Genomic DNA, 57,671 nt, shown 5'->3' on the forward strand with positions numbered 1-57,671 from the left:
CCTTGGTCAGGTTGATGATTGCCCCCTTTGATGCGCCGTAGGCTGACCGCCCGATATTGCCGCGCATGCCCGAGATCGAAGCGAGATTGACGATGGCGCCGCCGCCGCTTGCCGCCATGATGCGCGCACCGGCCTGCGCGACCAGAAACGTGCCGATGACGTTGATCTCGTAGATTTGCCGGAACATGTCCGCCGTGGTGTCGAAGAACGGCGTATCGCGGCCGATGCCAGCTGAACAGACAATCCCCCTGATCGGACCGAACCCTGCTTCCGTCTCCGCCATGAGTGCCTCGACCGCGTGCTCGTCGGTGACATCGAGCTGGGCAAAGCGGATGCGGTCGGGATGGGCCTTGCCGAGATCTGCCTTCACCGTTTCCTTCACGTCTCGATCCGCGACGACAACTTTCCATCCGTCCTTTGCGAGGGCATGGACTGTGGCGAGACCGATTCCCGATGCGCCGCCGGTGACGAGAGCCGTTCGCTCATCGGTGTCGAATGTCGTCATGATGATGGTCCTCTCTGTTGCGGAAGAAGAGGATGGTCAGGCTTCTTCCAGACACAGTTCAAAGGTGATGCAGACGGGATTGTTGCCACGCACCAAATCACCGGACGTAATGCTGCCCTTGGTATCGACCATGGTGATCTCCACGCGGGTCGCACTGGAGTCCGCCGAAACAAACCCGCCGGTGATGAACACTTCCGTCGCGATATCCTCGACGCGGCCGCCATCGGCGTATCGGGCGCCGATCAGGCTGCCGACGCCGCCGCGCAGATGTGCCCCGGCAAAACCATGCTTGCGGCAGATCGCTTCGAGCGCGCCGGTGATGTCTTCGTTCGGGTGGACACGGGCGATGATTGTCCGCGGACCGGCGTCATCGGCCGCAGGTGCGCTGACCGGCACGGGATGGAAAATGGTGAATGCCGTTTCCGCATCCGGCTCCGACACCATGCGGATGGTCTCGACACCCCAGACCGTGGCGCGGATCGGCCGGCTGACGATTGTCTCGTGCGGCAGGATGTGGCCGGCGCAGCGCCTGCCATCCGGTTCGATCCAGGTGGCGTGGCAATGGATGAAGGCTGCACCGTCGCGCTCGCCGAATGTGACATTGCCACGCTCCATCACGGTTTCGCCTGCCGGTGCGAAGGTATCGCTGTACCACGCCGCATGAAGACCATCGGTTGAGAGTGCCGGCATGAGATAGTGGAACGGAGCAAAAGCGCCGCCTTCGATGACAAGCGCTGCGGCGCGCAGATTGGCTGCGGCAAGCGGAATGGCAATGGCGTCGTTGAGGCTCAGACCCGGCTGGAGCTCAAAGCTGAATCTACGCCCGGTGCCGACGAAACTCTCGAACCGTTCCGCCGCTGCCGGGCCGGGTTGCTGCAACCGGCGCTCAGGCACCGACCACCGCCGAACAGCTCTGTCCGCCATCGACGGGCAGGCAGACACCCGTGATGAATTTTGCTTCGTCGGAGGCAAGAAAGACGGCGGCATTGGCGACATCGAACGCGCTGCCCATCTGCCCCAGCGGAACAAGGCGATTGCGTGCGGCGACCATCTCTTCGTTCGATGTGTAGTTGCCGGAAATCTGTTTGTAGATCAGCGGTGTATCGATCATGCCGGGCATGATGCAATTGGCGCGGATGCCGTGTGGTGCGTATTGCAGGGCAAGCGCCACGGTCGCCTGATTGACCGCGCCCTTGGCCGCGTAATAGGCGAAATAGGGATAGCCGGTCCAGCGGATGGCCGCCAGCGAGGAAATATTGACGATCGCACCGGAGCTGCGCGCCTTCATATGCGGCAGGACGGCCTTGGCGGTGCGGAACACCGAGCCGACATTGATATCGAGCGACATCCGGAATTTTTCGTCATCGAGGTCTTCCGGTCCGCCCGCTGTGGCGACGCCGACATTGTTGTGCAGGATGTCGATCCGGCCATAGCGCTCGATCGTGGCGTCCACGGCCTCTGTGACGGAAGCGCTGCTGGTGACATCTGAGGTAACCGCCATGGCGGAAAAGCCCTCCGCCGCAATGATTGCTGTCGTTTCCTCGGCGGCCTGCCCCTGCAGGTCGATACAAATGACAGTGGCGCCTTGGCGGGCGTAGGCGACGGCGGCAGCCTTGCCGTTGCTCCATCCGGGGCCGGACGAGCCTGCCCCGAAAACCATGGCGATTTTATCTTTCAGTCTTTCAGTCATCAGAGGAAGCCAATCGAAATCCACGGGACGGCAGCCACGAGAATGATGCCGAGAATGAGGGCGGCGAGATAGCCCCAGATGGGCCGCATGCCCTCGTCGGGATTGACCCGGCCAATGGCGCAGGCCGCATAATAGCCGACGCCGAAGGGCGGGGCGAAAAGGCCGATGCCCATCGAAAGGATCACGACCATGGCGTAGTGCACCTCATGCACGCCGACCTGCCGGGCAATGGGAAACAGCAGCGGGCCGAAAAGCACGATGGCGGGTATGCCTTCCAGAACGCTGCCGAGAATGATGAACGCGACAATCGAAACGGCAAGGAATGTGATGGGGCCGCCGGGCAGGCCCGTCATGGCGGCGGCAAGTTCGCGCGAGAAGCCGGACTGCGTCAATGCCCAGGCCATCCCGGTCGCCGCGCCGATGATCAGCAGGATGGCGCCGGAGAGCGAGGCGGTATCCACCAGCATCGGCTTCAGCCGTGCCCAGTCGAACTGCCTGTAGATGAAAAGCCCCGCCACGATGGAGTAGACAATGCCGATGGTCGATACTTCCGTTGCCGTCGCCACACCCTCGACGACGGAAGCACGGATGATGAAGGGAAGCGCCAGCGCGGGCAGGGCGATGACAAAAGCCCGTGCGATCTGCCGCCCGGTGGCGCGCGTGACATGGGACAGGTCCTCATGGCGGTAGCGCCGCCAGACGACGAAACACAGCATCACAGCGAGGACCACGCCGGGGAGCAGGCCGCCGGTGAACAGCGCCGCGATGGACACGCCGGTGACCGAGCCGATGGTGATGAGCACGAGGCTGGGCGGAATGGTCTCCGTCTGTGCGCCGGTGGCGGAGAGCAGGGCAACCAGATCGCCCGGCTTGGCGCCGCGTGCCTTCATTTCCGGGAAGAGCACCGGCGCAACGGCGGCCATGTCGGCAGCCTTGGCGCCCGATATGCCGGAGACCAGATACATGGCACCGATCAGCACGTAGGACAGGCCGCCGCGCACATGCCCCAGGAGGCTCGCCAGGAACTGCACCATGGCGCGCGCCATGCCGGTCATTTCGATGAGCACGCCGAGAAACACGAAGAGCGGCACGGCGAGGAGAATGAGGTGCGACATGCCTTCGTCCATGCGTCCGATGACCACGATCATCGGCACGTTCGTCGTCAAAGCGAGATAGCCGAAGGTGGCAAGACCGAAGGAAAAGGCGATGGGAACGCCGCTGAGAACGAGGGCTGCGACGACACCCACGAAGAAGATCAGCAGATTGATGTTGCCCAGCGGCTTCAGGGAAGGTCCGAGCAGCCAGAAGACAAGCGTCAGCACGCCGATAAGGGCAATCGCCGTCACCACATGCCGCAGGTTCGACACCTGAAAGAGTTTGATGAGCGCCGAGACGATCATCAGTCCAGCACCGACGGGCAACGCCGCCGCGCGCCATGCATTGGTTATCTCCAGGGCCGGCGTAGTGATATAGGTTTCTTCTTGGGCATAGTCATAGGCGGGATAGACGATGAACAGGAGAAATGCCATTGCGCCAACAATGGCGATGACATCGAAAAACGCCCGGCGCTGCGGGTTCATCATGCCGACCAGTGCCGTCATGCGCATATGTTCACCGCGCCGGAACGCCACCACGGCACCCAGCATGGCGAGCCACAGGAACAGGATCGACGCGAGTTCATCCGACCAGATCAGCGGTTGATGCACGACATAGCGGGCGATGATGCCGGCAAACAGGATGACCACCTCGGCAACAACGAGGATTGCCACGGGAAACTCGACGAGATGGCCAAGCAGCCGGTCGAGTTTTGACGCGATGGAGTGGTCATTGCGGGGCGGGGGAGAAAGCATGCTTTCGCCCTCCGCCGCCATGGCGCCTTCGGTCAGTCTGAGCCCTGCCATCGGGTTCGCCCCTATGCCAGCTGGCCGACGACTTTTTCCAGAAGACCCCAGGCCTCCTCGCCATACTTGCCCTTCCATTCGGAATAGAAGCCTGCCTTGCGCAGGGCATCGCGGAAGGGCACGGGGTCCGGCGTATTGAATTCAAGACCCTTGGTTTTCAGATCGGCCTGCAATGTTTCGGTGAGTTTGGCCACATCGTCGCGTTCGGCAAGACCGGCGGCGTTGATATGCTTGGCAACGACGGTTCTGATATCGTCGGGCAAGGCTTCCCAGGCGCGGCGGTTCGACAGGAACCAGAAGCCGTCCCACATATGGCTGGTCAGCGAGCAGTATTTCTGCACTTCATAGAGCTTGGCCGTCGAGATGATGGCGAGCGGGTTTTCCTGGCCCTCGACGACCTTGGTCTGCAGCGAGGAGTACACTTCGTTGAAGTTGATGCTGGCGGGTGATGACTGGAAAGCGGTGAACATCGATGTCCACAACGGGCTGACCGGAACACGGATCTTGAAGTTCTTCAGATCATCCGGTGTGGTGATCGGCTTGGTGCTCGATGTAATGTGGCGGAAGCCGTTGTCCCAGATCTTTTCCATGGCGACGAGATTCGATTTCTCGATCTGCTTGCGCACATGGGCGCCGAGATCGCCATCCATCGCCTTCCAGACGGTGGCGCTGTCGGGAAAGGCAAAGCCGATGCCATTGATCGACGCGGCCGGAACGAGTGTCGAGAGGATCAGGCCGGACAGCGTGAAGAATTCCACCGCGCCGGAACGGAGCTGGCTGAGCGTATCTGTGTCGGAGCCGAGCTGGCTCGACGGGAAGATCGACAGTTCGAAGCGTCCGCCGGTGTCCGCCTTGATCTTGTCGGCGGCTTCCTGCGCCCGGATGTTCATCGGATGCGACACTGGCAGGTTGTTGGCGTATTTATAGGAAAATTCGGCAGCATGGGCCGGACGCCGCATGATGAAGGGGCTGGCAACGAGCGTTGCAGCGGTGCCGGCCAGGACCTGGCGGCGTGACAGATTGTTCATGTGATTTCCTCCCGAACAGCATGGCGCATTCCCCTGGAACTCATTGAACGAAGCAACCTCCATCGCATCGGTTCAAATCATAGGTCCATATTATAGAATGCAATTCCTCCTTGAATTGGATAAAACCATAAACAAATGCTGACATCTTGCAATAATTTTTATGCCATAGTTCAATAGAACAACAAAATGATCCACAATATGGATCAAAATGCGTGTGGGAGAGCATGGAAGAAAAGATGACGGCACCAGCCAGTCTCAACGGGTCGCAAAGTGTCGACAGGGCACTGGGTCTTCTCAGTCTTGTCAGCTATTTCGGCGATCAGGGCGGATCGCTGAGCGAGATTGTCGAGCAGGGCGGCCTCAACAAACCGACGACACGGCGTCTGCTGCTTGCACTCATCCGCTCGGGGCTGGTCGAACAGGATATGCAGACCCGGCGCTACTATCTCGGGCAGGAAGCCTATGTGCTGGGAACGCTCGCCACCCGCCGTTACGGCTTGTTGCAGATCACGCGCGACAGCCTCAGCATTCTCTCCGCCAAAACGCAGGATACCAGTTTTCTCTCCATCCAGCGCGAGACCTATGCGGTGTGCCTGCACCGGGAGGAAGGCACATATCCCATCCGCACCCATGCGCTGCAGGCGGGGTACAGGCATCCTCTCGGCGTCGGCGGCGGTTCACTGGCTATCCTTGCAACGATGCCGGATGACGAGATCGATATCATCCTGGCCGCCAACGAGGCGGTGCTGCTTGCCGACTACCCCAATCTTCCGCCGTGGCAGATCAGGGAGGATATCGCGGCAACGCGGGAACAGGGTTTTGCCCTCAACCCTGGGCGTATCCTGGCCAATTCCTGGGGCATCGGCCTTGCGATCCATTTCCGGGATGGGCGGGCCGCCGGTGCGCTGAGCATCGCGGCCATCGACAGCCGTATGCAGCCGGCGCGCCAGCAGGAACTGGCGGAGCTGATGCGTATCGAGGCGAAAAAGATCGAGGCGCGGCTGGCCCATCTCCAGCCGCTCAACGACCGGCCGAAACGGACTTTGGCTGCCGGTGTGAAATCCAGAGCAAGACCCGAACGGATGAAAGCATGAGCAGCACCGACGCAGCCCTGATCACGGCCATGTCGAAACGCGTGATGAACCTGTCCGGTTTCCTGGCGCAGACCGCGCGCCGCCTGCCGGAGGAAACAGGTTTTGTCTGGGGTGAAAAAAGCTGGAGCTGGAGCGCGCTGCAGCGGCGTGTCGATGCGATGGCTGCGGCACTGCAGAGCGAATTCGGTGTCGTCAAGGGTGACCGTATCCTGATCCAGTCGCAGAACTGCAACCAGATGTTCGAATCGATGTTCGCCTGTTTCCAGCTGGGCGCCGTGTGGGTGCCGGCGAATTTCCGCCAGACACCGGATGAGGTCGCCTATCTCGCCAAGGCGAGCGGAGCCAAGGGCATGATCTGCGGTCACCTCTTCCCCGACCATGTCGCGGCAAGCCGGGACATGAACCCCGATCTCGCTTTCGTCATTGCCATCGGCAAGGCGGATTTCGGCGACGATTACGATGACATCGTCGCCCGCTTTGACGGCCGGAAAGTTACAACGGCTGCCGTCGATCACGACGATCCCTGCTGGTTCTTTTTTACATCTGGGACGACGGGCCGGCCCAAGGCGGGTGTCCTCACCCATGGCCAGATGGCTTTCGTCATCACCAATCATCTCTGCGATCTCATGCCCGGCACCACGGAAAAAGATGCTTCGCTGGTGGTTGCGCCGCTGTCGCATGGCGCGGGCATTCACCAGCTGACCCAGGTGGCGCGCGGTGCGAAGACGATCCTGCTGCCGACGGAGAAGTTTGACGTTGCCGAAGCGTGGAGGCTGGTCGAGAAATGGCGTGTGAGCAACATGTTCACGGTGCCGACGATCCTGAAAATGCTGACGGAACACCCGTCGGTGCATGAGCGCGATCACTCCTCCCTGCGCTACGTGATCTATGCCGGTGCGCCCATGTACCGGACCGACCAGATCCATGCGTTGAAGACGCTTGGGCCGGTGCTCGTGCAGTATTTCGGTCTTGGTGAGGTGACCGGCAACATCACGGTCCTGCCGCCTGCCTATCATACGACGCAGGATGGTCCCGATGCACGAATCGGTACCTGCGGCTTTGCGCGGACCGGCATGCAGATCGCCATTCAGGACGACACCGGCCAAGAGGTCAGCCCCGGCGAAACCGGCGAGATCTGTGTTATCGGGCCGGCGGTGTTTGCGGGTTATTACGACAACCCCGAAGCCAATGCGAAAGCCTTTCGCGATGGCTGGTTCCGTACCGGCGATCTCGGCCACATGGACGAGGCGGGTTTCGTCTACATCACCGGCCGGGCATCCGACATGTATATCTCCGGCGGTTCCAACGTCTATCCGCGCGAGATCGAGGAAAAGATACTGACCCATCCGGATATCAGCGAAGTGGCGGTGCTTGGCATTCCCGATCCGGTGTGGGGCGAGGTCGGGCTGGCGGTCTGTGTCGCGCGGTCCGGCAGCGCGCCCGATGGCGAGGCCGTCATGGCGTGGCTGAACGGCAAGATGGCGCGCTACAAATTGCCGAAGCGTTTCGTCTTCTGGCCGGATATGCCCAAATCCGCCTATGGCAAGATCGCCAAGAAGCTCATCAGGGAAGAACTGATCCGGCGGGGTGAACTGGATAGCTGATCTCATTCCAGCATCTGCGCTTTCACCAGATAGCGCATCGGTCCCGATGTAGCGGCATCGAAAGGCCAGCAGGTGGCAAGAACCAGATTCTTGCCGGCGGCATTGGTATCAATGCCGGACTGATCCCAGCGGACGACCGATGTTTCCGTGACCTGATAGATGAACGCCTTGCCGTCGCGCCGGGTAATCCTGACCGCATCGCCGATCTGCACGTCCTTCAGAAAGGCAAAATGCGTATCGCGGTGTGCGGCATAGACGGCGGTGCCATCCTCGCCTGCTTCTGCACTGCGGTCCACATGACCCGGGCCGAAGGCCAAGGCCTGACCGCTTGCGCCGTGCAAGGCGATGGAGGTTTCGCCGATACGCGGGAATTCAAGCCGTGCGACCGGCCAAGTATCCGCCCATGACCAGGGCTTCACAGGCTGGCCGGTTTCGATGCTCCGGGTAAAGGCACGGTCCAGAAGCACCTGCGCCACCATGGCTTTCGCGTGAATCCACAGGCCTTGGCTGAGCAATACCAGCCCGACCAGAGCCATCACGATCATTCCGGCCCGCAGGGCAGGGCGGAGAACCGCCCTGCCTTTCTGCTTGGAGACACCGTACCGTGTGCGGATCGTGCTCATCATGCTTTCCCTATTGTCTTGCGGCTGAAAAAGAACAGCCCGGCGCTGGCGAGGAGCAGCATCAACCCGGCGATCATGCGCAGTTCAGCATCGGTTGCCGTCTGCGGCAGGGGAAGCTGATCGGCAGGAGCCTGTTGGACAACCGGCTTCTTGCCTGCCGCCAGCTTGGCAAACTGGACGTCCGGACCATTGTCGAGGCTGGCCTTGCGTGTTGCCTGTTCACCGAACACCTTGTCGAAATCCCAGCCTGCCGGGAGATTGAGCGGAACGTCGGCGCGGTTCAGCGGCTTGTCCTGCGGCCGTGTTGGATTTGTGTCGACGGCAACCAGACTGGTCAGGCGCGAGACGAGACTGTTTTCAAGGGCGAGTTTCAGAATGCGCTTGTCGGCTTCGTCACGGCTGATCTTGCCGAGGGTGCTTTCGACCTCCGCATCGGAAATCTTGCGGCGAGCCCAAAGTTTTGACAGGCCTTCGCCTTCAGCGGCCTTGGCAACCGGCAGCGTGACTTCCCATGGCTGCGTGCCGATCATGCCCTTGATTGTCAGGGTGCCGGAGAGCGAACCGAGCTTGGCGGCAATGACGAGCGGCTCGCCGCGATAAAGATCGGGCAGAATGGCCGGTGTTACATCGGCATTGCCGGACGAGAAGGTGGCGCTGAGGTTGGTGATGACAGGGCTTTCAAGCTTGGCAAAGAGATTGCGCATGCGCTCGTCCACCTGATCCGTCGAGCCGATGGAGGTAAATGTGCCCCGGCCAAGTTCAGCGGCGCGGTTCATCAGATAGTTGTTGGGAGCCGAGCCGATACCGACCATGAAGACCCGTGACCGGCCGAGCCTGGCGGCGATGGTATCGAGCAGTTGCTGTTCGTTGCCGATGGCGCCGTCGGTGAGGAACACGATCTGGCGGACAAAGGACTGATCATTGGGGCGCCGGTCGTTGAGCGCTGCTTCCAGCGGGGCAAGCATTTCCGTGCCGCCGGATGCTTCGAGATCGCCGACAAACTCGCGGGCGGTGGATACGTTTTCGCGGTCGGCGGCAACAGTATCCTGGAACAGCGCGGTCATGGTATCGTCGAAGCGGATGACGTTGAAGCGGTCAGCGGGCTTGAGGCGGCTCAAGGCATAGTCGAGGCTGGCCTTGGCCTGATTCATTGATGTTCCACCCATCGAGCCGGAGTTGTCGATGACAAAGACGATTTCGCGCGGGCGCTGCTCCTGCTTCTGTTCGACAACCGGCGGCGTCACATAGGCGAGGGCATAATCATGCTTGCCGACCGTTTCGCGGAACAGGCCGACAGCGGGTGCCTTGGCATTTTGCGGTTTCCAGGTCAGTTCGAAGTCACGGTCGGCTTGGTTGTCACCCGCCAGCGAGATGACCTGCGTCTGGGTGTCGATGGTTTCGGTGTTGATGGCATGGTGATGGCTCTTCACCTCGCCGAGGGCAAATCCAGCCTGCAGACGGACCTTGATGCTGACCGGATTGACCGGGGCGTTGATGCGCGGATCAAGCACGGGGGGCGTGATCTTGCTGCGATCGGGGACAGGATCGGCTGTGGTGCCCCAGCCGGAACCGTCGGCCGCGAGGTCGGCGGTCTGCGTGATCGGCGCAGGATTGTAGCGCGGGGCGACAACCAGCGGCACGCGCAAGGAAAATTCATCGCCGGACAGGCGCACGGGCTCCTGATAGTCGATCTGCACAACAACCTGTTCGTGCGGGCCGATATTGGCGACGGAATTGGTGAAAAGGTTCGGCCGCTGCTGTTCAACCAGGCTGGCTTTCTGGCCGGCTGCCTTCGCCGTTTCATAGATGGCCTTGGCTTCCTTCTTTTCCTTGATGTTACCGACGATCACACGCTTGCCGACAACCATTTTGAGGGCATGCACGGCGCTGTCTTCCGGCAGCGGATAGGCGTAAACCGCCTCGACCCAGCCATTGGACGGGTTGGTGAATATCTGCGTGATACGGGCGCGTGCGGTGGGACCGCTGACGACGATGTCGACATCCGTGGCGACGCGCGGCGCTTCGATGTAGCGGCCGGCTTCCGAGCTCTTCAGCAGAAGTGTGCCGGATTTGACGTCATCGAGGGTGACAAGTGGCGAGCGGGCGGTTTCGGCATGCGCCGTCGCCAGGCTAAAAAAGAATACGGCGAGCGCAACGAACGGCAAACCAACGATGTTGATCAACCAAAGTGCGTGGCAGGTACGGCGCAGCCAATGGGGCATCGCTCGGGGAGATTGCTGGGTATGGAAGGTTGCGGTTTTCATCGGGAAAGCTCCTGTTGGTGCTCCCATCGGGAAGCTTTCCCCATTTCATACATGGGCCTTTTTGCCGCCAGCGTAAGCTTCGGGAATGTTCCGCACGGCCCCGTCACGAGATGTCTTGCCCCCGACGGCCTTGTGTGGATATGTGAAGGAATGTACGTGATTTGACGGGAGCGGGGCGTATGGCCGGGGATATCGACAGTCAGCTATCGGAGCGGCAGAACCAAGCGGTCGCCACGAAGATCCGCGAGGAGATGGCGCGGCGGCGGGTTTCGCGGCAGTATCTGGCCGACCAGGCGAAGATCAGCCTGTCCACCCTGGAAAAGGCGCTTTCCGGCCACCGGCCGTTCACACTGGCAACCACGATCCGGCTTGAAGAAGCGCTGGGCATGCGTCTGCGCGCGGCGGACCTGCTCGATAGCCCGGTTGCGGTGAACAATGGACATGCCAGTGAGGAATTCGGCGCTTATTCCCGTGCGGCCGTCGGATGGATTGAAGGCCGGTACCTGACGTTACGGCCGTCCTTTGGTGATCCGAAGGCAATCTTTGCCTATTGCACCGAGATCGGCTGGAACGATGCCGCGTCCAATCTGCGGTTCATTGAAAAAGAACGGCTCGATGCGGCCTTTACCCAGCAGGGGACAGTGGCGATCCCGAATCTCTCCGGCCACATCTATCTCGCGACCAATACGTCGGGCCAGCAGCGCCTGATCATCGTTTCGCGCCCGTCCATCACGGGTGAAATGTACGGAATCCTGACCACATTGCAGGCGGGACGCGGCGCGCAATTGACGCCGATATCAGCGCCTATCGTTCTCATTCCGATGGCATCCATGCCGGACGCACAGTTCGGGCGCATCGCGCCCGATCATGGCAGCTACGCGTCCTATCTCGCCTATCTCAAACGCACGGTGGAGGAACCGTTCGCCGTGTTCCTCCCCGGGCCTGCCGGTCGGGATTAGGCCCGCATTGATTTGCTGCGCACGTCCAGCCAGACGGCGAAGAGAATGACGATGCCCTTGAAGATGAGCTGGTAGAAATAGGGGACGGCCAGCATGTTCATGCCGTTGTTGATGACGCCGATGATGAGCGCACCGAGAATGGTGCCGACCATGGTGCCGACGCCGCCGGCAAGGCTGGTGCCGCCGAGCACGACCGCGGCAATCGCGTCGAGTTCATAGCCCATGCCGGCATTGGTCTGGGCCGAGGAAAGGCGCGAGGACAGCAGGATGCCGCTGATCGCCGCCATGACGCCTGAGATCATGAAGATGATGATCTTCAGCCGGTCGACGCGGATGCCGGAATAGATCGCCGCCTCGCGGTTGCCGCCGGCCAGATAGGCGCGGCGGCCGAAGATCGTGCGGGAAAGGACGATGTGGTTGATGGCAAAGAGCGCAATGACGATCCAGATGATGATGGGAAGGCCAAGCCAGCTTTCGCTGCCGATGGCCAGCCATGTTTCATTCTCGATGGAGGCGGGCGCACCGTTGGTCGGCAGGCTGACAGCGCCGCGGTAGATGCCCATGGTCGCAACCGTGACGATGAAGGATGGCAGCATGAGCTTTGCCGACAGGACGCCGTTGAGCCCGCCCATGATGGCGCCTGCCGCCAGCGTGATCAGCACAGTCGGTGCAAAGCCAAAACCCATGGAAAAGGCCTGCGCGGCCACCATGCCGGCCACGGCGATAATCGAGCCTACGGAAAGATCAATGTCGCCGAGCAGGATCACATAGGTCATGCCATAGGCAGCAACCGCAATCACAGCCACTTGCTGCATGATGTTCATGAAATTGTTGAAGGCGAGAAACCGCGGGCTGATCGAGGAGAAGACCAGGCACAGGATGATCAGCGAGATGACGATGCCACCATATTGCCGGATGAGGGGGGAAGCCAGAAGCGCCTGCTTCGTCTCGGTCGAATTGCTCATTGGTGTATTCCTGCTGCATAGGTCATAACGGTTTCGGGGCTGAGGCCCTGCGCATCCAGCGTTTTTGCCACGCGCTTGTCGTGCATGATGACGAGCCGGTCGCTGAGGCCGAGCACTTCGGGCAATTCCGACGACACCATCAGGATCGCGGTCCCGGCGGCGGCAAGCTCGCGGATGATGCGGTAAATCTCGAATTTTGCACCGACGTCGACGCCGCGTGTCGGTTCGTCAAGAATGAGTATTTTGGGCTGCGTCTGCAGCCATTTGGCGATGACGATCTTTTGCTGGTTGCCGCCGCTGAGCGAGCCGGCAGGGGTATCGATGGAGGCGGTCTTGATGGCAAGGCGCAGGACTTCCGTCTTGGCCGCCGCCCGTTCGCGGGCCGGGCGGGTAAAGCCGAGCTGTCCGGCCAGCTGGCCCAGCGCGACCATGTTGATGTTGCGCTCGACGCTGTGCTGCAGCACCAATCCCTCTTCCTTGCGGTTTTCCGTCACGAAGGCGATGCCGTGTCGGATCGCGTCGGCCGGAGAGCGCAGATGCACGGGATTGCCGTTGAGGCGGATTGTCCCGGCCGGTTGCCCGAAACCGAACAAGGCCTTCATCACGTCGGAGCGGCCGGACCCGATCAGGCCGAACAGGCCCACGACTTCGCCCGGCCGCACGTCCAGCGAGACATTTTCGAATTTTCCAGCTTCGGAGAGATTTTCAACCGCAAGAACCGGAGGCACCGCAGATGAGGGGCGTTCGACGAGACGCGGCGGGTAGATGTCCTTCATCTCCCGCCCGACCATCAAGGCGATCAGGCCTTCGATGCTCGTGTTCTGCTTTTCCGTCGTCGCGACAAAAGAACCGTCGCGGATCACCGTGATATCATCGGAAATCCGCATGATTTCCTCCATGCGGTGCGAGATGTAGATGATGGCCGTTCCCTTGGCCTTCAGGCGTTCGATGATGGTGAAGAGGATTTCCGCTTCGCTGTCGGACAGTGAGGATGTCGGCTCGTCAAGGATGACCACGTCGGCGGGACGGCTGAGCCCCTTGGCGATTTCCACCAGCTGGCGCTGGGCGATGGACAGATCGCCGACCTTGGTGCGCACATTGACAGGCAGGCCGAGGTCCTGAACGATCTGTGCGGCCTGTGCGTTGAGATCGCGTTCATTGATGAAGCCGAACCGGTTGGGTTCATGCGTTGCCAGAATGTTTTCGGCAACAGACAGGTTGCGGCAGAGGCTGAGCTCCTGGAAGACGATGCTCAATCCCAGTGCCTTTGCTTCGATAGGGTTTTTCGGGGCATAGGGCTCGCCGCGCAGCGTGATCGAGCCCGATGTCGGCTGGAACAGGCCGACGAGAATTTTCATGAGCGTGGATTTGCCGGCACCGTTCTCGCCCAGCAGCGTATGCACGCGCCCAGGCCGCACGGAAAGGTTCATGCGCTTGAGTGCCGTCACCGGACCGAAGGTTTTGGCGACGTCCTTGATTTCAAGCACAGGTGCGTTGGATGAAACGGCCATGAATGACAGTCCTTACCGGAGGTCTTCCTGAACTGCCACCCGCGAGGCGGTCCTGCGCGGGTGGCCCTGTTGAATGTTGACGTTGGCGGGGCTTACTTTTCTTCGCCTGTTTTGGTGACAACGCCAGGAACGATCGGCTGCTTGGCGTCAACGGTCTCGCCCTTGATGACCTTGCCTGCGGTCGCAACCGCAACCTTGCCCATCTGGTCCGGATACTGTGCGATCACGCCGACCATGACAGGATCGTTCTTGACCGCATTGCGGGCTTCTTCCATGCCGTCGAAGCCGATGACCTTGACCTGATCCTGCAGCTTTGCCGACTTGACGGCGGAGGCAGCGGCAAGGGCCGCATCGTCGCCGAAGCCGAAGATGCCGACGACGTCGGGGTTCGCCTGCAGGATGTTCTGGGCGGCGGCAAGCGCCTCGGGACGGGTGATGCCGGTCTGGATGGAGACGATCTTGATATCGGGATGCGCGGCAATCGCCTTCTTGAAGCCTTCGACGCGATCAACCACCGACTGCACCGTCGGGTAGTCAATGACGGCCACATTACCCTTGTCGCCGATCTGCTTGGCCATCAGTTCGCCAGCCTTGACGCCGCCGGTATAGTTGTCGGTGCCGACATGCGAGGTGACTTCAACGCCCTTGGCCGGAACGTCAACGGTGATCACCTTGATGCCAGCCTTCTGCGCCTTGGCGATGGCGGATTTCACGCCCGTGCTGTCCACAGGCGAAATGATGATGACGCTGACGCCCTTGGTGATGAAATCTTCCACATCGGCGAGCTGCTTGTTCAGGTCCTGATTGGCAATCGCGATTTCAAGCGGCAGGTTTTCCGCCTTGGCTTCCGCGGTCATTGCCGAAGCGAGCGAGATATAGAACGGATGCTGCTGGGTGAGCAGCGAAGCGCCGATACCTTCGGCAAAAGCGCCGGTGGCCATCAGTGCGGCGGCGCCAGCAAGCAGCAGTTTGGTAAAATGGGTACGGATCATTGTTCCCTCCAGAACAGTTGTTTTCTCGAAAGCCGGCAGATGGGCATTGGCGATACACAACCGGATACTGCATGGCCGTTCTGCCGTGCTTCGTCCGTTGGCGATGGCCGATGCTCCTCCCACCTTCGTCCGCCGCATGGATGTTCAATTTATGCTGCTGTGTCAATATAAAAATTTGCGCGCGTAAAGTTTATTGCAGAAAGATGATCCGCATTCGTCACAATATTTTATTCGTTTGATGATGGCTGCTTGATGTCAGGACCGTCATTTCGCGGGGTGTGGTCACGGAAGAGATAGTGGGAGGCAAGGAGAACCGGCTCCAGGATGACCACGCCGAACAGGATGCCCGCAAGCCGTTCGATACCGGGTTCCAGCGCGGCACTGCTATAGGTGTCGGGCACGAGGACCACAAGAAAGGCAAGGACGAACTGCGTTCCGATATAGCTGATGGAGGAGTTGCTGTTTTCGATATGCCGCCCGACAAGCACACCGATACACACGCCGAGGGTCATGAGGACGGGTGAATGATGACTGCCGAGCAGGATGATCGTGGCGATCAGGCCGCCAACGCTGCAGCCGACAAAGCGCAGCACCAGCCGCGATGTGATCGGGTTGAGCACGCTTGCGGCCAGACTGCTCACCGGAATCATCATCACGGCCATGATGGTAATGCTCGACTGGCTGAGGGAGGTGATGCCCGTCCACAGCCATATCCATGGAATCAGGCCAAGGGCGATTGCGGCCTGCAGCGCATGCTTCGCGGCGCCCCGGTGCCAGATCACTGAGTGTCTTATCGCGGTCTGCGCTGGCGTTTCCCGGGATTGCCGCGGCAGCCGGCGTCTTATGGTAAAGGTCGATACCGCGCTGACGAGAATGCAGGCGAGGGTGCCCGCAAGGATTTCGACAAGGCGCGACTGGGCGAACGGCAGCACCGATTCCGATGGATGTTTCATGCCGTCGATCAGCACCATGCAGAATGTCAGCCCGGTGAACAGCCAGGCATAGCTGCGTTTGCCGACGAGGGCGAAGTAAAGGGTGACGCCGCCGATAACGACCAGCGACAGGCTGAGAAGGAACGGCGTGCCGATGACAAGCGGGGCCAGGGCCAAAGCCGCACCCGCACCCGCCGATGTGCCGATGATGCGCAGAATGCCGCGGGTGAGACTTTCCGATACATGCGAGCGCATCACCATGTAGCCGCTGAACGCCGCCCAACCGACGTTTTTCGCCCCAAGGACGTGCGCGAAGATGATGGCGAGCAGCACGGATATGACGCACTCGAACTCGTCGACCATCCGCGGTCCGGGCCTTGCCAACGACCGGAGCTCCCGCACGCTTGCGGTTGCGAAAACAGTAAGGCTGGCTGTGGCTTGCCGCAGATAGTTCATTGTTTGCTTCTACCGGTCTTGCAGCCAGCTGTCGATGTTTCGATTGCCGGGCAAGACGTGGCTTCCGAACCAATGCCGCTCTTGTTACTCTCGCACATCCTTAACGCTGGAGCACTGCCATGGGCCACGCATTCGACGCGATCATCATAGGGGCGGGGCAAGCGGGTCCATCGCTCGCCGACCGGCTGACCGCGGCTGGCATGAGCGTGCTGATTGTCGAGCGAAAACTGTTTGGCGGCACCTGCGTCAATACCGGATGCATGCCGACGAAGACGATGGTTGCCAGCGCCTACGCGGCGCACCTTGCCCGGCGCGGCGCTCACTATGGCGTTGTGATAGAACAGCCTATTCGCGTCGACATGAAGCGAGTGCGGCAGCGTGCCGATACCGTTTCATTCAATGCCCGCACGGGCGTCGAGACCTGGCTGCGCGGCATGCGCAATTGCCGGGTTGTCGAGGGGCATGCCCGGTTCGTCGACGCTCATACGATTGCTGTCGACGGAGTGCTTTTTCAGGCGCCGCGCATTTTCATCAATGTGGGCGGGCGTGCCAACATTCCGGATATGCCGGGTATTCGGGATGTCGATTGTCTCACCAATACGACCATGATGCAGCTCGATACCTTGCCTCGGCATCTGGTGGTGGTTGGCGGCAGCTATATCGGCCTCGAATTTGCGCAGATGTACCGGCGCTTCGGATCGCAGGTCACTGTCGTTGAGAAAGGTCCCCGGCTGGTTGGACGCGAAGACGCCGATGTGTCCGAGGCGATCAGGTCCATCCTGGACAATGAAGGCATTGCCTGCCGTCTCGATGCCAATTGCATTGCGTTCAAACCGCATGCCGACGGCACGGAAGTTCATCTCGATTGCGATTCCGGCGCGCGCAGTGTGGTCGGCTCGCATGTGCTGCTGGCGATTGGCCGCCGTCCCAATACCGACGATCTCGGTCTGGACAAGGCAGGCATCCAGACGGACGAGCGGGGTTACATCAAGGTCGATGACTTTCTGGCGACGAGTGCCGACGGTGTCTGGGCGCTTGGAGACTGCAACGGGCAGGGCGCATTCACCCACACGGCCTATAATGATTATGAGATCGTGGCGGCCAACCTCCTGGATGGCGAGAGCCGCAAGGTCAGCGATCGGGTTCCCGGCTATGCGCTCTATATCGACCCGCCGCTCGGCCGGGCGGGAATGAGCGAAACCCAGGCCAGGGCAACGGGCCGCCCCATTCTGGTGTCGAAGCGACCCATGATCCGGGTTGGCCGAGCCGTCGAGAAGGATGAAACGCAGGGCTTCATGAAGATCGTTGCCGATGCGCAGACACAGCAGATCTTGGGCGCGGCGATTCTGGGTACCGGCGGCGATGAGGCGATCCATGGCATCATCGACGCGATGAGCGCCAAGGTGGGCTATCCCACGCTGAAATGGGCGGTGCCTGTCCACCCCACCGTTTCCGAACTGATCCCGACAGTTCTCGGCGATTTGTCCGCGCCGGTGCTCTGACAAGGCCCGCGTCAAAGTGGAGCGACGGCGCAACTTGTTCCGGAGAAAATTAGAGGTTATTGCCTTGTTCAGATATGACGGATAGCCTTTATGCGTGTTTGCGGTCGAGCCCACGCCCTCCGGTGGTTTCGGCCGATACGGAATAAAAGGGGAGGAGATGATGAGATGACCACTGCATTCGATACAGCCGATGAAGCCGCCATTCAGCAGTGCGAAGAACGCCTGAGGTCTGCGATGCTGCGCAGCGACGTTGAAGCGCTCGATGTGCTTCTGGCCAACGACCTCATTTTCATCGATCATCAGGGACGCCGGATTGAAAAGGCGCAGGACCTTGAAGCGCATCGCAGCGGTGTCCTGGCGCTCGAACAGATCGACGTCCTCGACAGCATCATCCGGCCGCTCGGCAATGCAGTCCTGGTTTCGTTGCGGGTCAGGTTTACCGGAACCTATTACGGCGAAAAGTTTTCTGAAAAACTGGCTTTTACCCGTGTCTGGAGCCGCACGGCGGATGACTGGGCCGTTACCCTGGCCCATTGCTCCAGAATCACCATGTAAACAAAAGCAGAGAACCGGCCGGCGAAACTCCGGTCAGTTCGTCCATGTGCGTTCGAGAACGCTTATCCAGTTGCCGTGGCAGATCTTGTCGAGCGCCTCCCCATCATAACCCGCCTGGCGCAGGGCATCGACCAGCAATTGCAGGTCGCCGGCATCGCGCATGGCGGCTGGAATGGTTGTGCCATCGAAGTCCGATCCGAGTGCAACATGATCGATCCCGATGCGATCGACGATGTAATCGACATGCCGCACCAGCTCACTCAAATCCGTGTCGGGATTTCTCACGCCGTCCTGACGCAGGAACAGGACGCCGAAGTTCAGGCCGACCAGTCCGCCTGTATCACGGATCGCGTCGAGCTGGCGGTCCGTCAGATTGCGGCTGTGCGTGCACAGCGCATGTACATTGGAATGCGAAGCCACGAGCGGCGCGTCCGATATGGCCGCAATGTCCCAGAAGCCCTGTTCGTTCATGTGGGAAAGATCAACCATGATCCGCAGCTCATTGCAGGTGCGGATCAGCTGTTTGCCATGGTCGGTCAGGCCCGGCCCGATATCCGGGGAACTGGGAAAGCGGAAGGGCACGCCATGGGCAAAGATATTGCTGCGGCTCCACACGGGTCCGAGCGTGCGCAACCCCGCCTGATGCAGGACGTAGAGTGCATCGAGGTCGGGTCCGATGGCTTCCGCGCCTTCGATATGGAGCACCGAGGCAAACGCCCCGTCTTTCATTGCATTGCGGATATCATCCGCCGTCCGGCAGATGCGCAGGCGGTCTTCCGCCTGCCGTTCGATCCGTGTCAGAAGCGCGGCCATGGCCAGGGTGGTGTTGAGCGCACTTTCCATGTCCGGCGTGTTGTAATCGCCGTTGGTATTTTTCTGCGGCGATGGCGTCGGAACGTAAATCGCGCACAGTCCTCCCGCCAGCCCGCCCTTTTTCGCGCGCGGCAGGTCGATATGACCCGCATTTTCCCCCTCGATGAAGCGCTTCTCCGGTGACGGTTCGGTCGACATCCAGAGGCGGAGCAGGACATCGTTGTGCCCGTCGAAAACCGGGACGATTGAATGGCTGGTCATGGGTCAGGAAACCTTGGTGCGTTTTGCGGTGGCGGGAGCCGAGTCCCGAAGCTGTCACCAGCTTTGGCGCGAATACAGGCAAATGGCAAATGCGTTTTCGGTCGCTGCCCATGCGCGCAACGCATCGGCACGTCTGTTCCGTACCTCTGTTCCTGCCGCATGCACAGTGTGCATAGGTACTGCCAAAATCGGCATTGGCCGCCCGTTCGACCAGCATGATAGAGCCTGCTTAAAAAATTGACACGCAAGAAATTTGGGCGGCGAGCCAGTCAGACGATGTCTGCGGCGGGGCGGCGTCCGGGAACAAAAGAACCATGAGCAAAGGGGCACGCACCATGATCTCAAGACGCAATCTGTTGATTGGCGGCGCAGCGATACCGTTTCTATCCTATGTCAATCTGACCCAGGCATTTGCCGATACGCCGAAGGACATCCTTGTTGTCGCGCAGCAGATCGACAACATGACCAGCCTTGATCCGCATGAAAGCTTTGAGGCGGTCGGCAGCGAGATTGCCGGCAATATCTATCACAAGCTGGTGCATCCCAATCTCGAAAATGCCGATCAGGTCGATGGCGGCCTGGCCGAATCATGGGAGGCCGATGCCGACGGCAAGGTGTTCACGTTCAAGATGCGTGCGGGTGCAAAGTTTGCCAGCGGCGCGCAGGTGACAGCCGAAGACGCGGCATTTTCCCTGCAGCGCGCCGTCAAGATGAACAAGGGACCCGCGTTCATCATCACGCAGTTCGGCTTTACCGCCGAGAATGTCGAGCAGCAGATCAAGGCTGTTGACGACACGACATTGAAGATCACCGTTGAAAAGCCGGTTTCCCTGTCCTTCCTGCTCTATTGCCTGTCGGCCAATGTCGGCAGCATCGTCGAGAAGAAGATTGTCCTGGAAAACGTGGCGGGCGACGATTTCGGCAATGGCTGGCTGCAAAAGAACAGTGCCGGTTCCGGCGAGTGGGTGCTCATGGCCTGGAAGCCCAGCGAAAGCGTCACGCTCAAGGTCAATCCGGAAGGCGCCTATAAGGGCAACATCAAGCGCATCATCCTGCGCCATGTGGTCGATCCGTCATCCCAGCTGCTGATGCTGCAGAAGGGCGATGCCGATATCGCGCGCAACCTGACGACCGAGCAGCTGCGCACGCTTCAGGGCGACGAAAACTATACGCTGGTGCAGAAGGGCGTGGCTTCGCTGGTCCTCATCTCGCTCAACCAGAAGAACCCGAATCTGGCCAAGCCGCAGGTCTGGCAGGCGGTCAAATGGGCGATCGACTACAAGGGCATCCAGCAGAACATCGTGCCGCTGACGCACAAAATCCATCAGAGCTTCCTGCCCGAGGGCTTTCCCGGCGCGGTGAACGACACACCCTTCCAGAAGGACGTCGAAAAGGCCAAGGCACTCATGGCCGAGGCAGGCCTTGCCGGTGGTTTCGACATCGTCATGGACCATTATTCGGCCCAGCCCTATCCGGATATTGCGCAGGCTCTTCAGGCGAACCTTGCCGAAATCGGCATCCGCGTTCAGCTGCAGGCGGCCGAAAACCGCCAGGTCCTGACGAAAATGCGTGCCCGCGAACATCAGATGGCGCTGTCCGCCTGGGGTTCGGACTATTTCGATCCGCATGCCAATGCTGATGTCTTCAACATCAATCTCGACAACTCGGACAATGCAAAGACCAAGCCGTTCCTCTGGCGCTCGTCCTGGCAGGATGCGGAAATGACCAAAAAGGCCGAGGAAGCCCGCGACGAGAAGGATCCGCAGAAGCGCATCGAGCTCTACGAAGCCTTGCAGAAGGCGCATATGGAGCACAGCCCCTTTGCCCTGATGCTGCAGACAAAAACCACGGCTGCCTGCCGCAAGGCTGTTTCGGGCATGCGCCTTGGCACATTGTCTGATTCCCACTCCTATGCAGGGATCGCAAAGGCTTGAACGCGCGGATAAAAAATCTGTCCAGCCTTCTCGGCAGTGTCTTCCTGACACTGCTCGGGTTGACGGTGATCACGTTCATGATCGGCCGCGTCATGCCGGTCGATCCCGTGATCGCCGCCGTGGGCGACAATGCGCCCGAGGCCGTCATCGCCCGGGCGCGGATCGAAATGGGACTGGATCAGCCGGTGGTGGTCCAGTTCCTCCACTATCTCGCGCAGATCGTTCAGGGTGATCTCGGCAAGTCCATCCTGACCCGCAATCCTGTGGCGACCGATATCGCGCGTTATTTCCCGGCCACGCTGGAACTGGCAACCGCGGCGCTCATTCTTGCCGCCGTGATCGGTATTCCGCTGGGCGTCTGGGCCGCGGTTCGGCAGGGAAGCTATGTCGACCAGACCATCCGCGTCATCTGTCTCGCCGGCCATTCCGTTCCGGTTTTCGTGCTGGCGATGATTTCGCTGCTGGTGTTTTACGCCGTGCTCGGCATTGCGCCGGGGCCGGGGCGTCAGGACATCATTTTTCAGGATATGGTGCCGCACGTCACTGGCATCCTGACGATCGACTCCATCATTGCCGGGGATTGGGATGCGCTTTATGACGCGCTCATCCACATGATCCAGCCCGTCTGTATCCTCGCCTATTTCAGCATGGCCTACATCACGCGCATGACCCGCGCCTTCATGCTGGATGCGCTCAAGGGCGAGTTCGTCATTACCGCGCGCGCCAAGGGGCTGTCTGCCGCCGCCGTTGTCTGGAAACATGCCTTTGCGACCGTCGCGGTCCAGCTCGTCACGGTTCTCGCGCTCACCTATGCCGGTCTGCTGGAAGGGGCTGTTGTGACGGAAACGGTGTTCAGCTGGCCGGGCCTTGGGCAATATCTGACCATCTCGCTGATGAATGCGGACATGAACCCGGTTGTGGGCGCAACGCTGCTGATCGGCCTGATCTATGTCGTCCTCAACCTGCTCGCCGATATCTTATACAAACTGCTGGATCCACGCGTCCGATGATACAGACATCTTTTCGTAACTGGGCGCTGGATGAAACCCCCGCCTCGCGCTCGCAAGCCAATTGGGGACGCCGGTACCGTATCTGGCTGAGCCTGAAGTCCAATCCTCTGGCGATGATCGGCCTCGGCATCATTCTTCTGTTTACCCTGCTGTCACTGCTGGCACCCTTGATCGCGCCCTATGATCCGAGCCTGCAAAATCTCGGCAACAGATTGGCGCGTCCCTCGGCGGTGCATTGGTTCGGAACGGATGAACTGGGGCGGGATATCCTGTCGCGCATCCTGTTCGGCGGCCGCGTCACCCTTGGAATGGTGGTGTCGGTGGTAGCTGTCGTCGCGCCGATTGGTCTGGCTGTGGGCTGTGTTGCCGGATATATGGGCGGTGTGGTCGATTCCGCTCTCATGCGGATCACCGACGTGTTTCTGGCGTTTCCGCGTCTCATTCTTGCGCTCGCCTTCGTCGCTGCGCTGAAGCCGGGCGTGGAGAGTGCAATCCTGGCGATCGCCTTGACCGCCTGGCCGCCCTATGCGCGCCTCGCCCGGGCGGAAACCATGACGATCCGCAACACCGATTATGTCGCCGCGTACCGCCTGACCGGCGCCTCGCGCTGGCGCATCATGCTGCGCCATATCGCGCCGCTGTGCGTGCCGAGCCTGATCGTGCGCACCACGCTCGACATGAGTTCGATCATCATCACTGCGGCCAGTCTCGGTTTTCTCGGCATGGGCGCGCAGGCGCCGTCCCCGGAATGGGGCGCGATGATTGCCACGGCCAAACGCTTCATCTTCGAACAGTGGTGGGTTGCGACAATCCCGGGAATAGCGATCTTCATGGTATCGCTCGCCTTCAACTTCCTGGGTGATGGCCTGCGTGACGTCCTCGACCCGAAGCAGAATTAGGAAACAGGATGCTGGTCGATATCAAGAACCTTCGTATTGCCTTTGAAACACGAACAAGCCGGTTCGAGGCCGTGCGCGGCGTATCCATGCAGCTGGGCACAGAAAAACTCGGCATCGTCGGCGAAAGCGGTTCGGGCAAGTCCCTGACGGCGCGCGCCCTGATGAAGCTTCTGCCAAGCAATGCCAGGATTGAAGCCGACAGGCTTGCGTTCGATGGCATCGACATTCTCGGTGCTTCGGAACGCGGCATGCGCCAGATCCGCGGAAAGCGTGCCGGGTTCATTCTGCAGGACCCGAAATATTCGCTCAATCCGGTGAAGACGGTTGGCAGCCAGATTGCCGAATCATGGCCCACCCACAAGAAGGGCAGCCGGAAAGAAGCGGCGGAAGCCGCCATTGAACTGCTGGATCAGGTAATGATCCGTGAACCCCGCAAGGTGGCCGGTGCTTACCCCAACGAGATTTCGGGCGGCATGGGGCAGCGCGTCATGATCGCCATGATGCTGGCACCCGATCCGGAACTGCTGATCGCCGATGAGCCGACCAGCGCACTCGATGCAACGGTGCAGGCGGAAATCCTGCGTCTCATTGACGATCTGGTGTCGCGCCGGGGCATGGGCCTCATCCTGATCAGCCATGACCTGCCGCTGGTCTCGCATTTCTGCGACAGGGTTGCCGTCATGTATTCCGGCCGGGTTGTGGAAGAGCTCAAGGCTTCCGAGCTCGCCATGGCACAGCATCCCTACACGAAGGGCCTGCTGAATTGCATGCCGTCGCTGATGCACCCCAAGGAAAGACTTCCCGTTCTCACTCGCGATGCAGCGTGGCTCAACCCATGATCAAGGTCGATCAACTCAGAATCTCATTCGGCACGCATGAAGTTGTCCGCGGCGTTTCCTTTGATGTTGCCAAGGGCGGCAGCTTCGGCATCGTTGGGGAAAGCGGATCGGGCAAATCAACGGTTCTGCGCGCGATGGCCGGTCTCAATGAAGACTGGAGCGGGCGCATCGCCTTCGATGGCACGGATGCGCCGCTGAAGCGTCCGCCGGCTTTTTTTCGTCAGGTGCAGATGGTGTTCCAGGATCCGTTCGGTTCGCTGCACCCGCGCCAGACCATCGACCGGATTCTCAGTGAACTCCTCCTGGTGCACAAGCTGCCGGACGTTGAAAAACGCATCAAGCAGGCACTTTCGGACGTTGCCCTGCCGCAGACCGTGCGCTTTCGCTATCCGCACCAGCTTTCCGGCGGCCAGCGCCAGCGTGTTGCCATTGCCCGCGCGCTGATTGCCGAACCGCAGGTCCTGCTGCTGGACGAGCCGACCAGCGCGCTTGACGTTTCGGTGCAGGCGGAAATTCTCAACCTCTTGGCGGATCTACGGCAGGCACGGAATTTGACCTATGTCCTCGTCAGCCACAATCTGGCGGTCATCGCGCATCTGTGCCCGCAGCTTGGCGTCATGCTGAACGGCGAGATGGTCGAGCAATTGAGCGCCGATGATCTGCGGGCAGGACGCACGAAACACGCGCATACATCGGCGCTTCGTACGTTGAGCATCGATCTCGAAGAACCGGCATAACGGAGGACAGGATGTCCGTCAGTTTGAATTGGGTGGCCGCTGCGGCCTGTGCCGAAAACTTTGCAAGTCAATGGCCGGCCAACGAGCCGGGCGGGGCCATCATCGGTTTCGATAGGCAAGGCATCCGCTCCGCCTACGCCGGGGGGTTGGAAAGCCTTGCGACAGGCACGGCGTTTTCAGCTGACAGCGTGGTGCGCTACGCCTCGGTGACCAAGCATGTTTTTTCGGCGATGGTGCTGCAAAACGCTGGTCTTATCGCGCTGGATGATCGCCTCGGTGACCATCTTGCGGAGCTGCAGGCGCCGCTCGCCGACGTGACCGTTGGCCGTGCCCTCGACATGAGCGGCGGTCTGCCGGATGTGCGCGAATGCCTGACGCTTCTCGGGCTGTCCGTTTACACGGAAACACAGAAACAGCCGCTCCTGGATTTTCTCAGCTCGCTGACACGGCTGAACTTCGATGCCGGTACGGACGTTTCGTACTCCAACACCGGCTATCGTCTGGTCGAAGCGGCTCTCGAACGCAAGGGGAAGACCTTCGACGCTTTTGTCCAGGATGAGATTGCCGGTCCGCTGGGTATCTTCCTCAAGGCACCGGAAGTGTGGAACGATCCGGTTTCCGGTCTCGTGCCGGGCTATTTCAAGGATGGTGAAACGTGGCAGCTCAGTGCTGCCGGCCTGCATATCTCCGCGTCCGGCAGTCTGACGGGGAGCGGCAACAGCCTTGCCGTATGGCTGCAGCATTTGCTTGCAGGCGGTGATCGCCATGCGGGCCTGCTCGCGACACTTTCCGCCACCCGCTGTATGGGCGATGGCCGCCCATCCAGTTACGGACTTGGTCTGCGCTGGTCGGAACTGACAGGGCGCCGTTTCGTCGGCCATGGCGGTTCTCACCCCGGCTACAAATCCTATTTCCTCCTTGATCCGGAAGCGGGAACCGGGTTTGTCGTTGTGTCCAATCGCGACGATACCAACGGCTACAAGATTGCCCTGGCCGCGATGGGTGCCCTCACGGGACTGCCGCTGCCGCGGACAAACTGCACCATTCCCGACGGTCTCTACGTCACGGAAACCGGCCCGTACTGGATTGAAATGGCCGGCGGCATTGCCACCTATCTCGACGCCGAGGACACGCTCTATGACGATGGCGACGGCTGGTTTTCATCGCGATCCGCTTCCTCGCCGATGCGGCTGCGCTGGACCGGCACGGCTCTGGAAGGCGAGGCGGGTTATATCGAGCGGCGATTCCTGCCGGTAAAGCCGGGACTGGCATCCGCAGATCTCAACGGCCATTGGGTCGCCGCTGAATATGGGGCGCGTTTCGATATCCGCGATGGCATGGTAGTCATGGGGATCGGCCCGACGCGCCATGCCATGCCATTGGTTCCCCTGGGCAATGGCCGTTTCCTCTTCACTCTCATCGATGGACCCTGGCGCAAGCGCATCTGCCTGCATTGCCTTGCCGATGGAAAAGTCGAGCTGGTTCTCAGCCGCAGCCGCATGATGGAATATACGCTGGCACGCTGATTTTGATTTGAAATCCGCATCGCTTTCCGTAATACGGGAAGGCGCCCGCCCACTGCGGGTGCCTTTTTGTTTTTTAAGCAGGAACCGTCCCATTGGAAATCAAGTGGCTCGAAGACTTTCTCGCGCTGGCGAATACGCTGAATTTTTCGAAAGCTGCCGATGAGAGACATGTCACGCAGTCCGCTTTCAGCCGGCGCATCAAGCAGTTGGAGGCCTGGCTTGGAACAACCCTCATAGACCGGGCGACCTATCCGTCCCGCCTGACCGATGCGGGAGACAAGTTTGTGCCCGTCGCGCAGGAGGCGTTGAAGACGCTTCATCAGGCCCGGCGCAAATTCAAGGTGGACGAAGGGATCGATGCGCACACGATCACCTTCACGGCGCTGCACACCCTGTCATTCACCCTTTTCCCGGAATGGCTGAAGGCGCTGAACATCAAAACCGGACCGGTCCTGTCCCGGTTGCGCCCGGACTCCGGCATCATGGAACAGAACGCCAATTCCCTGGTGGATGGCGAATGCGACTTCCTTTTGACCTACGCCCACGCGTCGGTGCCGTTGCTGCTCGATCCCCTGGAGTTCGAGTATCAGCTGCTCGGTTCGGAAAATATCATTCCGGTGTCGGCACCCGGCGCCGATGGAGAACCGTTGCATGCGCTCGGCCATGAGGGAAAACCGGTCGCCTATATCAGCTATGAAAAGGCTTCGTTCTTCGGCCAGCTGATGGCTGATCTCTTTGCCAGGCGGCAGCCGGACTACACGCTTGTGCATGAGGGCAGCATGGCCGTCGGACTGACGGGCATGGCGCTTGCCGGCTGGGGTGTCGCCTGGGCACCGGAGAGCCTGACACGAGCCGATCTCGCGCAGGGCGCGCTGGTCCGCGCTGCCGATCCAAGCTGGGATATCAGCGTCGACATCCGGCTTTACCGGTCCCGGCAAAACCGGCGGCCCGTGGTTCGCCGCGTCTGGCAAGCCATCGCCGAAATGACGTCATCGCACTGACGCCGTCCGATCTGCCTTGCCGATATGGAAAGGCAGATCCGTAGCGCCGAGGGTCAGACCGCCGTCTTGTACGCGTGCTCGATATACAATTCACGCAACCGCCGCATGACAGGGCCGGGTGTACCGTTGCCAACGGGCAGTCCGTCGATCGTCGTGACCGGCAGGACAAAGTTGGATGCGCTGCTCATGCCCGCCTCCGTGGCGGCAAGAGCCTCGGCGAGGCTGAACGGGCGCTCCTCGATACGCATGCCGGTTTCCTGTGCCAGCTGCAGAAGAGCGAGACGCGTGCATCCGGGCAGCGTCTTGCTGCTGTTGGCACGGGTGACGATCGAGCCTTCCGGTGTCACGATATAGGCCGTCGAGGATGCGCCTTCCGTGACCAGGCCGTCTTCGATCATCCAGGCTTCCTGGCAGCCCGCTTCCTTGGCGATACGCTTGGCCAGGACCTGCGGCAACAGGCAGGTGCTCTTGATATCCCGGCGCGCCCAGCGCATGTCGTCGACGGATTTGATGGCGAGCCCCGTATTCACGGCCGGCAAATCGATCAGCTTCTTGACCTGGGTGAACATGATAAGCGTCGGTTCGAGGTCATCGGAAAACAGAAAGTCCCGTTCCTCGGCACCGCGCGTCATCTGCAGATAGATCAAGCCCTCGACGAGCGCATTTCGCTCGATCAGGGTCTTTTGAATCTGCTCGATCTCTTCGGGCGAGATCGCCATCCGGATGCCGATCTCATTCGTCGACCGTTGCAGCCGCGTGGTGTGCGGCTTGCTGTCGACTAGTTTGCCGCCAAGAACGGCAGTGACTTCATAAATCCCGTCGCCGAAAAGAAAGCCGCGATCAAAGATGGAAATATGTGCTTCCGCAGCGGGAACGAACGCGCCGTTGACGTAGGCGATGCGGCTGTCGGCCGTGTGTTTCATGGGAACTCCTTGGTATGAAAAGGGTACGCCGGCCGGGAAATCATCGGCGGGCGAGGCGCTTCAATGTCGCGAGCGAGATGGCCTCGACCCGGTTGGGGCTTGATGTGCCAGCATTGAAACCTTCGGTGGTTTGCGCCATGCACAGGGAATTGAGGATGCTTTCTTCCGTTGCTTCGATGGCTGCCTCGAACAGCGGCGACACAAGCTCATTGGGCAAATCCGGTATTGCCGTGACTTTCTTGCGCTGCTTTTTCGTGCGGCGAACCTCCGGTGCGGTGGAAAAGGCCAGGGCGTAATCGCCCGAACCATTGCTCAGCGCCGCACCGGTTCGGGCGAGGCCGCCAAAAGCGCGTGTGGCCAGACGCTTCAGATTGCGATCAGACAGAGGCGCGTCGGTGGCCACGATGATGACGATGGAGCCGTCCCGGTCTTCACTTGCCGAACTGGCATAGGGTTGGCCATCGATGCGCAGATGCCCGCCATAGTTGGACTGGACGAGAATGCCGACGGTATAATCCTTGCCGCCTGTGCTGACGCGTCTGGAACTTGTGCCGATGCCGCCTTTCAGGCCGAAGGCCACCGTTCCCGTGCCTGCGCCGACGCTGCCTTCCGCGACAGGGCCGTCGGTGGCCGCGGCAAGCGCCGCGGCCATCTCCTCGATGCTGGGGCGCCCGCTGCGGATGTCATTGAGACGGGAATCATTGGTTTCGCCGACCACGGCATTGATGGAGACCAGCTGGCCGTTGTCCGGCTGCGACAGGGTCCAGCGGTTGATGGCTTCGATGGCCCTGCCGGTTGCCAATGTGTTTGTCAGAAGGATCGGCGTTTCCATCTCGCCCAGCTCTTCGATCTGGGTCGATCCGGCGAACTTTCCGTAACCGTTGAGCACGGCAATCGCGGCCGGTACCTTGTCCTGGAACAGGTTGCCGCCATGAGGCAGGATCGCGGTAGCGCCGGTGCGGATGGTTTCGCCTTCGACAATCGTCACGTGCCCCACACGCACGCCAGCCACATCGCTGATCGCGTTGAGCGGGCCGGGCGGATAGTGGCCGGGAGCAATGCCGATGTCCCGCGCTCTCGATCGTTGTGTGTTGCCGTTGGCCTGTGCCATCCCGTGCGCTCCCTTATGGCGTTTTCATAGCGCTCTTCGGCACGGGATGGCATCGCAAATGTGGAATAGTTCTATGTCGAATGCGCAATAGGCACGGCACCGCAATTTACCGCGACCACAGCGATCAGGCGAGGCAGGCTAATGCAGAGGCTTGACCTCAAGGAAAATGCCGGCCTCGCGTGCCGCATCGACAAATGCACGCCGGGCCTTGTGGGCTGGTTTCCACCCATCAAGGGCGTCCATACAGGATTGGAGTGCCTTCCGGTATTTGGGGCCGTGATTGCGCGGCCAGTGGATTTTGAGACATTCTACGGCTTCCCATGTGCTGTAGATCATCCTCTGTCCCGCAATGCCCAATCGTACTGCAACGGGGACAGAAAAACGTTTTTCACTCATCTCTTCCTCTTTTCCATCGCATGATTCCAACATCTCGATGATCGCAGGATTTTGGGGCAGCAATGAGTCATCCCTGCCGCAACCGGCGTTCCCGCGTGCTTGCGTCAGAGCGATGTGGGGACATCACCATGATCCACCCTGCGTGAGAATTCCGTTTCCAGGCCCTGTGCAAGCCGTGCCGCCTGACCGATCCAGTCTTCCCGTTCAATGCGTCCGGGAAAGGAGAGGTAGCTCCCGACCCATTCCGCATTCTGATGGTTCCACGCCGCGATTTGGCTGAACGTCCAGATGCCGAGCTCGTTGAGTTTGATTTCGTTGGTGTGGCCGACGCCAGCTATCCGTTTCAGATTATCAGGGGTTGCAACCCTGTCGATTGATGGCGGGCGCTGTCCGGGATGACCGTCGCTGGCCAGAGCCGTTGCGGCCGGCGCGGCGGCAACCGGTGCCGCCGCTGGGGCCATGGCGGGTTGCTGTTGGACAGCCGGTTCGGCGGCGCGCAGACTTGCCAGCCAGCTGCCGGCGAAATAACCGACGATGTAGCTGCCGACAAGCAGCAGGGCCGCTTCCAGAGACTGCCCGGCAAGACCCGGCAGCCATTTCAGCACCGCGACGACGAGGCCGACGACGAAGAGCAGACAAAGCAGTCTAAGCCAGCCCGGCCAGGAAACCGGCCGCCATGCCTGGACCGATCGCTGGAAGGTCATGAAACCCACTGCAATACCCAGAAGAAGCGCAATCAACATCCAAGGCCAGTACGTCGAAAGTAGATAGGTCATTGCCGTTCTCTCCTATTTGACAGAGAATTCGATCGGGCGAACAAGCGCCTTGCCTATATCAGTATCGTTCGATGCAATCGGATATGGGGAACCGAGGCCGGCGTCAGTCAGCCGCTCGGGTGATAGGCCGGCATTTGCCAGGCAAGTGGTGCTGGCCTTTGTCACTTTGAGGGCCGACTCATCGCATTGTCCCCGGATGAATAAAACCTTAAGTTGCAGCGACAACCTATACGTTTCCGCGCCTTCTTTCTAGTGACGCAATTTGTCCGGATTCTTCCCGATTGATCCACACAGCGTCAGAACGGCGCGCGTTGGCTGCCCGGTTACCGGCTCAAGCGACGATCGGTACGGCAATGTCGTGTCCGGTGATTGCCTTGACATTGTTCCGGCCGCTGTGTTTTGCCCGGTACAGCGCCTTGTCGGCATTTTCCAGAATCTGTTCCGAACTGTCGAAAACGCCGCTTCGCATCGACGCGACGCCAAGGCTGGCGGTCATTCTTATGATGTCGTCCTGCGGGGCCTTGATACGCAGGCTGCTGATGGCGGTCCTGATCGCCTCTGCCACGCAGACACCGTCTTCCAGGCTGCAGGCGGGAAGAACAAGGGCAAATTCTTCTCCGCCGTACCGCGCGATATGACATACCCGGTCCGAGCAGACGCTACTGAGGACGCTGGCGGCGGCTTTGAGACACGCATCGCCGGCCTGATGGCCGTAGCGGTCATTGATGGACTTGAAGTGATCGAGATCGACCATGACGATGGCCAGATCATCGCCTCGCTCGACGGATGTGTTGAACGCCTCAACGAGCTTTCGCTCAAAACTGCGCCTGTTGGCGAGCCGGGTCAGGCCATCCTCCTCGGACAGGGTGTGCAGAATGGTGTTGGTCTTCAACAGGTCGCGTGACACCCGGCCATAGGCCTGAATGGCATCGAAAATGGTTGAGAGCTCCCGGAACAAGGGATGGCGGAATTTGACGTCGCCCGCTTCCTGCCGGTCAATCGACCCGAGATAGTTGATCGCCGTATGGATGGGGGCAATGATGTGGCGGGCCACAACCAACAGCGCGCCGATGGCGATTGCCACCGGGAGTATCAGGATGACGATCCACGCCAGCTGGATCATCCTGGCGGTCTTCTGAATGTCGCCGGACATCGCATAGGCGAGCGCCGCGGCATCCGTCGTCAGGTCCTGTGTCAGGCTGTCCGTCAGATGCATGGCCGATTGATAGGCCTCGAGCGCCTGCTTATCCAGCTGTGCGGCCGAAATCCCTTCGGTTTTCGTTTGGGCCAGTGCCTCGCTTCGCCTGATCTGTTCCCGCTTGGCAATGATGCGTTTTACCTGTTCGGCGACTTCCAGCACCTTGTCGGCCAGTTGCGCATTGTTATCCAGGGTGAAGCTTCGGGCGAGGACATGGGTCTGCAGCTGCACCTGCCGTTCCAGTTCGCGATCCCGGGCGAGATAGGCCGAGCGGACAAGCGAGGCCAGCCGTTCGATCTTCAGGGCATTGCGGTTCTGGGCCAGGACGAGCGGCAGCTGGTTTTCCTGCGCGTAATCGGCGTTGCTTTCGATCTTTTGCAGCAGGAAGAATGAATAGCCGGCCGCCGCAACGGCATAGACGAGGACAAGCGCAATCAGGAGCTGGCCTGCAGCCCGCATTGAAATTTGCATTCCCTGAAAAGGATTACGCATGTCGGGTAACGGCCTAATAGATGCTGAAGGGAAAGTAGTTGTTGTTGATCCGGTCATAGGTTCCGTTGAGCCGAATCTGGCTCAACGCCTCGTTAACCTGCTGGATAAGCTCGGCATTGCCCTTCGAGGCCGTCACATGCGATGTGCTGCGCAGGAGATCGCTGGTGAGCGGATCACCGACATAGTCGAACCTGGAGTTTTCGGGTGACTGCAGAAAGGCAAGCAGTTCTATCGAGTCCGCCAGCATCAGCTCGACACTGCCGGAGGTCAGCAGTTTCTGAGCGGAGGGCTGATCCGCGGCCAGAATGATCGTACTTTCGGGATAGACTTTCTTGAGATACTCGGCCTGCATCGTATCCTTGCCCGCGCCGATTTTAATGCCCTTCAAGGCAGCGGGGGAAATGTCGTGGAATTTCTGCGGATCGCCGGCAAAAGCCGAATGGGAACGGTAATAGGGCGTGGAAAATTCCATGCGCTTCGCGCGTTCATCGGTCAGCGACATGCTGGCAACCACGAGATCGTATTCGTGCTGTTCAAGCCGCGTGATGATCTCCACCCACGGCACCGTGACGATCGAGCAGTTTGCGTCCATCTCCTTGCAGAGGGCATGGGCGATTTCGACGTCGAAACCGGTCAGCTTGCCGGAGGCATCGATGAAATTGAAGGGAGGGTAGGCGCCCTCGGTCGCTATTCTCAGTGTCTGCTTTTCCGCCGAAGCCATACCGCCGAGCGAAACCAAAGCTGCAATTGCAAGAGCCAATACCGATTTCATCTTGTGTGCTCCAAATAGCATTTTGAACCATTTGGTTGCCTCGAAATGAATAAAGTGTAACCGGCGCCCCGCGATGTCGCGACATGATTTATTTTGATTGAACAGCTCAAGTTCAAATTTAGAAAAACCGGCTTCGGCGGGACGTTCGTGTGCCGCCCATTGGGCGAGCTGGAAATCAACCCAATAATAACCTGATCCGTTAATTCAACATCAAGTGTTTGTCCGTAGTGGAAGACCACGGGAGGATGCAAACAGGGACAGAGAGAACCGTAATCATGATGTTGGTGATGGCGTGTATCGGCGGAAAACACAACATTTGGCTTGTTCTCCTTGCGGCTTTCGTTTGCGTATCGGGTTCATGGGCGATTTTCCGCCTGTTCCAGCGGGCGGCGAATACAACAGGCCCAGAAAAAATCGGATGGCACTTCCTGACGGCAACGGCAGCGGGATCGGCGATCTGGTGTACCCACTTCATCGCCATGCTGGCCTATGATCCGGGAGCGCCCGTCGCCTTCGATGCCGTCCTGACCATCGTTTCGCTTCTGGTCGCAATCGGCGGGGCGCTGGTAAGTTTCGTCATAGCCACGAGCGGATCGGGCCGGCTGCCTTCCATCGTCGGCGGCTCGCTGTTGGGTGTATCCATCGCAGCCATGCATTACACCGGCATGTTCGCCTATCGCGTCCAGGGTATCGTTGATTGGGACATGACCTATCTGATGGCCTCGATTGTTCTGTCGGTCGTCCTTTCAGCCGTTTCATTGCACCTTGCCGTCAACGGCAAATTCAACAGGCGATTGGCCGCTGCGTCTGGCGTGCTGGCGCTTGCCATTGTCAGCCTGCATTTTACCGGCATGACGGCGTTCAAAATTACCCCGTTGTCGACGGCGGGTGCGTTCACCGATCACGCGGCCCTGCAGGCCATGGCCCTGGCAATTGCGCTGGTGGGCATGATTGTCGTGGGTACGGGGCTCGTCAGTTACCTCATCGATGACCGCACACGGGCGGATTCATATCAGCGGCTGCGCCAGATGGCGATGAACGACAGTCTGACGGGCCTACCCAACCGCGCCAGCTTCAATGACCGCCTCGACCGGGAAATCCGCGCAGCCGGCAATACCGGAAACCGGATTGCGCTGGTCTGCATCGATCTCGACCGCTTCAAGGAAATCAACGATGTCCGTGGGCATAGTTCCGGCGATGAGGTTCTGCGCACGCTGGCGCTGCGCATGAGCGATCTGTTGCACGACGGGGAATTCGTTGCGCGGCTGGGCGGAGATGAATTTGCCGCCATTCATCACGCGCACAGTGGAGAAGCGCTGAACGGGTTTCTCGCGCGTATTGAAACGGCGATGTTCAAGCCCATCCGCATCGGCGATTTTGACGTGAACCCTGGAGCGAGCATCGGCGTCGCACTCTATCCCGAGGATGCCGATACCAAGGAAATGCTGATCAACAATGCCGACCTTGCCATGTATCGCGCCAAGGCCGACCGGACCACGGCAGTGTGCTTCTACGAACAGGGAATGGACGAAACAGTCCGGGCCCGCCGGACATTGGCGGGGGAGCTGCGCGAGGCGCTCGACAACAATGAACTCGACCTGCACTATCAGGTGCAGACCGCAGTTTCGACCGGCGAGGTTCGCGGCTATGAAGTCCTGCTGCGCTGGAAGCATCCGAAGCACGGTTTCATCCCGCCGTCAGAATTCATCCCGCTTGCGGAGGAAACCGGTCTGATCCTGCAACTGGGCGAATGGGTTCTGCGCACGGCCTGTGCCGCCGCCACATCCTGGACGCCCGCCTACAAGATCGCGGTCAATCTGTCGCCCGTTCAGCTTTCCCATGCGGACCTGCCGAAGCTGATCCATGAAATCCTGCTGGAAACCCAGCTGCCCGCCAGCCGCCTCGAGCTTGAACTGACGGAATCGACGATCATCGCCGATAAGGTCCGGACCCTGCATATCCTGCGCCAGATCAAACAGCTGGGTGTCACCATCGCCCTCGATGATTTCGGAACGGGATATTCGTCGCTTGAAACCCTGCGGTCGTTTCCCTTCGATACGATCAAGCTGGACCGTTCCTTCATGAGCGAAGTCGAGACGAGCCCGCAGGCAAAGGCCATTATTCGCGCGGTTCTCGCGCTGGGCAAGAGCCTCAGCATCCCGGTTCTGGCCGAGGGTATCGAAACGCAGAGCCAGCTGTCGCTTCTGGATGCGGAGGGGTGCGACGCGGCGCAAGGCTTTTATCTGGGCAGGCCCGCCCCGCTGGACCAGATCATGATCAGCGGCCAGATCAGCAGGATTGAAGACGGCATTGCAGCGGAAACACCGCTGCCGCAAACAACTGCCATTCTGGCATTGTCGGCCTAGAATTCCGCGGTTCCACAGGGGCATCGCAGAACAGAAAAACGGCTTTTTGCCGCTGAAAGCTAACTGAAAGGTTGCGTCATCTATAGTACCCCTGCATCCATAAGAACACACCCACGGTGTGACAAAGAATTGAGGGTGCGGGAAACAAATCGAGGACGCAACAATGGCACTTTCACGCTCTTTTTTTCACACGGCTTCTTTTGCCGTTTTGATGGCCGCCAGCACATTCGGTGCCGGATCCGCCGCTCATGCCGATGACAAGATCACCATCATGGTGGGCGGCTATGAAAAGCACATCTATTTGCCTGCAAAGCTTGCCGAAGCGCTCGGCTATTTCAAGGACGAAGGCCTGGATGTTGAATTGCTCAACGAACCGGCCGGTGTCGATGCCGAAAACCAGCTGCTGGCAGGCGCCGTCCAGGGCGTTGTCGGTTTCTACGATCACTGCATTGACCTGCAGGCCAAGGGCAAGCTTGTTGAATCGATCGTTCAGTTCAGCCAGGCGCCGGGCGAAGTCGAACTGGTTTCGACCAAACACCCCGAGATCAAGTCTGCGGCTGACTTCAAGGGCATGAGCCTCGGCGTCACCGGGCTTGGCTCCTCCACCAATTTCCTCACGCAGTATCTGGCTTTCAAGAGCGGCTTGCAGCCCGGAGAGTTTACATCGGTGCCTGTCGGTGCCGGAGCGACATTCATTGCCGCCATGCAGCAGGACAAGATCCAGGCGGGCATGACAACCGAGCCGACCATCTCGCGCATGCTCAAGACCAAGGAAGCAAGTGTCCTGATCGACATGCGCACGATTGAAAGCACGCGGGCCGCTCTCGGCGGAACCTATCCCGCCGCATCGCTCTATATGGAAACATCGTGGGTCGATGCACACAAGGAAACGACGCAGAAGCTGGCGAATGCCTTCGTCAAGACCTTGAAGTACATCAACACCCACAGTGCGGATGACATTGCCGACAAGATGCCGAAGGATTTCTACGTCGGCGACAAGGAAGGTTATGTAAAGGCGCTTGCCGACGGCAAGGGCATGTTCACCGCAGACGGCGTGATGCCGGCGGACGGTCCGCAGACCGTACTGAACGTTCTGTCGAGCTTTTCCAAGAACGTCAAAGGCAAGCAGATCGATCTTTCCAAGACCTTCACGTCTGAATTCGTGAAAGCTGCCAAATAACCTTTCCGAGCCTATCGCTTCCGGCCGCCAGCGGCTGGAAGCGATCCCTTGGTATCGGGCATTGCGTGCACGCCCGTTATTCAGCACGCCCCAGGTATTTGCCATGAAAGACAATGCATCCCAGACCCCTGCCATTGAATTGATCAATGTCAGCCGCCGCTTCGTTTCACCGACCGGCAAGTCGCTGACTGCCTTGCGCGATTTCAACATGGTGGTCGAACCCGGCGAGTTCGTCGCCGTTGTCGGACCGACAGGTTGCGGCAAGTCCACAACACTCAATCTCGTCACCGGACTTGCCCGGCCAAGCGCCGGCGAAGTGCGCCTCATGGGCGGCCCGGTCAATGGCATCGATCCAAGAGTCGGCTTCGTGTTTCAGACCGACGCCTTGTTCCCGTGGCGCAATGTCATTGACAATGTCATGGCCGGCCCGCTCTTCCGGGGAAAATCCCATGCGGAAGCCACCCGCAGCGCCAGAGACTGGCTCGCCCGTGTCGGGCTGTCCCGCTTCGAGCAGCACTATCCGCACCAGCTTTCGGGCGGCATGCGCAAGCGCGTGTCCCTGGCCCAGACTTTCATCAATGAGCCTGAAATCCTGCTGATGGACGAGCCGTTTTCGGCGCTGGACGTGCAGACCCGGACCGTGATGCACGAAGAATTGTTGCGCCTGTGGGCGGAACGCAAGGCCTCGGTCATCTTTGTGACGCACGACCTGGAGGAGGCCGTCGCCCTCGCGGACAAGGTCTATGTGCTGACCGCCGGACCCGCAACGGTGAAATCCGTCTATCCCATCAATCTCCCGCGTCCGCGGGTGGTTGCTGACATTCGCTACGAGCCCCGTTTCATCGAATATTGCCGCACGATCTGGGAAGATCTGCGCGATGAAGTGGAAATGAGCTATCGCCGCGCCAGTCAGGCAGCCTGAACCGGAGGAATTTCACCATGACCGATACCCCATTGGAAAACATTGCTCCGATTTTCCGCGCCGGAACCTCGGACGCAGAAATAGAGGCTGCCGCTCTCAAGGCAATGCAACGCCGCAAACACGCTGTCTTGTTCTGGCGGCTCGTCATCCTGGTCGGCATTCTCGGCATCTGGGAACTTGCAGCCAACAGGCTTTGGATCGATCCGTTTTTCTATTCCAGCCCAAGCGGCATTGTCATGCGCCTGTATGAATGGATCACGGAGGGTACCGCCGAAGGGTCGCTCTGGTTCAATCTGTGGGTCACCATGGAAGAAGCATTGATCGGCTTTTTTGCAGGCTCCATTGCCGGCGTTCTGGTTGGCATCGGCCTTGGCCGCAACCAGTTTCTCTCCGACATTTTCTCGGTTTATATCAAGGCGATCAACTCGATCCCGCGCGTCGTTCTTGCCCCGATCTTCATCATGATCATGGGGCTGGGACTGGCATCCAAAGTGGCGCTGGCCTTCATCATGGTGTTCTTCGTGGTGTTCGCCAATGCATTTCAGGGCGTGCGCGAAGCCGACCGCAACATGATTGCCAATGCCCGTATTCTCGGGGCGTCCAACTGGCAGGTGACGCGCACGGTAATCGTACCATCGGCGATGAGCTGGATTTTCGCCAGCCTGCACGTCAGCTTCGGCTTTGCCATCATCGGCGCGATCGTTGGTGAATTTGTCGGCGCGCGCTTTGGTATCGGTCAGTTGATCTCGATTGCCAAAGGCACATTCGATGCGGCCGGCATGTATGCCGCCATCATTCTGGTGATGCTTGTTACGCTGCTGGCGGAAATGATCATGACCATGATCGAAACCCGGCTGGCAAAGTGGCGCCCGCAACAGCACACCGACATGCAGTAATCCAGCAGCCGGCGATCAAGACAGGACCGGCTCGCTCCGGTCCTGTTTTATTGTTGGCAGCTTGATGTCCACGGTCAATCCTCCGCTCGGGGAGGCGCCCAAACTCACCGTACCGTCAGCGCCGTCGACGACTTCCTTGACGATGGCAAGGCCCAGCCCGCTGCCCTCGGGCTGCACGTCCATGATGCGGTAGAACCGCTCGAAAACCTTCGCCCTTTCATCGTCGGGTATACCCGGCCCGTTGTCTTCGACACGAAGCTGCACCCATTCATCACCTTTGGAAACGGAAACCGTGACGGTGCCGCCAACCGGCGTGTAGCGCAGGGCATTGTCGATGAGATTGACAATCATCTCCGACAGCATCGGGCCGTCGCCTTCGACGAAAGCCGGTTCGCTGGCCTCGAAACCGAGATCGATCTGGCGGCGCAAGGCCGTTTCGGCATAGGTGTCGAGGACCTGCCGTGTTGCCGCGGTCATATCGACCCTGTCGCGCCGCGGCCTGCGGCTGCCCGGTTCGGCACGCGACAATGTCAGCAGCTGACTGGCGAGGCGGGCGAGCTGCTTCGTGCTGGACCGGAGAGCCTGCAAGGCCTCGTTGCGGCGGTCGTTGTCCTGTTCCCGGGCGGCAAAGCTTGCCTGGGTCGCGACCAGGGTCAGGGGGGTGCGCAACTGGTGCGCCGCGTTGGAGACGAACCGCCTCTGTGCCGCCATCTGGCTTTGTACGCGCTCCATATAATCATTGAGGGCGTGGACCAGGGGACGCAGTTCGGTCTGCACGGTTTCGGGGGAAAACGGATCAAGCCGCTCCCGTCCCTGTTCGCGCACCGCATCGCGCAGGCGCAGGACGGGCGTGAGCCCGCGCTGCAGCCCGACAATGGCGACAAAACCGGCGACGAGAACCAGCAGCACCTGTTTGGTGAAATCCGACAGCCAGAGCCTTTGCCGCATTGCCCGTTCGCCATTCAGCGTCACCGCGACGGACACGGACACTTCGGCATCCCGCGCCAGGCCGATCACCGGGTGGTTCAATGTCAGCACGCGTACCGGAGAGTCTCTGAACATCGCATCCTCGCCCACCTGTTCCTTCTTGGGTTCGGGCAGGTTGTCGAAGCCGGAGACCAGGGTTCCCCATGCCGTCAGCACCCGGTAAAAAACCCGGTCGCCATGGCCGATATCGAACATCTCAAGCGCAGCGGGCGGAATATCCACGGCAACCGTCCCGTTGGTGTCCACCGTCACGGCTTCGGCAATCACCCGGGCGGACGCCAGCAGCAGCTGATCGCTGACCAGATCGGCGGTGGCCTCGGCAGATTGAAAGCTGATGACGAGATTGACGCAGATCACACCGATCAGCGGAAGAACGATCCAGAGCAGAAGCTGGACCCGCAGGCTCTCGCTCAGCCGTTTCCACAAACGGCGGAATTTCGACTGCGTCTGGGGCTTGCGGTCACTCGCCATGGCGCAAAAGATAACCCATGCCGCGCAATGTCGCGATTTTCACCGAACTGCCTTCCAGCTTCTTGCGTACTCTGTGAACATAAATCTCTATGGCATTTGCATCGGCCAAATCATTGAAACCGAAGACACTTTCGCACAGGACAGTTTTGCTGACCGTCGTCCCCGCCTTGAAGATCAGGTGCTCCAGCACCGCATGCTCGCGCGGTGTCAGCGACATGAGCTTGCCCGACAGAAAGAACTGCCGCGTCCTGCCGTCGAACAGCAATTCACCCAGCTCGATCTCGGGATTGGCCCGGTTATGCCCACGGCGGAGCTGCGCCCGGATCCGCGCCTCCAGTTCGGCGATCTCGAATGGTTTGGCCAGATAGTCGTCGGCGCCTTCGTCGAGCCCTGCAACCCGGCCGCCAAGGCTTGCATTCGCGGTCAGTATGATGACCGGAACGGTACTGCCGCTCTTGCGCAGGCGCCGCAGCACGGTCATTCCGTCCATTTTGGGCAGGGACAGATCGAGAATGACAAGGGCATAGTCGGCGACCCGCAGGGCATGGTCGGCGTCCTCGCCATTATAGACGGTGTCGACGGCATAATGGGCCTGCCGCAGCGCTTTATCGAGCCAGGATGCCAAATCACGATTGTCTTCAACGAGGAGTATGCGCATGCGCGTAGGATATACTACGGGCGCAGGAATTTACCAATGCGCGTGGATTTTTTACGGACAAACATGATTCTTGCATCTCGCCAGCGCAGGGATTCATGATAAGAGCGCCAGGTGTGGAAAAGAGCCGCAGGTGCCGACCCAATCTTTACCACAATCATACCTGCGTGACATTCCTATCTGTATATTTCGAGCGCATGCTTCCCCTATGCTTTCGGTCAAGAATGGAGACGTACTTTATGAGCTTTCCCGCGGTATCTCGCTTGGCCGCAATGCTGGTCATCGGCATTGGCATCGGTAGTTTCCTTGGGCAACCGGCCGATGCTGCCAATGAGGTGCTGGTGCCGCCGGGCAACCGTTCCGAGACGCAGCCACCGATCCCCAAGACATCGGCGGACCGGGCGAAGGCCTTCAACACGACATATGACGAAAAATACAAGCAGATCATTGCGCTGCTCACGCGCGAGACAAAGCTGGTTGCGCAGATCAAGGATGCCGCCCGCGCCTATCACATCGATCCCATTCACATCGTCGGTGCGCTGGTCGGGGAGCATACGTACAACGTCAGTGCCGTCGGCAAGGTGCAGACCTATTATGTCAAGGCGCTGGCCTATGCCAATGCGGACTTCTCCTTCCGGTACAAGGGCGTCACGATCCAGGCTTTTGTCAAAAGGCCGGAATTTGCCGCCTGCGCCGCGCTGACAGCCAGCGCCGAGTTGTGGAATTGTCGCGATCAGGTCTGGGATGACCGATTTAGGGGCAAGACCGTCGATGATGTGGCCTATGAACCCATTTCACTGCAGCGGGCGTTTTTTCAGCCGTTCTACGGCGGTCAGACGTTTGGCCTCGGTCAGATAAGCCCGTTGGCGGCCCTGGAGGTGACGGACCTTGTCTCGCAGGTCAGCAAACTTCCAAAGCTTTCTCCCGATCAGCCTCAGGCGGTTTATCGCGATGTCATGGATCCCGACCGCAGCGTCGTCTACATCGCGGCAATCCTGCGCGATGCCATCGACGCCTATGCGGCGCAGGGTTTCGATATTTCGAAGAATCCCGGCATCACGGCGACCCTGTACAATGTCGGGCAGCCACGGCGCCGGGCCGCCGAGTTGCGGCAGGCGATCGCAAGCGGCAGCAACCGCAAATATCCGGTCGAAAACTATTATGGCTGGCTGATCAATGAAAAGCTCGATGACCTCGAAGGCATTCTTCAATCGAACGGGCAATGATCGGCGTCAGATCAGTTTCTTGCCTGAAGGTTTGCGGTGGAGGCTCTTGATGCGTCGCCGCGCAGATTGATGGATACCCAGATGTTGGGATTTTGCTGCGACTGGCGCTTGAGGAAATTATAGCCGGTGACGTCCCATGGCCTGACTTCTTCAGCCAGATTGTCGAGGACGAAATCGCCGCGGTCTGTCTTTACCGTCAGGATCGTGTGACCTTCGTCGTTCAAATCGCGCACGATGGTCATGAGCAGCGCCTGCCGTGGAAATCCGGCATCGAGCAGAAGCTTGCGCTTGTAGAGTGCATAAATCTTGCAGTCACCCTTGCCGTCGACCGGGTAATCCCAGTGATCCATCATCGTGCCCCAATGCTCAAGATTGCTCATCGGTTCGATGGATGCATTCACCTCGCGGTTGATGCGTTCAAGATAATTCCATGTCTCGGCTGTGAGTTTGACATCGGCTGCCGGCAGCGGCGAGACATTGCACTCCGCGGGACGCCGGCCGCAAAAATCCACCCAGCCATAGGGAATGCTCGTCTTGCCGCCGGTGGCTGCAGCGCTTGCCGCCGAGGGCTTCGTGTTGCCGGGGATCGCGCCGAACAGGGCCGCGCGGCGCTCGAAGGACACGGAGCGTGCCGTGGCCGCCGTGGACGGATTCGAGGAACCCGCATGCGTCAGCGATGAAAGGCCCAGAAACACACAGATCGCAACGCTCAACACACGCAACATTGCCGCTACCCCAACAAACTCTTAACAAGGAGTTAACGCCAAAATGGCTGCGTCAATCAATCAAATGTTAAACAAATGGTTAATGGCACGAGGCGCGTCGTGCCGCCGGGTTTCTCCGCTCGTATCGATCGGCAATGAGGTGTAGGTTCTCAGCGGTGTGGATTGCTGGACAAGGGGGATGGATGCGTAGGTTCGCATTCATCACAATTCGACCAAATTGCGAGCGATCCCATAGCGCCAGGAGAATGGGAGAAACTCGATGGAAGAAATCTCGTCTGAAGCATTTGAACATACGGAACATGCCCAGCACGCCCTGCACAGCGAGAATGCCTTTCTCGCCATTGTTGCGGTAACGATTGCGGTGCTTGCAGTCGTCGCTGCGGGCGTCGGCAGTCTGGAAACAATCGAGAGCGGCGGGGCCACCGCGGCCAAGACCCAGGCCGTGCTCTTCCAGAACAAGGCAACGGATAACTGGAATTTCTTCCAGGCCAAGAGCCTCAAGAAAAACATGTACGATATTGCCGCAGCGCAAGGCGGACCAAAGGCGGCTGATTTCGCATCCCAGTCACAGCGCAATGAAGCGGAAAGCCAGGAGATCCAGAAAACGGCGCGGGATTTCGAGGTCAAATCGGAGGATGCATTGCAGGAAGGCCTCGTCCACGAAGGGCGGCACCATCACCTGACAATCGCAGCGACGTTTCTGCACATAGCGATCGCGGTCGCGACCATTGCCATTATAACCGGCGGCCGCCGCTGGCCCTGGTATGCGTCCATTCTTCTCGGAGTCATCGGTACAATCATCGCCGGCGCGACCTACGCGATCTGAGCTGTTTTCCCGCGTTTGATCGTCAGCGCGTCCCATCAAGGGGCGGGCAGAATATGTTGCATCATTGCGTAATATAGGGTAGGGGGGTATATTATGTCACACACAACCAAAGATAAGGCCAAGCTCATCGCCCGCATCCGCCGCCTGAAAGGGCAGATGGAGGCAGTGGAGCGCGCGCTGGAGGCGGAAGTTGCCTGCGGTGAAATCCTCAATCTCGTCGCATCCGTCCGTGGCGCTGTAAACGGCCTGGTTGTCGAGCTGATCGAAGATCACATTCGCATGCATGTGGTCGATCCGGACAAGGACCCCGATGTGGAACGGGCCCAAGGCGCTGCGGAACTCATTGATGTCGTAAGGAAATATCTCAAATGAAAAATCACCACGCGGCACAGTCAAATGCCGGCTCGCACGACCATATATTCCTTGGCCAGAACCACGAGCGCAACGAACGGCGCACATGGATGGTTATCGCCTTGACCACGGTCATGATGATTGCTGAAATTGCCGCCGGAACCGTCTACGGTTCAATGGCGCTGGTGGCGGACGGCTGGCACATGTCAACCCACGCGGCGGCGATGCTGATAGCGGCCTTGGCCTATCTCTATGCGCGAAAGCACGCGCACAATTCGCGGTTCACGTTCGGAACCGGAAAATTCGGCGATCTGGCGGCCTTTGCCAGTGCGGTAGTTCTGGCTCTGATTGCACTGCTGATTGCCTGGGAAAGCTTTGTCAGGCTGGCGAATCCCGTTCCGATCAATTTTCCCCAGGCAATATCGATTGCCGTCGTTGGTCTTGCGGTCAATCTGCTTTCCGCCTGGCTCCTGCGCGATGATCATTCGCATCATGGCGACCATGATCATCATCACGATCATGCTCATGCTCATGCGCACGACAATAACCTTCAAGCGGCCTATATCCACGTGCTCGCTGACGCGCTGACTTCGGTGCTGGCCATCGGCGCTCTTGTAACGGCAAGTCTCTATGGATGGCTTTGGCTCGATCCGGCCATCGGCATCATTGGTGCGCTGGTCATCGCCAATTGGTCGTTCGGGCTCATCCGGCGTGCCGGGGGCGTGTTGCTGGACTATGTTCCGTCAAGCGAGGATCTGCCGGAAGAAATCCGTTCGGCCATCGAACGGGAAGGGGATGTGATCACGGATCTGCATGTCTGGCAGCTGGGCCCGGGTCATCACGGCGCCATTGTTTCGCTGGTGACCGATCATCCGAAAGCACCGTCTTCCTATCGCGCAAAGCTGTCCCACATTCATGATCTGTCGCATGTGACGGTCGAGGTTGAGCATAAGGCAGCCTGACGACTGCGACAGAATTGATTCCCATGCACCAATGATTCTCATGGGGTTGCCTTTGGAAAGTGTGTATTTCCGAGGTTGGCGTTAACCTTTTCTGGGTACCTGCTTGTAGTGAATAAACGCGCAACAGAAGGCATTGCGCGTTTATTCCACACTCTTTGAAAGTAGCGGTGCTTAATTGTGTTATTTTTGCCACTCGATGTTTATTCTGTGTGGATTAAGCAGAGAAATACTCTGAACTGACTAGCCTCATTTCAACAAAATATGCATTTTGTGCTGCTTGGGTGCGTGTTCGCACCGGAATGCTGGGGGAGCCACCATGCGTTTTTCCGTGTTGCACACGCGATTTCTGTCTCTTTTTACCACAACAGCACTCATCTCAATTGCCAGTCCAACCATAGGTTGGGCGGCGTGCAGCAGCCTTGCGCCGGTATCGGGCCAGACGGTCACCTGCGATACTTCGGCACCCAATCCCGCGACGGCGGGCGTGCATGCGGTAGCGGGAAGCTCCGGCGTCAATGTCAATATTGGTAGTGGTGCCCAGTTGAATATTGTCCGCAGCCCCACCGAGAACTCCGGTGTCAGTGTCGTGGATGGCAGCACTGTCGTGAACAACGGCGCGATATCGCTGACGGGATCGGGCAGCACCGGACTCAATCGCGGTGCGGGTCTGGTCGGCACCGGAAGCAACAACAGCCTGACCAACAACGGTTCGATCAGCACGACCAACCAATACAATGACGGCATGGCCGCAGACGGCTCCGGCAATACGCTCACAAACAATGGCACGATCACGACAACGGGACCCAACGCTTACGGCATGACGGCCAGTTGGGGGCAGAGCGGCGGCGGATCGCCGAACAATACCCTTATCAACAATGGAACGGTCACGACCAACGGAAGCAATGCGCGTGCGGCCTCCATTCTCGGGCAAAACGGAACCGTCATCAATACCGGTACATTGACGACAACCGGCAACAGTGCTCCAACGGTTTACATGCAGGGCACCAATGCCCGTCTCACCAACAGCGGTGTGATTCATGCGCAGGGTGGCGCGGCATCCGGTGGCCTGCCTTCGGACGGCGTGTTTTCGAACACGCTGGGGTCGAGCTTCAACGCGACAATCGAGAATTTGGCCGGCGGTCAAATCATCAGCGATCAGGGGCCCGCGATCCGCACGCTGAACGGCGCGACCAAGATCACGAATGCCGGATTGCTGAGCGGCGGCAATGGTTTCGCCCTGAGCGGCGGCACCGGCAATATCGACTTCACGCTGCAGACCGGCTCAAAAATCATTGGAACCGCCAATGGCGGGGGCGGCAGCAATCAGCTGACCCTTCAGGGCTCGGGGCTGATCGACAACGCCTTCACCAATTTCCAGACGATGTACATGAAAGGTACTGACTGGACATGGGCGGGAACCGGAGATTTTCACGACAGTTTCATCCAGACAGGCAACTTCACTCTGCAAAAGGACCTGACTGGCAATGTCACCGTATCCCCGGGGGCGAAACTGCTCGCCGGAGGTGGCTTCAATCCATCGATCACACCTTATGCCGGCGGACCGGCAATCACCGTCACCAATGCGGGTGTCATCGATTTGACCAATGGTTCGGGTGCTGCGGGAGACCGGCTGACCATCGTGGGCAACTATGTCGGCAACAATGGCTCACTTCTCCTGAACACCGTTCTTGGCGATGACTCCTCCGCATCGGACAAACTCGTTCTATCCGGTGGAACGGCGACCGGTACAACCGGCGTTGCCGTTACCAATGTCGGAGGGACTGGCGCTGCGACGGTGATTGACGGCATCAAAGTGATCGATGCCGTGAATGGTGCCACAACGGCCGGGAGTGCATTTTATCTGAGCGGCCGTGCCGCGGCCGGGGCTTACGAGTATTTTCTGTTCAAGGGGGGCGTCAGCGCGAACACGACCCAGAATTGGTACTTGCGCTCGGAATATGTCACCCCCACGCCGACGCCGGACAATCCAACGCCGACCGGACCTATCATTGCGCCAACCGATCCGGCAACGCCAAACGTTGTGCAGCCGCCCGTTCCAGGCGGACAACCGCCGGAACCGGGTGCAACACCGGTTACCCCGGTCGTTGAGGAGCGGGGCGGGGTGTCCGTGAGCGTCGTGCCGCTGCTTCGTCCGGAAGTCGCGACCTATTCCGCACTTCCGCCGGCCGCCAGGCTGGCAACGCTGGCAACGCTGGGCACGTTCCACGAGCGCCGCGGTGAGCAGAGCGTTCTCACGCCAGGCAGTGACCTGTCGGCGGCCTGGGGACGCGTTTTCGGTCAAAGCATCGAGCAGGGCTGGGCAGGCACGGCATCACCCTCGATTGACGGATCAATTTGGGGATTTCAGACGGGTATAGATATCCTGCGCCGGCAGAGTGAAGGCGGCCATCGGGATATTGCGGGTATCTTCTTCGGTTATGCCGGCATGAATTCCGATGTCAAAGGTCAGGCCCTTGGCTGGAATAATTTGAGTACAGGCAAGATCAAGGTCGACGCGACAAGTGTCGGCGGTTACTGGACGCATATCGGTCCCTCCGGCTGGTATCTGGACGGTATTGTGATGGGAACCTGGTATGGCGGCAATGCGCGCTCGGTGAGCGGAGCCGGCATAGACAATGACGGCAGCGGCATTACCGTGTCGCTCGAAGGCGGCTATCCCTTCGCACTGACCGACAACTGGCTGCTTGAACCGCAGGCCCAGCTCATCTGGCACCGCACCTGGCTCGACAATCAGCAGGATGCGTTCTCCGGTGTTTCGTTCGACAGCAACGATGCCGTGACAGGCCGTATCGGTGCGCGGCTGCAAGGCAATTACCAGACCGCGCGTGGATTGTTCCAGCCCTACCTCAAGGCCAATCTCTGGCACAATTTCAAGGCCACCGATACGGTGCTGTTCGGCACCGATCCGATCACGACCCAGGCGGAAAGCACGTCACTCGAATTGGGCGGCGGTATCGTCCATAACTTCACCAAGAATGTGAGTGCTTTCGCCACCGCCGACTACACCTTTGACGTGAGCGGCGAGCGGAAGCGTGCCTTCGAGGGGAATATTGGCCTGACCGTGAAGTGGTAGCAGCCAGTCTTGCAAGCCGCCATGGCATTGTGGCTCGTGGAGCGCTCATTTGAAGCGTTCCACGTGTTCACCTTCAATTGCGCGGCATGTTGCAATGGAAAGCCATGTATCAGATAGATGAATGACAGGGCGGATGGGTTAATATTCCGCAACCAGATGCTTAACGTAAATTCATTTACAAAGGATACGTGATTAAATATTTCCTCGTTGAGGGTGAATAGTAGCCATTCGATAAGTTCTTTTAAATATATAAGAATTAAGTATTATGCAGTGAATAACTACTGAGTCCTTTATAGAGAATCGGAGGTGCTTGCCAGCGGCAAGCAAACCTTGAGGAGGATGAATGAGTTTCGGATATTCGGTGCGCAAGTTCACGACAGTCGGTCTGGCCGCTTTGCTTGGCCTTTCCAGTCCGGCATTGGCCGCCACGACAACCGGTACCTTTACTGTCCAGATTGCTATTCAGGCATCCTGTGTCCTGGTGAGCACCGCGACGCTCACCTTCACCGCCGTGGGTGTGATCGCGGCAAATGACGATGCGTCCACCACGCTTTCCGTGCAGTGCACCAACACGACGCCGTACAATATTGGCCTCGATGCGGGGATCGGCGTGGGTGCAACAGTGGCTTCGCGCAAGATGACCGCGCCCGGCGGCGCGCTGGTGAACTATACGCTCTATTCTGATACCAACAGAACCACCGTGTGGGGGCAGACCATCGGTACCGATACGGTTTCAGCCTCGGGTAGCGGCGCGGCGCAACCCTATACGGTATACGGGCGGGTTCCCGTCCAGACAACGCCAGCGCCCGGCACCTACACCGATACGATCACGGTGACAGTCACCTATTGAGGATAAGCCGAATATGTGCGGCTGATCTGCCGCACGGGCCTTGCTCTCGTTCAGGAATGCCGCTGATATCCTCCGGCAACACCCTGGGGTGAGAGGACCGTCTGCCAAAGCTGGATCTGACGCGCCCGAAAGCATCCGGCCATGCACAACAGGTAATAGCGCCACATGCGATAGAAACGCTCGCCATATTTGGAAGCAAATTGCGGCCATGCGGCCTCGAACCGCGCATGCCATGCCAACAGTGTCCTGTCGTAGTCGGCACCGAAATTGTGCACGTCCTCGATGACGAAGCGGCCATCCACGCTGGTGGATATCTCAGCCAGGGACGGCAGTTCGCCATTGGGGAAGATATACCGGTCAAACCACGGATCGATCATGTTCCGGGTGCGTTTCCGCCCGATTGTATGCAGCAGGAACAATCCGTCATTCGACAGGCTGCGCCTGCAAGCGTCAAAGAAAGCGGGGTAGTTCTTGTGCCCGACATGCTCAAACATGCCGATCGACGCAATCCGGTCGAATTTCTCAAGTCCCTCGACATTGAACGATCGGTAATCCGCGAGGCGGAATTCGACGGGCAGGCCCTTCAATGTCTGTTGCGCGAATTCCGCCTGTTCCCTGGAAATGGTCAAGCCGACACAGGAGACGCCATAGTTCTCGGCGGCAAACTGCATCAGGCTGCCCCAGCCGCAGCCGACATCCAGAAGGCGCATGCCCGGTTGAAGACCGAGCTTGCGGCAAACGAGATCGAGCTTTGCACTCTGGGCGTCGTCGAGATTGCCGGCGTCTTTCCAGTATCCGCAGGAATAGGTCATGCGGCGGTCAAGCATCGCGGAAAACAGGTCATTACCAACATCGTAATGTTCCTTTCCAACCTGCCAGGAGCGCCTGCTGTTCTGCAAGTTGAGCAATCGCGCCCGCAATGTTTGCAACACGTCCTTGGCCGTCACATGTTCGGTCAGATTGGCGCGAAATATGCGGTCAAAGAACTGATCCAGCGCCGCACAGTCCCACCATCCGTCCATGTAGCTTTCGCCGAGGCCCAGACTGCCTTGCCCCAGGATGCGGGTTGCGGCTCTCGGATCCTTGATCTGGATATCCCAGGGGGCGTCGCCGTTGACGCGAATACCGGCACGGCCCAGAAGATTGCTCAATGTACCGAGTGCTGAAGACTTGCTGCCGTTGGCCGGTGCCGGCTGTGGTTTGGCTTCTCTCTTTGATGCGTCGTCGAAATCCACGTCCATGTTTGCTCCAGCGCTGGTGCTTCAAGTGTGCCGTTGGGATCGAAACCTGATTTGCAGCCATATGAGCAGAAAGGACGACGCAATGTCAAAAATTGTTCAGGCGACTTCCACCCGATTGCGTCCGCTGGTTTTCGCGCGATAGAGCGCCCTGTCTGCCGCTTTCAGCAATGCTTCCATGCTGGTGTGCTGCCCGTTGAGACTGGCAACGCCCGCACTGACCGTGACGGTTACGTTCTCAAGGTCCGTGGAAAAGCGCGCAAGCTCGATCTCGCTGCGCACCCGCTCGGCGAGTTCATTGGCTACGTCCTGCGGCGTATTCGTCAGCAGCAGGACGATTTCCTCGCCGCCGTAACGGACAACGACGTCGGTGATGCGGACATTCCTGCGGATGATGGCGGCGACATCCGCCAGCACCATGTCACCCGTATCGTGACCCCACCGGTCATTGATGGCCTTGAAATGATCGATGTCGATCATGACCAGGGAACAATGGGCTGCCTTGGACTTGTTGTCATTCATGGCCCGAAGCGCCGCGCGATCGAAAGCGCGCCGGTTCTGCAGCTTTGTCAGCGGGTCCACCCAGGCTTCGTGCTCCAGAGCCCGCATGATCCGCAGGCGGGACTTTTCCCGCTCGAGAAAATCCGAGAGAATCACGACATTCACAATGTTGGCGACGACGACGGCAAAGAGGGGAAATCCGACGATCGTTGCAATGATGTCGCGCGGCAACAGGCTGATCGAGACGAGCGACAATGAGGCGAGCATGCCTGTCACAACGGAACGGATAAACCCGATCGGAAGCTTGCGCACGGGGATAAGCGCGACCCCGCACCCTATGGCGCAAATCAGGACAATCGAAATCAGTCCCGGTACCACCCCCACGCCGCCAAGCCAGATTCGGTATCCAGCCATGAACAGGGCGGCAACGATTGTGCCGACAGGCCCGCCATAGGGGTATGCGATGGCAAGCAATGCTGTTCGTCCGTCAAAGATGACCCCCGGTGCGATAACGACCGGATCATTCATCGACAATATGCCGCCAAGCGCCAGCAGAACGCCGACAGCCGCGCCCTTTTTCCACCCTTTGGAAAAGGTGCGGATGACAATGGAGTAGCTAAGGATGACAAGCGCCGTCAGACCAAGGATACGAACAACACCGGTCAACAATATGCTGTAGTCCATGTGGCCCTCTTGGTGTTTGTGCATCAAACCTGGCCGCAGCAGATGATGAGCATATCAGATCAGCGAAGACAGAACGTGGCAAGCGCTTGCCGGTCACATTTTGTCACTGCCTTCACTTGCCGTGTATAGGTTGAGAAAAGGTCAATTCGGCGCGAGATGGATGAAACGTTTCATGGCGGGTGCTGTTTTCGCCGGCGCGGCCAGGTGCAATCGTCACCAACCGGAGGCGTCATTCCAGCGGGCTATCAGGCACGGCATATCCGTGTCTGACCGGGCAAATCCCGAATTGCATGAATTATAATTCACGATATGAATTATATTGACAGCCGCTTTGTCATACGCTTAGTTATCCCTGCCAGCACTCGAGGAGGATTGCTGGTCTTCATAAGGAACAGCGGCGGCCATTCAAGGCGCCACACACCAATGGGAGGGGCTTCGGCCTCGAGGAGGACACTTGCGCACTTTTCTGGGCACGACCGCCATGGCGGTCCTTGCGACCACACTCTTTGCATCATCGGCGAACGCGGAAACGGAAAATCCGTTCCGCTGCAAGCCGGGTGAAAAATACGTCATGAACGTCATGGTTTCGGGCGTTGAATACTGGTTTCCTGTTTATGAAATGTTCAAGCAGGCGGGCAAGCAGCTGGGCTGCGAGACAGCCTATACGGGCACACCGGAATATGACGTCAACAAGCAGATAGCGAGTTTCGATCAGGCGCTGGCGCAGAACCCTGCCGGTATTCTGGTGCATCCAATGAATTCCGACCCCTTCATCGAACCGATCAACCGGGCGGTCGACCAGGGCACGGCCGTCGTCACTTTCGCGGCTGACTCGCCGCTGTCCAAGCGGATTTCATTCATCACCTCGGATAACAAGCGTGAAGGTATCTACGCCGCCGACGCCATCGCCACGAAGCTGGGCGGCAAGGGCGAATATGCCGTTCTGGAAAATCCGGGCCAGGACAATCATGACCGCCGCGTCACGGCCTTCATCGACCGGATGAAGGAAAAGTGGCCGGATATGAAGCTGGTCGGCAGGGCGGCGTCGAATCAGGACCCGACAAAGGCGTATCAGGGCCTGATGAGCATCGCCCAGGCCAATCCCAATCTGGCAGCCGTCTTCATGCCGGAAGCCAACTCTGCGATTGGCGCTGCGCAGGCCAACAAGGAAAGCGGCGGCAAGATTCTTGTCATGTGCGCCGACGTCAATGCCAATATCCTTGATATGATCAAGGCCGGTCAGGTCTTCGGCTCGATCAATCCCAATCAGGGCATGCAGGGCTATATGGGCTTCATGCTGCTCTGGTTCGCCAAGCATCCGGAGCTGATCGATCCCATGAACGATGCCAAGCGCGCCGGGTCCAACCCGATGAGCATCCCCTTCGTCGACAATGGCCTGTCCATTGTAACGGCCGACAATGCGGATGACTTCTTCTGGGACAAGTACCTCAAGCGTCGCGGCACCAAGGGCATCGACGAGTAGTCTTCGCAGATGGCTATCCGGGCCCGCAAGGTCCGGATAGCCTCGGCGAACGGGAGGGAGGAAGGCGCGATGGCATCGGAACCGGTCTTGAGTATCCGCGGTATCACCAAGCATTTCGGTGCGGTGAAAGCGCTGACGGGCGTCGACTTCACGCTGGCGCGCGGCGAGGTCCACGCGCTTTGCGGTGAGAACGGTGCCGGAAAATCCACGCTCATGAACATTCTTGCCGGCGTCCTTCAGCCCGATGACGGTGAGATTCTGCTCGATGGTAAACCGCAGAAGATCGGATCGCCTTCGGTTGCGCAGTCACTGGGCATCGGACTGGTGCATCAGGAGATCGCGCTTTGCCCCGACGCCAGCGTCGCCGAGAACATTTTCATGGCGACCACAAGCCGCAGCCGGTCGCTTCTGATGAATTACCGCAGGCTGGAACGCGACGCGCAGGCGGTCATGGACCGGCTGGCGCCCATCGACGTCCGGCAAAGGGTCGGCGACCTGGCGATTTCCAGCCAGCAGCTGGTGGAGATTGCCAAGGCACTCACGCTCGACTGCCGGGTGCTGATTTTCGACGAACCGACGGCGGCGCTGACGGAAGCGGAAACGCGGATACTCTTCGGCATCATCCGGGAACTGAAGGCGCATGGCATTTCCATTATCTATATCAGCCACCGGATGGCGGAGATTTTCAGCCTGTGCGACCGGGTCACCGTGCTGCGCGATGGCCGCTATGTCTCCACCGAAGATATTGCCGATGTCACCCCCGATGACGTGGTGCGGCGCATGGTGGGACGCGAGATCACGCAGCTCTATCCGCCCAAGCAGATCGAAACCGAGCGCTCGGGCGAGACAATCTTGTCGGTTCGCGCGCTCGGCGACGGGGACCGTTTCAGCCGCGTGTCGTTTGATCTGAAGCGCGGCGAAATCCTCGGGATTGGCGGGCTTATCGGGTCCGGGCGCACCGAGATTGCCGAGGGCATTTGCGGCTTGCGGGCAGCTGTCGAGGGTGAGGTTTCCCTGCACGGCACGTCTCAGACCATTCGAACCTATGCCGATGCGGTCCGGGCTGGCATTGTCTATCTCTCCGAAGACCGCAAGGGCTCGGGCGTTTTCCTGGACCTGTCGATTGCCCAGAACATCTCCGTTCTCAACCTGAAGGCAGTCACCGGTCATCTCGGTTTGATCGACGCCAAGGCCGAAGGCCAGCTCGCCGGCGACTTCGCGCGCAGGCTCGGCGTGCGGATGAACCATGTCGACATGCCGGTGTCGTCGCTCAGCGGCGGCAACCAGCAGAAGGTGGCCATCGCCAAGCAACTGGCGGTCCAACCCAAGGTTATCCTGATGGACGAGCCGACGCGCGGCATCGATGTCGGCGCGAAATCCGAGATTCATCAGCTTCTGCGCGAACTCGCCCGCTCGGGGATCGGCATTGTTGTCATTTCCTCCGAGCTTCCGGAGCTGTTGGGCCTGTGTGACCGGGTGCTTGTCATCCGCGAGGGAACGCTGGCCGGTGAACTCGGCAGCGATGAAATGAACGAAGAAGCGATTATCCGGCTCGCATCCGGACTGAAACATACAACGACGCATGCACCAGAACATGCAGCCTGAAGAGCGATTGGGAGATACACGAATGGCGGTCGAGACGATGACGGCAAAAACGGTGCGGGTTTCATCCTGGAAGAAATTGGGCTCGATGCGCGAAGCCGGTCTCATCGCCATCATTCTCGCGCTCTGCATCGCGATGAGTTTCGTCTCGCCGCATTTTCTGACGCTTGGCAACTTCCGCGCCATGCTGATGAGCTTTTCCGTGGAAGGCATTGTCGTTGTCGGCATGACGATCCTTTTGATCGTCGGCGGCATCGATCTCGCCGTCGGTTCGGTTGTCTGCTTTGCCATGGTGCTTTCCGGCACGCTGTTCCTGGCCGGGCTCGACCCGTGGACGGCCTCGCTCATCGGCATTCTGGCCAGCGGGCTGATCGGCTGTGTCATGGGGTTCTTCGTCACGGTGGTGGGGCTCAACCACTTCATCACCTCGCTGGCCGGCATGGTGATCGTACGCGGCCTGTGCCTGATCATCACCAAGGGAACGCCGCTTTCGCTTTTCACCCTGCCGCCCGCATTCAAGGCGGTCGGGCAGGGCTCGTTTTACGGGGTGCCTTACGTCATCCTCATCTTCTTCGCGGTCGTCATGCTGTTCGATTTCCTGCTGCGGCGCGCCACCGCCCTGCGCAAGGTTTTTTATACCGGCAGCAATGAAAAGGCGGCGCTTTATTCAGGCATCCGCACGAAGCAGGTCAAGTTCTGGGTAACGGTTCTCTGTTCGACCCTCGCGGGGTTCGCCGGGGTCATCTACATGTCGCGCTTCGGCGCGGCGACACCGACCTTTGGCGTCGGCATGGAGCTCAACATCATTGCGGCTGCGGTTATCGGTGGTGCATCGCTCAATGGCGGGTCCGGCACGATCCTTGGCGCCATCCTTGGCATAGCGCTGCTGTCGCTCGTCACCAGCTCGCTGGTGCTGCTCGATGTCTCCGTCTACTGGCAGGACATGATAAAGGGGTGCATTCTTCTGACGGCCGTCTCCATCGACCATTTCCTGCACAAGCGGAAGGCCTCCTGACCATGGCGATTATCAAACTCAATCCGAAACATGCGGCTCCGCGCGAGGAGATCGTCATAGCGCGGCAGATGCACCAGGCGCTGGTCCTGCACTTTCTCGAGGGGCTGACCCAGGCGCAGATTGCCGACCAGCTCGGGCTTTCGCAGCCGACGGTCAACCGCCTCATCAAGCGCGGCCGCCAGCTTGGCCTCGTCGAGATCAAGATCAAATCGCCGGTCGAGCCGCTGGTCGATATGGAGGAACAGCTGCTGGCGCTGGGCGGCATCAGCCGTGCCATTGTCGTGCCGACGGTGTCCGACAATCCGCAGACGGCGCTTCAGGCGGTCGGCGAGGCTGCGGCGCGATTGCTGATCGAGGAGATCACCGATGGCGATACGATCTGCATTACCGGCGGCAAGGGTGTCAGCGCCGTGGTTGCCGGATTGCAGGCGCCGCGCCGTTTCGATGTCGAGGTGATCCCGGCCACCGGCTGTGTCCAGGGCAAGCACTATACCGATGTCAACCATGTCTCGACCCTGATGGCCGACAGGCTCGGCGGGCGCGCCTTCCAGATTCACGCGCCGCTGTTTGCCGACAGCCCTTCCGAGCGCGCCATGTTGATCAACATGCGCTCGGTCGCCGATGTCTTCAAACGGGCGCGCGAGGCCAAAATCGCCGTCGTCGGTATCGGCTCGATCCTTACGGATGACTCGAGTTATTACGACCTGCATCCATCATCGAGCACGGATCTCGAGGCGATCGAGCGTTCCGGCGCGCGCTGCGAACTGCTGGCCCATTTGCTCGATGAGCGCGGACGGGTTTGCGATTACAGCCTGAACGGTTCACTGGTCTCGCTGACGCTGCAGGAGTTCGCCTCCATTCCGACCAAGATCGGGGTTGCCAGCGGACCGAACAAGGCGCGGCCGATCCTCAGCATCATGCGTGGCAATCATCTGGACACGCTGGTGACGGACGAGGCGACGGGACAGCGCATTCTGGACATTGCCGCTGAAGGAGAACAGGCATGAGCAACGAGCAATTGACGCGGGCAATCGGCAAATCCGGCGTGCAGGCGTCGGCCGTGGGGCTGGGGACCTGGGCCATCGGCGGCTGGATGTGGGGCGGCACCGACGAGCAGGAATCGATTGCCGCCATCCAGGCATCGCTGGATGCGGGTGTCAGTCTCATCGACACGGCTCCCGCCTACGGGCTTGGACGTTCGGAGGAAATCGTCGGCAAGGCTCTCAAGGGACGCCGTGACAAGGCCGTCATTGCCACCAAATGCGGTCTCGTCTGGCACACAACCAAAGGCACGCACTTTTTCGATCAGGACGGCAAGCCGGTGCACCGCTATCTCGGGCGCGATGCCGTTGTTCACGAGGTTGAGGAAAGCCTGCGGCGTCTCGGTACCGATTACATCGATCTCTACATCACCCATTGGCAGGACCCGACCACGCCGATTGAGGAGACGGTGCGGGCCATGGAGGATTTGCGCAAGGCCGGCAAGATCCGTGCCATTGGCGCAAGCAATGTCAATCTCACTGAACTCAACGCCTACATCGCCACCGGCGCGCTGGATGCGATCCAGGAACGGTTCAGCATGATCGACCGGGAGCTTGAGACCGAATTGTTGCCGGTAACGCGCAAAAATAACGTTTCATTGCTGAGTTATTCGTCGCTGGCGCTGGGATTGCTATCCGGGACTGTTGATCCCGGGCGCGTGTTCTCCGGCGACGACCAGCGCAAGGACAATCCGCGCTTCTCAGTCGATAGCCGATTGAAGGCAAAACAGTTTGCCGATGCCATTCGGCCTGTCGCGGACAGACACGCAGCCAGCATCGCCCAGATCGTCATCGCGTGGACGCTGGCGCAGCCGGGCATCACCTTTGCGCTGTGCGGGGCGCGCAACCCCGATCAGGCGCTCGACAATGCGCGGGCGGGAACCATCCGGCTCGGCACAGACGACCTCTCGGCCATTGACGCGGCCATCGCAGTGCAACTGGCAGACATGAGGTAACAGGCTGCATCATGAACCGTGAAGAGATATTTGACGGACTTCGTCGAAGTCCGAAGGTGGACGTGTGCGTCGTCGGCGGCGGTATCAACGGCATCAGCGTCTTCCGCGAGCTGGCGCTGCAGGGCGTCAATGTACTGCTCGTCGAGAAGCATGACTACTGTTCCGGTGCCAGCGCTGCCCTGTCGCGCATGGTGCATGGCGGCCTGCGTTATCTTGAAAACGGTGAATTCAGCCTGGTGCGGGAATCGCTGGCCGAACGCGACCGTCTGTTGAAAAACGCGCCGCATCTTGTTGCGCCGCTGCCCACGACCGTCCCGGTCTTCGATATTTTCTCCGGTCTTGCCAATGGCATCGTGCGGTTTCTGGGGCTGA

General features: G+C 59.6%; 50 protein-coding genes and 1 pseudogene (2 of these 51 cut by a window edge). 28 read left to right on the forward strand and 23 right to left on the reverse strand.

Features of this window, described 5'->3' with window-relative positions:
- The 5 genes in view from ACIQWS_RS18150 to ACIQWS_RS18170 are tightly spaced (at most 36 nt apart) and all read right to left on the reverse strand, a layout consistent with a single transcriptional unit that may run on beyond the window.
- On the reverse strand, positions 1-505 hold the 5' portion of the coding sequence (locus tag ACIQWS_RS18150) for an SDR family NAD(P)-dependent oxidoreductase (RefSeq protein ID WP_403182369.1). The gene continues 263 nt to the left of window position 1, outside the view; 505 of the gene's 768 nt are visible here — the first part of the coding sequence; the start codon lies at positions 503-505; its stop codon lies beyond the left edge, outside the window.
- A gap of 36 nt (positions 506-541) precedes the next feature.
- The gene (locus ACIQWS_RS18155) at positions 542-1,399 is read right to left on the reverse strand and encodes a PCC domain-containing protein (RefSeq protein ID WP_403182372.1); all 858 of its coding nucleotides are present in this window, start codon (positions 1,397-1,399) and stop codon (positions 542-544) included.
- Positions 1,392-2,195, reverse strand: coding sequence for an SDR family NAD(P)-dependent oxidoreductase (locus ACIQWS_RS18160; RefSeq protein WP_403182375.1), 804 nt, complete (start codon positions 2,193-2,195; stop codon positions 1,392-1,394). The genes ACIQWS_RS18155 and ACIQWS_RS18160 overlap by 8 nt, the downstream gene beginning before the upstream one ends.
- Complete coding sequence (locus tag ACIQWS_RS18165) at positions 2,195-4,096, reverse strand: TRAP transporter large permease subunit (protein ID WP_403182378.1); 1,902 nt, start codon at positions 4,094-4,096, stop codon at positions 2,195-2,197. The genes ACIQWS_RS18160 and ACIQWS_RS18165 overlap by 1 nt, the downstream gene beginning before the upstream one ends.
- Positions 4,097-4,107: 11 nt before the next feature.
- The gene (locus tag ACIQWS_RS18170; protein WP_403182381.1) at positions 4,108-5,124 is read right to left on the reverse strand and encodes a TRAP transporter substrate-binding protein; all 1,017 of its coding nucleotides are present in this window, start codon (positions 5,122-5,124) and stop codon (positions 4,108-4,110) included.
- Between the two features lie 236 nt (positions 5,125-5,360).
- Between ACIQWS_RS18170 and ACIQWS_RS18175 the strand changes: the two genes are divergently transcribed.
- Complete coding sequence (locus ACIQWS_RS18175; protein WP_403182384.1) at positions 5,361-6,218, forward strand: IclR family transcriptional regulator; 858 nt, start codon at positions 5,361-5,363, stop codon at positions 6,216-6,218.
- Positions 6,215-7,822 (forward strand): acyl-CoA synthetase, encoded by a 1,608-nt coding sequence (locus tag ACIQWS_RS18180; protein ID WP_403182387.1) that lies wholly within the window; start codon positions 6,215-6,217, stop codon positions 7,820-7,822. Before ACIQWS_RS18175 ends, ACIQWS_RS18180 begins: the two co-directional genes overlap by 4 nt.
- Before the next feature lie 2 nt (positions 7,823-7,824).
- On the opposite strand, the gene ACIQWS_RS18185 is transcribed toward ACIQWS_RS18180, so the two are convergent.
- Positions 7,825-8,445 (reverse strand): class GN sortase, encoded by a 621-nt coding sequence (locus ACIQWS_RS18185; protein ID WP_403182389.1) that lies wholly within the window; start codon positions 8,443-8,445, stop codon positions 7,825-7,827.
- Positions 8,445-10,667, reverse strand: a complete 2,223-nt coding sequence (locus ACIQWS_RS18190; RefSeq protein ID WP_403182567.1) for a marine proteobacterial sortase target protein — start codon at positions 10,665-10,667, stop codon at positions 8,445-8,447. Before ACIQWS_RS18190 ends, ACIQWS_RS18185 begins: the two co-directional genes overlap by 1 nt.
- A gap of 221 nt (positions 10,668-10,888) precedes the next feature.
- Between ACIQWS_RS18190 and ACIQWS_RS18195 the strand changes: the two genes are divergently transcribed.
- Positions 10,889-11,668: a multiprotein-bridging factor 1 family protein gene (locus tag ACIQWS_RS18195; RefSeq protein WP_403182392.1), complete on the forward strand. Its 780-nt coding sequence runs from the start codon at positions 10,889-10,891 to the stop codon at positions 11,666-11,668.
- On the opposite strand, the gene ACIQWS_RS18200 is transcribed toward ACIQWS_RS18195, so the two are convergent.
- The 4 genes from ACIQWS_RS18200 to ACIQWS_RS18215 form a co-directional block, all read right to left on the reverse strand.
- Positions 11,665-12,633: an ABC transporter permease gene (locus ACIQWS_RS18200; RefSeq protein WP_223614879.1), complete on the reverse strand. Its 969-nt coding sequence runs from the start codon at positions 12,631-12,633 to the stop codon at positions 11,665-11,667. The two genes, ACIQWS_RS18195 and ACIQWS_RS18200, sit on opposite strands and share 4 nt — an antisense overlap.
- A complete protein-coding gene (locus tag ACIQWS_RS18205) occupies positions 12,630-14,144 on the reverse strand; it encodes a sugar ABC transporter ATP-binding protein (RefSeq protein WP_403182397.1) in 1,515 nt (504 codons plus the stop codon). Before ACIQWS_RS18205 ends, ACIQWS_RS18200 begins: the two co-directional genes overlap by 4 nt.
- A gap of 92 nt (positions 14,145-14,236) precedes the next feature.
- A complete protein-coding gene (locus ACIQWS_RS18210) occupies positions 14,237-15,136 on the reverse strand; it encodes a substrate-binding domain-containing protein (protein ID WP_403182400.1) in 900 nt (299 codons plus the stop codon).
- Between the two features lie 227 nt (positions 15,137-15,363).
- Positions 15,364-16,524 (reverse strand): FUSC family protein, encoded by a 1,161-nt coding sequence (locus ACIQWS_RS18215; protein WP_403182403.1) that lies wholly within the window; start codon positions 16,522-16,524, stop codon positions 15,364-15,366.
- A gap of 119 nt (positions 16,525-16,643) precedes the next feature.
- On the opposite strand from ACIQWS_RS18215, the gene ACIQWS_RS18220 reads away from it, so the two are divergent.
- A complete protein-coding gene (locus ACIQWS_RS18220) occupies positions 16,644-18,026 on the forward strand; it encodes an FAD-containing oxidoreductase (protein ID WP_403182406.1) in 1,383 nt (460 codons plus the stop codon).
- 165 nt (positions 18,027-18,191) lie between these two features.
- Complete coding sequence (locus ACIQWS_RS18225; protein WP_223614884.1) at positions 18,192-18,581, forward strand: nuclear transport factor 2 family protein; 390 nt, start codon at positions 18,192-18,194, stop codon at positions 18,579-18,581.
- 33 nt (positions 18,582-18,614) lie between these two features.
- On the opposite strand, the gene ACIQWS_RS18230 is transcribed toward ACIQWS_RS18225, so the two are convergent.
- Positions 18,615-19,655, reverse strand: a complete 1,041-nt coding sequence (locus ACIQWS_RS18230) for a dipeptidase (RefSeq protein ID WP_403182409.1) — start codon at positions 19,653-19,655, stop codon at positions 18,615-18,617.
- A gap of 335 nt (positions 19,656-19,990) precedes the next feature.
- On the opposite strand from ACIQWS_RS18230, the gene ACIQWS_RS18235 reads away from it, so the two are divergent.
- The 7 genes from ACIQWS_RS18235 (at position 19,991) to ACIQWS_RS18265 (ending at position 27,601) form a co-directional block, all read left to right on the forward strand.
- Complete coding sequence (locus ACIQWS_RS18235; protein WP_403182569.1) at positions 19,991-21,589, forward strand: ABC transporter substrate-binding protein; 1,599 nt, start codon at positions 19,991-19,993, stop codon at positions 21,587-21,589.
- A complete protein-coding gene (locus ACIQWS_RS18240) occupies positions 21,586-22,599 on the forward strand; it encodes an ABC transporter permease (RefSeq protein WP_403182412.1) in 1,014 nt (337 codons plus the stop codon). The genes ACIQWS_RS18235 and ACIQWS_RS18240 overlap by 4 nt, the downstream gene beginning before the upstream one ends.
- Complete coding sequence (locus ACIQWS_RS18245) at positions 22,596-23,498, forward strand: ABC transporter permease (RefSeq protein ID WP_403182415.1); 903 nt, start codon at positions 22,596-22,598, stop codon at positions 23,496-23,498. The genes ACIQWS_RS18240 and ACIQWS_RS18245 overlap by 4 nt, the downstream gene beginning before the upstream one ends.
- Positions 23,499-23,506: 8 nt before the next feature.
- A complete protein-coding gene (locus ACIQWS_RS18250; RefSeq protein WP_403182419.1) occupies positions 23,507-24,337 on the forward strand; it encodes an ABC transporter ATP-binding protein in 831 nt (276 codons plus the stop codon).
- Positions 24,334-25,074, forward strand: a complete 741-nt coding sequence (locus ACIQWS_RS18255; RefSeq protein WP_105733504.1) for an ABC transporter ATP-binding protein — start codon at positions 24,334-24,336, stop codon at positions 25,072-25,074. Before ACIQWS_RS18250 ends, ACIQWS_RS18255 begins: the two co-directional genes overlap by 4 nt.
- Positions 25,075-25,085: 11 nt before the next feature.
- Entirely contained in the window at positions 25,086-26,600 is a 1,515-nt protein-coding gene (locus ACIQWS_RS18260) for a serine hydrolase domain-containing protein (RefSeq protein WP_403182423.1), read from the forward strand.
- Positions 26,601-26,692: 92 nt separating this feature from the next.
- Positions 26,693-27,601 carry a LysR family transcriptional regulator gene (locus tag ACIQWS_RS18265; RefSeq protein WP_403182427.1) on the forward strand — a complete coding sequence of 303 codons (909 nt, stop codon included), beginning with the start codon at positions 26,693-26,695 and terminating at the stop codon, positions 27,599-27,601.
- 53 nt (positions 27,602-27,654) lie between these two features.
- Here ACIQWS_RS18265 and ACIQWS_RS18270 read toward each other — a convergent pair whose 3' ends face one another.
- The 6 genes from ACIQWS_RS18270 to ACIQWS_RS18295 form a co-directional block, all read right to left on the reverse strand.
- Positions 27,655-28,524, reverse strand: a complete 870-nt coding sequence (locus tag ACIQWS_RS18270; RefSeq protein ID WP_346308492.1) for a D-amino-acid transaminase — start codon at positions 28,522-28,524, stop codon at positions 27,655-27,657.
- Positions 28,525-28,564: 40 nt separating this feature from the next.
- Positions 28,565-29,635, reverse strand: a complete 1,071-nt coding sequence (locus ACIQWS_RS18275; protein WP_403182432.1) for a P1 family peptidase — start codon at positions 29,633-29,635, stop codon at positions 28,565-28,567.
- A 138-nt stretch (positions 29,636-29,773) separates the two neighbouring features.
- Positions 29,774-30,094 carry a DUF982 domain-containing protein gene (locus ACIQWS_RS18280; protein WP_346308490.1) on the reverse strand — a complete coding sequence of 107 codons (321 nt, stop codon included), beginning with the start codon at positions 30,092-30,094 and terminating at the stop codon, positions 29,774-29,776.
- Positions 30,095-30,135: 41 nt separating this feature from the next.
- Complete coding sequence (locus ACIQWS_RS18285) at positions 30,136-30,807, reverse strand: hypothetical protein (protein WP_403182436.1); 672 nt, start codon at positions 30,805-30,807, stop codon at positions 30,136-30,138.
- A gap of 331 nt (positions 30,808-31,138) precedes the next feature.
- A complete protein-coding gene (locus ACIQWS_RS18290) occupies positions 31,139-32,464 on the reverse strand; it encodes a diguanylate cyclase (RefSeq protein WP_403182439.1) in 1,326 nt (441 codons plus the stop codon).
- Positions 32,465-32,510: 46 nt separating this feature from the next.
- The gene (locus tag ACIQWS_RS18295) at positions 32,511-33,269 is read right to left on the reverse strand and encodes a transporter substrate-binding domain-containing protein (RefSeq protein WP_403182442.1); all 759 of its coding nucleotides are present in this window, start codon (positions 33,267-33,269) and stop codon (positions 32,511-32,513) included.
- 275 nt (positions 33,270-33,544) lie between these two features.
- Here ACIQWS_RS18295 and ACIQWS_RS18300 point away from each other — a divergent pair, with 275 nt between their 5' ends.
- The 4 genes from ACIQWS_RS18300 to ACIQWS_RS18315 all read left to right on the forward strand — a co-directional run bounded on the left by ACIQWS_RS18300 (position 33,545) and on the right by ACIQWS_RS18315 (position 38,633).
- The gene (locus ACIQWS_RS18300) at positions 33,545-35,635 is read left to right on the forward strand and encodes a putative bifunctional diguanylate cyclase/phosphodiesterase (RefSeq protein WP_403182447.1); all 2,091 of its coding nucleotides are present in this window, start codon (positions 33,545-33,547) and stop codon (positions 35,633-35,635) included.
- A gap of 163 nt (positions 35,636-35,798) precedes the next feature.
- Entirely contained in the window at positions 35,799-36,815 is a 1,017-nt protein-coding gene (locus ACIQWS_RS18305; protein ID WP_223614898.1) for an ABC transporter substrate-binding protein, read from the forward strand.
- Positions 36,816-36,918: 103 nt separating this feature from the next.
- Complete coding sequence (locus ACIQWS_RS18310) at positions 36,919-37,737, forward strand: ABC transporter ATP-binding protein (RefSeq protein ID WP_223614899.1); 819 nt, start codon at positions 36,919-36,921, stop codon at positions 37,735-37,737.
- Positions 37,738-37,754: 17 nt separating this feature from the next.
- A complete protein-coding gene (locus ACIQWS_RS18315) occupies positions 37,755-38,633 on the forward strand; it encodes an ABC transporter permease (protein WP_346305088.1) in 879 nt (292 codons plus the stop codon).
- A gap of 15 nt (positions 38,634-38,648) precedes the next feature.
- Here the strand turns inward: ACIQWS_RS18315 and ACIQWS_RS18320 are convergent, their stop codons facing one another.
- Both ACIQWS_RS18320 and ACIQWS_RS18325 read right to left on the reverse strand, forming a co-directional pair.
- Positions 38,649-40,091: a sensor histidine kinase gene (locus ACIQWS_RS18320; protein ID WP_403182454.1), complete on the reverse strand. Its 1,443-nt coding sequence runs from the start codon at positions 40,089-40,091 to the stop codon at positions 38,649-38,651.
- Entirely contained in the window at positions 40,081-40,749 is a 669-nt protein-coding gene (locus tag ACIQWS_RS18325) for a response regulator (RefSeq protein ID WP_105733521.1), read from the reverse strand. Before ACIQWS_RS18325 ends, ACIQWS_RS18320 begins: the two co-directional genes overlap by 11 nt.
- 236 nt (positions 40,750-40,985) lie before the next feature.
- On the opposite strand from ACIQWS_RS18325, the gene ACIQWS_RS18330 reads away from it, so the two are divergent.
- On the forward strand, positions 40,986-41,972 hold the full coding sequence (locus ACIQWS_RS18330) for a DUF1402 family protein (protein ID WP_403182459.1): 987 nt from the start codon (positions 40,986-40,988) through the stop codon (positions 41,970-41,972).
- An 11-nt stretch (positions 41,973-41,983) separates the two neighbouring features.
- On the opposite strand, the gene ACIQWS_RS18335 is transcribed toward ACIQWS_RS18330, so the two are convergent.
- Positions 41,984-42,697 (reverse strand): transglutaminase-like cysteine peptidase, encoded by a 714-nt coding sequence (locus ACIQWS_RS18335; RefSeq protein WP_403182461.1) that lies wholly within the window; start codon positions 42,695-42,697, stop codon positions 41,984-41,986.
- A 259-nt stretch (positions 42,698-42,956) separates the two neighbouring features.
- On the opposite strand from ACIQWS_RS18335, the gene ACIQWS_RS18340 reads away from it, so the two are divergent.
- From ACIQWS_RS18340 to ACIQWS_RS18360, 5 genes are all read left to right on the forward strand, one after another.
- Positions 42,957-43,523 (forward strand): DUF4337 family protein, encoded by a 567-nt coding sequence (locus ACIQWS_RS18340; protein ID WP_403182464.1) that lies wholly within the window; start codon positions 42,957-42,959, stop codon positions 43,521-43,523.
- A 93-nt stretch (positions 43,524-43,616) separates the two neighbouring features.
- On the forward strand, positions 43,617-43,895 hold the full coding sequence (locus ACIQWS_RS18345) for a metal/formaldehyde-sensitive transcriptional repressor (RefSeq protein ID WP_403182467.1): 279 nt from the start codon (positions 43,617-43,619) through the stop codon (positions 43,893-43,895).
- Positions 43,892-44,836, forward strand: coding sequence for a CDF family Co(II)/Ni(II) efflux transporter DmeF (gene dmeF / locus ACIQWS_RS18350; RefSeq protein WP_403182472.1), 945 nt, complete (start codon positions 43,892-43,894; stop codon positions 44,834-44,836). Before ACIQWS_RS18345 ends, dmeF begins: the two co-directional genes overlap by 4 nt.
- A gap of 316 nt (positions 44,837-45,152) precedes the next feature.
- Positions 45,153-47,930, forward strand: coding sequence for an autotransporter outer membrane beta-barrel domain-containing protein (locus ACIQWS_RS18355; protein WP_403182476.1), 2,778 nt, complete (start codon positions 45,153-45,155; stop codon positions 47,928-47,930).
- Positions 47,931-48,273: 343 nt separating this feature from the next.
- Positions 48,274-48,780: a spore coat U domain-containing protein gene (locus ACIQWS_RS18360; RefSeq protein WP_346305081.1), complete on the forward strand. Its 507-nt coding sequence runs from the start codon at positions 48,274-48,276 to the stop codon at positions 48,778-48,780.
- 50 nt (positions 48,781-48,830) lie between these two features.
- On the opposite strand, the gene cfa is transcribed toward ACIQWS_RS18360, so the two are convergent.
- A complete protein-coding gene (gene cfa, locus ACIQWS_RS18365; RefSeq protein ID WP_403182479.1) occupies positions 48,831-50,021 on the reverse strand; it encodes a cyclopropane fatty acyl phospholipid synthase in 1,191 nt (396 codons plus the stop codon).
- 96 nt (positions 50,022-50,117) lie between these two features.
- Positions 50,118-51,203 carry a diguanylate cyclase gene (locus ACIQWS_RS18370; protein ID WP_346305079.1) on the reverse strand — a complete coding sequence of 362 codons (1,086 nt, stop codon included), beginning with the start codon at positions 51,201-51,203 and terminating at the stop codon, positions 50,118-50,120.
- Between the two features lie 454 nt (positions 51,204-51,657).
- On the opposite strand from ACIQWS_RS18370, the gene ACIQWS_RS18375 reads away from it, so the two are divergent.
- From ACIQWS_RS18375 to ACIQWS_RS18400, 6 genes and pseudogenes are all read left to right on the forward strand, one after another.
- Positions 51,658-52,686 (forward strand): substrate-binding domain-containing protein, encoded by a 1,029-nt coding sequence (locus tag ACIQWS_RS18375; protein WP_223614911.1) that lies wholly within the window; start codon positions 51,658-51,660, stop codon positions 52,684-52,686.
- A 69-nt stretch (positions 52,687-52,755) separates the two neighbouring features.
- Positions 52,756-54,291 carry a sugar ABC transporter ATP-binding protein gene (locus tag ACIQWS_RS18380; protein ID WP_403182484.1) on the forward strand — a complete coding sequence of 512 codons (1,536 nt, stop codon included), beginning with the start codon at positions 52,756-52,758 and terminating at the stop codon, positions 54,289-54,291.
- Between the two features lie 22 nt (positions 54,292-54,313).
- Complete coding sequence (locus ACIQWS_RS18385; protein WP_403182488.1) at positions 54,314-55,303, forward strand: ABC transporter permease; 990 nt, start codon at positions 54,314-54,316, stop codon at positions 55,301-55,303.
- Positions 55,304-55,305: 2 nt separating this feature from the next.
- Entirely contained in the window at positions 55,306-56,310 is a 1,005-nt protein-coding gene (locus ACIQWS_RS18390) for a sugar-binding transcriptional regulator (RefSeq protein ID WP_403182491.1), read from the forward strand.
- The gene (locus ACIQWS_RS18395) at positions 56,307-57,299 is read left to right on the forward strand and encodes an aldo/keto reductase (RefSeq protein WP_403182494.1); all 993 of its coding nucleotides are present in this window, start codon (positions 56,307-56,309) and stop codon (positions 57,297-57,299) included. Before ACIQWS_RS18390 ends, ACIQWS_RS18395 begins: the two co-directional genes overlap by 4 nt.
- Before the next feature lie 11 nt (positions 57,300-57,310).
- Positions 57,311-57,671: pseudogene (locus ACIQWS_RS18400) on the forward strand (glycerol-3-phosphate dehydrogenase/oxidase) (it continues 1,384 nt past the right edge of the window).

Origin of the sequence: Phyllobacterium sp. NPDC097923 (genome assembly GCF_044760925.1) — a bacterium.
Lineage (GTDB): Bacteria > Pseudomonadota > Alphaproteobacteria > Rhizobiales > Rhizobiaceae > Phyllobacterium > Phyllobacterium calauticae.

Coding starts and splice junctions, on each gene's coding strand:
- ACIQWS_RS18315 (WP_346305088.1), top strand. CDS start 37,755: ATGACCGATACCCCATTGGAAAACATTGCTCCGATTTTCCGCGCCGGA.
- ACIQWS_RS18390 (WP_403182491.1), top strand. CDS start 55,306: ATGGCGATTATCAAACTCAATCCGAAACATGCGGCTCCGCGCGAGGAG.
- ACIQWS_RS18230 (WP_403182409.1), bottom strand. CDS start 19,655: ATGACCAGCCATTCAATCGTCCCGGTTTTCGACGGGCACAACGATGTC.
- ACIQWS_RS18245 (WP_403182415.1), top strand. CDS start 22,596: ATGATACAGACATCTTTTCGTAACTGGGCGCTGGATGAAACCCCCGCC.
- ACIQWS_RS18270 (WP_346308492.1), bottom strand. CDS start 28,524: ATGAAACACACGGCCGACAGCCGCATCGCCTACGTCAACGGCGCGTTC.
- ACIQWS_RS18370 (WP_346305079.1), bottom strand. CDS start 51,203: ATGGACTACAGCATATTGTTGACCGGTGTTGTTCGTATCCTTGGTCTG.
- ACIQWS_RS18170 (WP_403182381.1), bottom strand. CDS start 5,124: ATGAACAATCTGTCACGCCGCCAGGTCCTGGCCGGCACCGCTGCAACG.
- ACIQWS_RS18320 (WP_403182454.1), bottom strand. CDS start 40,091: ATGGCGAGTGACCGCAAGCCCCAGACGCAGTCGAAATTCCGCCGTTTG.
- ACIQWS_RS18235 (WP_403182569.1), top strand. CDS start 19,991: ATGATCTCAAGACGCAATCTGTTGATTGGCGGCGCAGCGATACCGTTT.
- ACIQWS_RS18380 (WP_403182484.1), top strand. CDS start 52,756: ATGGCATCGGAACCGGTCTTGAGTATCCGCGGTATCACCAAGCATTTC.
- ACIQWS_RS18185 (WP_403182389.1), bottom strand. CDS start 8,445: ATGAGCACGATCCGCACACGGTACGGTGTCTCCAAGCAGAAAGGCAGG.
- ACIQWS_RS18310 (WP_223614899.1), top strand. CDS start 36,919: ATGAAAGACAATGCATCCCAGACCCCTGCCATTGAATTGATCAATGTC.
- dmeF (WP_403182472.1), top strand. CDS start 43,892: ATGAAAAATCACCACGCGGCACAGTCAAATGCCGGCTCGCACGACCAT.
- ACIQWS_RS18215 (WP_403182403.1), bottom strand. CDS start 16,524: ATGAACTATCTGCGGCAAGCCACAGCCAGCCTTACTGTTTTCGCAACC.
- ACIQWS_RS18295 (WP_403182442.1), bottom strand. CDS start 33,269: ATGAAATCGGTATTGGCTCTTGCAATTGCAGCTTTGGTTTCGCTCGGC.
- ACIQWS_RS18385 (WP_403182488.1), top strand. CDS start 54,314: ATGGCGGTCGAGACGATGACGGCAAAAACGGTGCGGGTTTCATCCTGG.
- ACIQWS_RS18395 (WP_403182494.1), top strand. CDS start 56,307: ATGAGCAACGAGCAATTGACGCGGGCAATCGGCAAATCCGGCGTGCAG.
- ACIQWS_RS18250 (WP_403182419.1), top strand. CDS start 23,507: ATGCTGGTCGATATCAAGAACCTTCGTATTGCCTTTGAAACACGAACA.
- ACIQWS_RS18330 (WP_403182459.1), top strand. CDS start 40,986: ATGAGCTTTCCCGCGGTATCTCGCTTGGCCGCAATGCTGGTCATCGGC.
- ACIQWS_RS18285 (WP_403182436.1), bottom strand. CDS start 30,807: ATGACCTATCTACTTTCGACGTACTGGCCTTGGATGTTGATTGCGCTT.
- ACIQWS_RS18335 (WP_403182461.1), bottom strand. CDS start 42,697: ATGTTGCGTGTGTTGAGCGTTGCGATCTGTGTGTTTCTGGGCCTTTCA.
- ACIQWS_RS18290 (WP_403182439.1), bottom strand. CDS start 32,464: ATGCGGGCTGCAGGCCAGCTCCTGATTGCGCTTGTCCTCGTCTATGCC.
- ACIQWS_RS18220 (WP_403182406.1), top strand. CDS start 16,644: ATGGGCCACGCATTCGACGCGATCATCATAGGGGCGGGGCAAGCGGGT.
- ACIQWS_RS18180 (WP_403182387.1), top strand. CDS start 6,215: ATGAGCAGCACCGACGCAGCCCTGATCACGGCCATGTCGAAACGCGTG.
- ACIQWS_RS18260 (WP_403182423.1), top strand. CDS start 25,086: ATGTCCGTCAGTTTGAATTGGGTGGCCGCTGCGGCCTGTGCCGAAAAC.
- ACIQWS_RS18255 (WP_105733504.1), top strand. CDS start 24,334: ATGATCAAGGTCGATCAACTCAGAATCTCATTCGGCACGCATGAAGTT.
- ACIQWS_RS18325 (WP_105733521.1), bottom strand. CDS start 40,749: ATGCGCATACTCCTCGTTGAAGACAATCGTGATTTGGCATCCTGGCTC.
- ACIQWS_RS18305 (WP_223614898.1), top strand. CDS start 35,799: ATGGCACTTTCACGCTCTTTTTTTCACACGGCTTCTTTTGCCGTTTTG.
- cfa (WP_403182479.1), bottom strand. CDS start 50,021: ATGGACGTGGATTTCGACGACGCATCAAAGAGAGAAGCCAAACCACAG.
- ACIQWS_RS18300 (WP_403182447.1), top strand. CDS start 33,545: ATGATGTTGGTGATGGCGTGTATCGGCGGAAAACACAACATTTGGCTT.
- ACIQWS_RS18190 (WP_403182567.1), bottom strand. CDS start 10,667: ATGCCCCATTGGCTGCGCCGTACCTGCCACGCACTTTGGTTGATCAAC.
- ACIQWS_RS18360 (WP_346305081.1), top strand. CDS start 48,274: ATGAGTTTCGGATATTCGGTGCGCAAGTTCACGACAGTCGGTCTGGCC.
- ACIQWS_RS18275 (WP_403182432.1), bottom strand. CDS start 29,635: ATGGCACAGGCCAACGGCAACACACAACGATCGAGAGCGCGGGACATC.
- ACIQWS_RS18225 (WP_223614884.1), top strand. CDS start 18,192: ATGACCACTGCATTCGATACAGCCGATGAAGCCGCCATTCAGCAGTGC.
- ACIQWS_RS18210 (WP_403182400.1), bottom strand. CDS start 15,136: ATGATCCGTACCCATTTTACCAAACTGCTGCTTGCTGGCGCCGCCGCA.
- ACIQWS_RS18195 (WP_403182392.1), top strand. CDS start 10,889: ATGGCCGGGGATATCGACAGTCAGCTATCGGAGCGGCAGAACCAAGCG.
- ACIQWS_RS18340 (WP_403182464.1), top strand. CDS start 42,957: ATGGAAGAAATCTCGTCTGAAGCATTTGAACATACGGAACATGCCCAG.
- ACIQWS_RS18200 (WP_223614879.1), bottom strand. CDS start 12,633: ATGAGCAATTCGACCGAGACGAAGCAGGCGCTTCTGGCTTCCCCCCTC.
- ACIQWS_RS18205 (WP_403182397.1), bottom strand. CDS start 14,144: ATGGCCGTTTCATCCAACGCACCTGTGCTTGAAATCAAGGACGTCGCC.
- ACIQWS_RS18345 (WP_403182467.1), top strand. CDS start 43,617: ATGTCACACACAACCAAAGATAAGGCCAAGCTCATCGCCCGCATCCGC.
- ACIQWS_RS18355 (WP_403182476.1), top strand. CDS start 45,153: ATGCGTTTTTCCGTGTTGCACACGCGATTTCTGTCTCTTTTTACCACA.
- ACIQWS_RS18160 (WP_403182375.1), bottom strand. CDS start 2,195: ATGACTGAAAGACTGAAAGATAAAATCGCCATGGTTTTCGGGGCAGGC.
- ACIQWS_RS18175 (WP_403182384.1), top strand. CDS start 5,361: ATGACGGCACCAGCCAGTCTCAACGGGTCGCAAAGTGTCGACAGGGCA.
- ACIQWS_RS18165 (WP_403182378.1), bottom strand. CDS start 4,096: ATGGCAGGGCTCAGACTGACCGAAGGCGCCATGGCGGCGGAGGGCGAA.